This window comes from Streptomyces fumanus (genome assembly GCF_014655295.1).
Classification (GTDB): Bacteria; Actinomycetota; Actinomycetes; order Streptomycetales; family Streptomycetaceae; genus Streptomyces; species Streptomyces fumanus.
The window spans coordinates 1-55,629 of the sequence record NZ_BNBI01000018.1 but is presented as its reverse complement, the minus strand read 5'-3'; the positions used below and the strand labels follow the sequence as shown (position 1 = coordinate 55,629).

The following is a 55,629-nucleotide window of genomic DNA, read 5'->3' as shown; positions in this document are numbered from 1 at the left end:
GGTCGCCGCGCTGGGGCCGGGCTGGGTGCTGGTGGCGGACGCGGCGGCCTTCGCAGTCGCCGGGGCGCTGCGGGCCTTCCTCGACGTCGGTCACATACCGGCGCGGGCGCCGGGCGGCGGGCTGCTCTCCGATCTGCGGGAAGGCTGGCGGGAGTTCAGCGGACGGCCCTGGCTGTGGAGCATCGTCGTCCAGTTCTCCCTCGCCAACGCGGTGGTGGGCGCCGCCGAGGCGGTCTACGGTCCGCTGGTCGCCCGGGACGAGCTGGGCGGCGCCGGTCCCTGGGGCCTGGCGCTGGCCGCGTTCGGCGCGGGCACGGTCGGCGGGGCGCTGCTGATGACCCGCTGGAGACCGCGCCGCCTGCTGCTCGCCGGCACCCTGTGCGTGTTCCCGCTGGCCCTGCCCTCGGCCGCGCTGGCGGTGCCGGTGCCGGCCGGGGTGCTGTGCGCGGTGATGTTCGTGACCGGCGTGACGGTGGAGGTGTTCGGGGTCTCCTGGATGACCGCCCTGCACCAGGAGGTGCCGGAGGAGAAGCTGTCGCGGGTCTCGGCGTACGACTGGTTCGGCTCGGTGGCGCTGGTGCCGCTGGCGACCGCGCTGGCCGGCCCGGCGGAGACGGCCTTCGGCCGGACGGCGTCCCTGTGGGGGTGCGCGGTGCTGGTCGTGGTGGTCACGGCGGCGGTGCTGTGCGTCCCGGACGTCCGCGACCTGCGCCGCCGCACGACCCCGGTGACGCGGCGCACCCCGGGGGAGTCCACCGGCCCGCAGGAGTCACCCGATGCCGAACGCGCCCTCGGGGGGCTCGGGTGACGGCACCGCGTCCGCGTCCCGCACCGGCCGCGCGTCGCCGGTGAAGGCCCGCAGCGCGGCGCCGTGTTCCACCCGGGCGGGGAAGGCGTCGGCGGCGGTGCGCCGGGCCAGCGCGCCCGCGTCGAGCGGCCGGTGGGCGGCGACCAGCACGGCGTTGCCGAAGCGCCGCCCGCGCAGCACACCCGGCTCGGCGATCAGCACCAGTTCCGCGAAGTGCGCGGCGAAGGTCGCCAACTGCGAGCGCAGGAAGGCGAACGGCGCCCCGTCGGCGAGGTTGGCCAGGTAGACCCCGTCCGCCCGCAGCACCCGCGCCACCTCCCCCGCGTACTCCGTCGAGGTCAGGTGCGCGGGCACCCGGGAGCCGCCGAAGACGTCGGCGACCAGCACGTCGGCCGAGCCCGCGGGGGCGGCCGACAGCCAGTCCCGCGCGTCGGCCGCGTGCAGGGCGATCCGGGCCCCGTCCGGCAGCGGCAGATGCTCGGCGACCAGCTCCAGCAGCCCCCGGTCGGCCTCCACCACGTCCTGCCGCGACCCCGGCCGGGTCACGGCCACGTACCGGGGCAGGGTGAGCGCCCCGCCCCCGAGGTGCAGCACGTCCAGCGCCCGCCCGGCCTCCGCGACCGCGTCCAGCACATGCCCGAGCCGCCGCGCGTACTCGAACTCCAGATGCGCCGGGTCATCCAGGTCGACGTACGACTGCGGCGCCCCGTCCACGGTCAGCAACCAGGCGCGCGCCCGGTCGACATCGGGCATGAGCTTGACGGTCCCGAAATCGGTGACGCGATGGACAGGTATGGCTTCGTTCACCCCTCCATTGTGCGGGGCGGGGGGCGCCCCGAAGGAGCGCGGGGAACTGCCGGATCAGCCCCATCGAACCCGCGGTCCCCCGCGCACCTCACCGAACCTCGGTCACCGTCCCCGCCCCGACCGTCCGCCCGCCCTCACGAATGGCGAACCCGAGCCCCGGCTCGACCGGCACCGCACGCCCCAGCGACACGGTCATGTCCACCGTCTCCCCCGGCCGCGCGACCCCCGCGTCCCCGAGGTCGATGTCCCCCACCACATCGGCCGTCCGGATGTAGAACTGCGGCCGGTACCCGGTCGAGACGGGCGTCGAACGCCCGCCCTCCCGCGCCGACAGCACATACACCCGCGCCCGGAACTCCCGCGCCGGCACCACGCTGCCCGGCGCCGCGACGACGTGCCCCCGCCGGACCGCGTCCCGCGGCACGCCCCGCAGCAGTACCGCCACGTTGTCCCCGGCCTGCGCCTCCGCCATCGGCTTGCCGAAGGTCTCCAGGCCGGTGACGACCGTCTCGACGGCCGCGCCGAGCACCTCGACCCGGTCCCCGACCCGGACCGTGCCGCGCTCGACGGCGCCGGTCACGACCGTGCCCCGCCCGGTGATGGTGAGCACGTTCTCCACCGGCAGCAGGAACGGCGCGTCCAGATACCGCTCGGGCATCGGTACGTAGGTGTCCACCGCGTCGAGCAGCGCCTCCACGGACGCCGTCCACCGGGGGTCGCCCTCCAGCGCCCGCAGCCCGGAGACCCGTACGACGGGGGCGGCGTCGCCGCCGTAGCCGTGCGCGGTGAGCAGTTCGCGGACCTCCAGCTCGACGAGGTCGGTGAGTTCCTCGTCACCGGCGTCCGCCTTGTTCAGGGCGACGACGATGTGGTCGACGCCCACCTGGCGGGCGAGCAGGACGTGTTCGGCGGTCTGCGGCATGATGCCGTCCAGCGCGGAGACGACCAGGATCGCGCCGTCGAGCTGGGCGGCGCCGGTGACCATGTTCTTGACGTAGTCGGCGTGGCCGGGCATGTCGACGTGGGCGTAGTGCCGGGTGTCGGTCTCGTACTCGACGTGCGCGATGTTGATGGTGATGCCGCGCGCGGCCTCCTCCGGGGCGCGGTCGATGCGGTCGAACGGCACGAAGGCGGAGCGGCCGCGGTCGGCGAGGACCTTGGTGATGGCGGCGGTCAGGGTGGTCTTGCCGTGGTCGACATGGCCCATGGTGCCGATGTTGAGGTGCGGTTTGGTGCGGACGTACGCCGTCTTGGACATGGCGGTTCCTCGAAGCCTGGTGAGCGTGGTGGGGACCCCGGTGACCCGCCGACCCTCCCCCTGCGGGGTCCGCCGGACGATCCGGGGAGGGTCAGCTTCGGGCGCCGTCGACGGCGATCGTGAGGGCGGTGGCGGCAGCCTTCCCGGCACCCGCGACCGCGGGTGCTGCGAGGAGGAAGGCGTACCGGAACATGACGTCGATCCTCGCCGACGTCCGGTGCCGCGTCGAACGATTTTCAGGACCGCACGGGCCGGGCGGCGCGCACGGGCCGGGCGGTCCGCGCGGCGCCCGAAGTCCCCGTTCCTGTGACGCACATGAGACGCACCATACGGCGATCACACACGTCCGTCGGTTAGGGTCGCCGAATGCTCGATGCCACCACCCGCTCTGGGGGCACCGCCGCGGCCTCTCCCCGGGCCGCCGCAGGCACCGCCGCGCCGGCCGCGATCCCCGCCCGTGCGGCGCGGATCGTCCTGTCGCCGTGGTCCCGGCTGTCCCTGCTCGTCCTGCTCCTCGCCTCGGCCGCCTCGGCGGTCCTGCTGTTCCAGCCGCAGAAGCTGCTGGTCGACGGCTTGCCGGCCCAGCTCGGCGGAGCCGCGGCGGCCCTGGCGTACGCCCTCGCCTACGGGCTGTGCACCGTCGCGTTCGTGCCGCGCCCGCTGCTGAACCTGGCGGCGGGGGCGCTGTTCGGCTCGGGGATCGGTCTGGCCTCCGCACTGGCGGGCACGGTGCTCGGCGCCGGGATCGCCTTCTGCCTGGGCCGGGTACTGGGCCAGGAGGCGCTGCGCCCGCTGCTGCGCGGGAAGTGGCTGAAGGCCGCCGACGGGCAGCTCAGCCGGCACGGCTTCCGGTCGATGCTGGCGGCGCGGCTGTTCCCCGGAGTGCCGTTCGCCGCGGCGAACTACTGCGCCGCCGTCTCCCGCATGGGCCTGCTGCCGTTCCTGCTGGCGACGGCGCTCGGGTCGGTCCCGAACACCGCCGCCTACGTGGTGGCCGGCGCCCGCGCGTCCACGCCGACGTCGCCGGCCTTCCTGATCGCGCTGGCCTGCATCGCCGTCCCCGGTCTGGTGGGCGCGGTGGTGGCCTGGCGCAAGCGGCACCGGCTGAGCGCCCGCTGACCGGGCGTCAGACGGCTTCGAGGATCATCGCGTTGGCGAGGCCGCCCGCCTCGCACATGGTCTGCAGGGCGTAGCGGGCGCCGCGTTCCCGCATGGCGTGCACCAGGGTGGTCGTCAGCCGGGTGCCGCTGGCGCCGAGCGGGTGGCCCAGGGCGATCGCCCCGCCGTGCACGTTGACCTTGGCGAGGTCGGCGCCGGTCTCCTGCTGCCAGGCCAGCACCACGCTGGCGAACGCCTCGTTGACCTCGAACAGGTCGATGTCGTCGAGGGTGAGCGAGGCCCGGCGCAGCACCTTCTCGGTGGCCGGGACGACGCCGGTGAGCATCAGCAGCGGGTCGGAGCCGGTGACGGCGAAGCTGTGCAGCCGGGCCAGGGGGCGCAGGCCGAGGCGGGCCGCGGTCTCGGCCGACGCGATCAGCACGGCGGAGGCGCCGTCGTTGATCTGGCTGGCGTTGCCGGCGGTGATGTTCCACTCGATCTGCGGGAACCGTTCGGCGTAGACCGGGTCGTGGTAGGCGGGGCGCAGGCCGGCCAGGACCTCGGTGCTGGTGCCGGGCCGTACGCCCTCGTCGCGGGAGACGCCGTCCAGGGGGGCGGTCTCGGCGTCGAAGAGGCCCTGCTGCCAGGCCGCGGCGGCCTTGTGGTGCGAGGCGGCGGCGAACTCGTCCATCCGCTCCCGGCCGATGGACCACTTGGCGGCGATCAGCTCGGCCGCGATGCCCTGCGGAACGAGCCCCTCCGGGTAGCGGGCGGCGATGCCGGGGCCGAACGGGTCGGTGCCGGGCAGCACGTTGGAGCCCATCGGCACCCGGCTCATCGACTCGACCCCGCAGGCGACCACCAGGTCGTAGGCGCCGGCCAGCACGCCCTGGGCGGCGAAGTGCACGGCCTGCTGGGAGGAGCCGCACTGGCGGTCGACGGTGGTCGCCGGGACCGACTCGGGCAAGCCCGCGGACAGGGCGGCGTACCGGGTGATGTTGGCGGCCTGCTCGCCGACCTGGTCGACGGTGCCGCCGATGACGTCGTCGACGAGCGCCGGGTCGACGCCGGAGCGTTCGACGACGGCGCGCAGGGTGTGGGCGAGGAGTTCGACGGGGTGGACGTGGGCGAGGGCGCCGTGGGGCTTGCCCCGGCCGACGGGGGTGCGGACGGCTTCGACGATGACGGCGTCAGGCATGGTGCGGGCCTCCGATGCGGGCTGCCGGCCGGCGGCCGACGAGCGGCTACCAGTGGGTAGGAAATCCAAACTCACAGTAGCCCGGTAGGTTGGAAAAACTAACCGTCCAACGCCAGGAAAGTTTGAAAACCGGACCCTCCCCTAGACTGGCGGCATGGCCGCCGCCCCCAAGAACGCCCGCCCCTGCTCCATCGCCGACGCGCTGGCGCTCGTCGGCGAGAAGTACTCCCTGCTGATCCTGCGCGAGGTCTGCCTCGGCAACGGCCGCTTCGACCAGCTCGTCCGCAACACCGGCGCCCCGCGCGACGTCCTGGCCACCCGGCTGCGGCGGCTGGTCGACGCCGGGATCCTGGACCGGCGGCCCTACAGCGAGCGGCCCCAGCGCTTCGAGTACCGGCCGACCCGGGCCGGACTGGAACTGGAGCCCGTCCTGATCACGCTGATGGCGTGGGGCGACCGCCATCTGCGCGGCGACGACGACCGGCCGATGGTGATCGAGCACGTCTGCGGCCACGAACTGGTCCCCGAGGTCACCTGCCGCGCGTGCGGCGCCCCGGTCCGCCACGAGGACCTGACCTCCCACCCGCAGACCCCCGGCTGGACCCTCTCCGGGCCGTCGGTCGCCTGACCGGCCACCCTGTGCCGGGCCCGTCACCCGGGGGCGCTACGCTGCCCCTCGACACGCCCGATCCTGATCACCGTACGCGTCGGTTCGGTGTGTCCCTCGACCATCGACCGTTCGTGATCGGCACTTGGACTCCGTAACTCCATGTCTTGGTTTGAATCCCTCGTCCTCGGACTCGTCCAGGGGCTGACCGAGTTCCTCCCCGTCTCCTCCAGCGCGCACCTGCGGCTGACCGCGGCGTTCTCCGGCTGGCACGACCCGGGAGCCGCCTTCACGGCGATCACCCAGATCGGCACGGAGGCCGCCGTGCTGATCTACTTCCGCAAGGACATCGGGCGGATCATCTCGGCGTGGACCCGTTCGCTGGTGAACAAGGAGATGCGCGGCGACCCCGACGCGCGCATGGGCTGGCTGGTCATCGTCGGCTCGATCCCGATCGGCGTGCTCGGCGTGACGCTGAAGGACCAGATCGAGGGCCCGTTCCGCGACCTTCGGGTGACCGCGACCATGCTCGTGGTCGTCGGCGTGGTCATCGGCATCGCCGACCGGCTGGCGGCCCGCGACGAGAGCGGCGGCCGGCACCGCGCGGCCAAGCAGCGCAAGGAACTGAAGGACATCGGCGTCCGGGACGGCCTGATCTACGGCATCTGCCAGGCGGCGGCCCTGATCCCCGGCGTCTCCCGCTCCGGCGCGACCATCAGCGGCGGCCTGTTCATGGGCTACCGGCGCGAGGCCGCGGCCCGCTACTCCTTCCTGCTCGCCATCCCCGCCGTGCTCGCCTCGGGCCTGTTCGAACTGAAGGACGCGGTCGGCAGCGACCACGTCTCCTGGGGCCCGACGATCTTCGCGACGGTCATCGCGTTCGCCGTCGGATACGCCGTCATCGCCTGGTTCATGAAGTTCATCTCCACCAAGAGCTTCATGCCGTTCGTCTACTACCGCGTGATCCTCGGCATCGTGATCATCGTGCTGGTCAGCGTGGGAGCCCTCAGCCCCGACGCCGGCGAACCGGCGCACTGACCGGCGGGCGGGGCGGGCGCCTCCCCGGAGGACGGGAAGACCTGTTGCCGGGGTTTCCGGCGTGCCGCGAGGCCGAGGAGGCGTGCCGATGCGGCTGCGTAGCCGTCCGGTAGCGGACTGTCAGTGGGCGGCCCTAGGCTTGTCCGCATGTCCCCCGAATTCCCGGTCCCTGGTTCCGTGCGCTCCGCCGCCGAGCTGAACGAGCGGATCCGTGCGCTGTGGCGGCGCGCGGGCGCCGGCTCCCTCTCGGCCCAGGAACGCGCGGAGTACGAGTCGCTGGTGGTGCAGTGGGCCGCCGCGATCCGCGGTGAGGTGATCGAGGCGGCCTGACCGGCCGGTTCAGCGGCCGCCCGCCACCCGCAGGACCGTGCCCGTGGTGTACGAGGCGTCCGGTGACAGCAGCCAGGCGATGGCGGCGGCGATCTCCTCCGGCCGCGCGGACCGGCGCAGCGGAATGCCCGGGGCCATCCGGCGGGGCCGGTCGGGGTCGCCCATCGCGGTGTGCATCTCGGTCTCCACCAGTCCGGGGGCGACCGCGTTGACCCGGATGCCGTCCGGGCCCAACTCCTTGGACAGGCCCACCGTCAGCGCGTCGACGCCCGCCTTGCTCGCCGCGTAGTGCACGTACTCCCCGGGGCTGCCGAGGGTCGCCGCGCCCGAGGAGACGTTGACGATGGCACCGCTGCCCCGGGGCGTCATCAGCCGGGCGGCGCGGCGCGCGCACAGCAGCGTGCCGAGCAGGTTGACGTCCAGGACCCGGCGCAGGTCGGCGGTATCGGCGTCGGCGAGGCGGCCGAGCGGGCCGGTGACCGCCGCGTTGTTCACCAGGCCGGTCACCGGGCCGAGCCGGTCCTCGGCCAGGTCGAAGAGGCGCTCGACGTCCTCCTCCACCGAGGTGTCCACCCGCACGGTGAGGGCCCGCCCGCCGGCCTCCCGGACGCCGGCCGCGACCGACTCCGCGGCCGTCGCGTCCCGGACGTACCCCACGACCACGTCATGGCCGTCCGCCGCCAGGCGCAGACAGGTCGCCGCGCCGATTCCCCGGCTGCCGCCGGTGACCACCGTGAGGGGACGTGCCATGAGTACCTCCAGAACGAGCCGCTTTGATCGATCATCGATCATCGATCATCCTAGGCCGGGGTGGTCCCGGCGCATACCCCCGCGCTCCGCTCCCGTCCGGCTGATCCGATCATCGGCATGGCGCACACGCGGGGTTCCACGGGGTAGGGACGCGCCATGAAGACGCTCGGCCACTGGCTCGCCTCCCCCTGGCGCCGTTCCCTCGCCGCCGCGCTCGCCGGCGCCCTGCCGGTGCTCGCCTTCCCTGCTCCGGCGCTGTGGTGGTGCGCCGGCCTGGCCCTGGTGCCCTGGCTGCTGCTGCTGCGGTCCGCGCCGACCGGGCGGCGGGCGGTGTACGACGGCTGGTGCGGCGGTTTCGGGTTCATGCTCGCCATGCACCACTGGCTGCTGCCCAGCCTGCACGTCTTCACCTTCGTCATCGCCGCGCTGCTGGGCGCGCTGTGGGCGCCGTGGGGCCGGCTCGTGCTGCGGATGCTGGGCCCGGCGGCGGCGCCGCGCCGGGTGGCGGCGGGCCTGGTGGTGGTGCCCTCCGGCTGGCTGGCGATCGAACTGGTCCGGTCCTGGCAGGGCCTCGGCGGCCCCTGGGGGATGCTCGGCGCGAGCCAGTGGCAGGTGGCGCCCGCGCTGCAACTGGCCTCGGTGGGCGGGGTGTGGCTGCTCAGCTTCCTGGTCGTCGCCGTCAACACCGCCGTCGCCGTCCTGGTCGCCGTCCGCCGGGCCCGCACGCCCGCCCTGGCCGGGCTGGTCGCCACCGCCGCCGTGACCTCGGCGGCCTGGGTGTGGGCGCCCCGCCCGGACACCGGCGGCACGGTGGCGGTCGCCGTGGTGCAGCCCGGTGTGATCGCCGGCCCGGACCGCCGCTTCGACCGTGAGGAACAGCTCACCCGCCGGCTCGCCGGGCACGGCGTCGACCTGGTCGTCTGGGGCGAGAGCAGCGTCGGCTTCGACCTGGCCGACCGGCCCGACCTGGCCCGCCGGCTCGCCGCGCTGTCCCGGGAGACCGGCGCGGACCTCCTGGTCAACGTGGACGCGCGGCGCTCGGACCGGCCCGGCATCTACAAGAGTTCGGTGCTCGTCGGCCCGGCCGGACCGACCGGCGACCGCTACGACAAGATGCGGCTCGTCCCGTTCGGCGAGTACGTCCCGGCCCGTTCGCTGCTCGGCTGGGCCACCTCCGTCGGCAAGGCGGCCGGTGAGGACCGGCGGCGCGGCTCGCGGCAGGTGGTGATGGACGTCGGGGACGGGCTCCGGATCGGCCCGATGGTGTGCTTCGAGACCGCGTTCCCCGATCTGACCCGGCACCTCGCCCAGGACGGCGCCGATGTCCTGGTCGGCCAGTCCGCGACCTCCACGTTCCAGGGGAGCTGGGCACCCGCGCAGCACGCCTCGCTGGCCGCGCTGCGCGCCGCCGAGACCGGCCGCCCCATGATCCACGCCACGCTGACCGGGGTCTCCGCCGGTTACGCCGCGGACGGCACCCGGATCGGGCCCCGGCTCGGCACCGACGCGAGCACGGCCCGGGTGTACGACGTGCCGCTCGCGCACGGCAGCACGCCGTACGTCCGGTTCGGCGACTGGACGGTGCACGCCGCGCTGCTGGTGCTGGTGGTGTGGGCCGCCGCCGAGGGCGTACGGGCCCTGCGGTTCAGGCGGCACGCTCCTGCACGGCGCGTACCACCCGCTCGCACAGCTCATGGGTCTCCAGCGCGTCCCGGGCGCTGAGCGGCGTGCCCGCGCGGACCGCGTCGAGGAAGGCGAGGACCGCCTGCTCGATGCCGCGCTGGCGGGCCACCGGCACCCAGTCGCCGCGCCGTCTGACGGTCGGCTGGCCCTTGTGGTCGACCACCTCGGCGAGGTTGACCACCTGCCGCTTGGTGTCCTGCCCGGAGACCTCCAGGATCTCCTCGGCCGAGCCGCTGAGCCGGTTCATCACGCCGAGCGCGGTGAAGCCGTCCCCGGCCAACTGCAGGACCACGTGGTGCAGCAGGCCGTCCTGGACACGGGCGCGCACGGTGATGTCGTCGACCGGGCCGGGCACCAGGAAGCGCAGGGTGTCCACGACGTGGATGAAGTCGTCGAGGATCATCGTGCGGGGTTCCTCGGGCAGCCCTATGCGGTTCTTCTGCATCAGGATCAGCTCGCGGGGGTGCTCGGCGCACTGCGCGTAGCCGGGGGCGTGGCGGCGGTTGAAGCCGACGGCGAGGCTCACGCCCCGTTCCTCGGCGAGCCGCACCAGGCGCTCGGAGTCGGCGAGTTCGTAGGCGAGGGGCTTGTCGACGTAGGTGGGCACGCCCGCGCGCAGCAGTGCGGTCACGATCTCCGGGTGGACGGCGGTCGGGGCGTGCACGAAGGCGGCGTCCAGGTCCTGGGCGAGCAGGGAGTCCAGGTCGGCGTGGCGCCGGTCCGCCGGGAGGCGGAGGGTGTCGGCGACGCGGGTGAGGGTCGCGGGGGTACGGGTCTGCAGGTGCAGGTCGATGCCGGGCTGGAGGGCGAGGACCGGGAGGTAAGCCTTCTGCGCGATGTCGCCGAGTCCGATGCAGCCGACCTTCACGGGGGTTCTCCTAGCCTTCGACCTGGGTGTGATCGGCAGCATACGGTGACCGCTGGATGGGGCCACCGCCGGTCCGGCACCGCGGGCGTCGGCCGGGACACCGCCCCCGTGCGGCCAGGGCGCCCGCCCGCGTCAGCCCGGACCCCGCCGGACCCCCCGTACGAGGTCGGGATTCACCCGTCGGGAGCAACCTCCGCTCGTCCGTCCCCGCGCGGTGCCCCGGGGACAGCAGAGTGGCGCGCGTGCTTCGAACGACGACGACCACCGCAACGCTCCTGGTCACCGTGGCCGTCTCGGCCCTCGGTGGCTGCACCACGGTCCAGCGCCCGCCCGCGCCGGCCCCGGCGGCGACCGGCGCCGAGCCGTCCGTGCCCCGGCCCGACGGCCCGGCGCGGCCCCGGGTGGTGCAGGCCCCGGCCCGGGAGGCACTGGAGCTGATCGGTCCCTCGCGGCGGCCGGACCGCGCCCCCGAGGAGCCGCGTCGCACACCCCCGCCGGCCACCCCGCCGCCCCCGGAGCGGCCCGCCGCCCGGCCGGAGACCCGACCCGCGCCCGTGCGGCCCGCGCCGCGCGAACCGGACGCCGGACCGCCGCGCCGACCGGACGGCGGGCTCCCCCGCGCCACGGCGTCCCTCCCCGGGCTCGTCCTCGGCGGCGCGGACCTGTGCGGTCTGGGCCGCAGGTACGGGGGCTGGCGGCCGGACAGCCCCGAGGCGACCGTCTGCGAACGCACCTACGGCCGCTGAGCCGGCCCCCGGTCAGTCAGCGCGGGCCGTCCAGCCGTCGTTCCAGACGGCCGATGGCGGCGCGCACGCCCGCGGTGTGGTCGTCGTCGCCGAGGGCGTCGGCCGCCCGCCGGGCCCGCCGCAGATGGAGACGGGCCGCCTCGCGGTGGCCGAGCCGGTCGTAGTCGGCGGCGAGGTTCAGGTGCAGCGCGGGGTAGAGGGCGCGGGCGGCGCGGGCGCCCCGGTGGCCGGGCGAGCCGTCCTCCCGCAGTTCCTCCGCGGCCGACAGGGCCCGCAGGTCCCAGGCCAGTTCGTCCGCCGGGTCGTCCTGGGTGTCGGCCAGGTAGTGGGCCAGGGTGCAGCGGTGCAGCGGGTCGCCGTGCTCGCCGAGCTCCGTCCACAGGCCCAGGTAGCGCTGCCGGGCCTCCTCGCGGTCGCCCGCGTGGTGCAGCATGACGACCTGCCCGATCCGTGTCGGCACGGCGTCCGGTGCCGCCCGCTCCTGTCCCCTGGCCACCGCGTCCTCCGCACCGCTCGTCGGCTGTTGCCGACGACGTTAGGCCCTGTCCGCCGGATCGGGCCGCCGACGCGGCCCGCTGCGGGACCTGGATCAGCCCAGGTCAGGGATGGTCCAGTCGATCGGCTCGTGGCCCTGCCGGGCGATCGCCTCGTTGATCTGGGTGAACGGGCGGGAGCCGAAGAACTTCTTCGCCGACAGCGGCGAAGGGTGCGCGCCCTTGACCACCGCGTGCCGGGTCTCGTCGATCAGCGGGAGCTTCTTCTGCGCGTAGTTCCCCCACAGCACGAACACCGCCGGGTCCGGGCGGCGCACCACCGCGCGGATCACCGCGTCGGTGAACAGCTCCCAGCCGCGCCCCTTGTGCGAGTTGGCCTCCCCGGCCCGGACCGTGAGCACCGCGTTGAGCAGCAGGACGCCCTGCCGGGCCCACGGCATCAGGTAGCCGTTGTCCGGGATGGGGGTGCCCAGTTCCTCGTGCATCTCCTTGTAGATGTTCCGCAGGGACGGCGGGATCCTGACGCCGGGGCGGACCGAGAAGCACAGGCCGTGGCCCTGTCCCTCGCCGTGGTACGGGTCCTGCCCGAGGACCAGCACCTTGACCCGGTCGTACGGCGTGGCCTCCAGGGCGGCGAAGACCTCCTCGCGCGGAGGGTAGACGGGGCCCTTCGCCCGCTCTTCCTCGACGAACTCCGTCAGCTCCTTGAAGTAGGGCTGCTGGAGCTCGCCGCCCAGCACCTCGCGCCAGGACTCGGGCAGCATGGCGATGTCGGTCACGTCGGTTTCCTCACGGGTGTGCGGTGGCTACTGATCACACAACCTACCGGCGGCCACTGACAACGGACCGGCTACCAGCTCGTCTTGCGGTGCAGCTCCCACATCATCATGATCGTCGACGGGTCGAGGGCGCGCTCCGCGCCGGAGATGTCCTCGCTGGCGGCCATGTACTGCCGGCCCTGCCACAGCGGCAGCAGCCGGGCGTCCTCGACGAGGATCCGCTGCGCCTCCTCGAACTCCTCGACCACGCCCGCCCGGTCTCTCTCGCGCCGGGAGCGCGGCAGCAGCTCGTCGGTGATCCGGTCCGCCGGGTAGGGCGTGCCCAGGGCGTTCTGCTCGCCGACGAAGGGGGCGATGAAGTTCTCCGCGTCCGGGAAGTCGGGGAACCAGCCGCGGCCGAACACCGGGTACTCGCCCTTCTGGTAGCCGGTGACGTACGTCTTCCAGGGGCGGCTCTTGAGGGTGACCGTGAACAGGCCGGAGTCCTCCAACTGGCGTTTGATCTCGGTGAACTGCCGGGCGGTCTCGGAGCCGTAGCGGTCGGTGGTGTACCAGAGGGTGAGCGGGACCGGTTCGGTGATGCCGGCCCGGGTGAGCACCTGGCGGGCCTTGGCGGCGCTGGGGTCGCCGTACTCGTCGAAGAAGCCGGTGGTGTGCCCGGTCAGGCCGTTGGGGACCATCGAGTACAGCGGGTCGACGGTGTCCTGGTAGACGGTGTGGGCGAGGGCGGCCCGGTCGATCAGGTGGGCGACGGCCTGCCGGACGGGTCTTCTGCCCGCCCAGGGATCCTCGGGGTTGAAGACGAGGTAGCTGATGTCGGTACCGCTGCCCTCGATGAGCTGGAGGTCCTCGTCCTTCCCGGTGCCGCCCTGCAGCGCGATGATGTCGTCGGCGGCCAGTCCTCGGTAGGTGACCTGGATGCGTCCGGCCCGCAGCGCCTCGACCATGGCGTCGGAGGTGTCGAAGTACTCGATGGTCACGGCCTCGTTGCGGGGCTCGGCGAAGCCCCGGTAGCGGTCGTTGCGGACCAGTTCGGCGCGCTCGCCGTCGGCGTAGGAGCGCAGGGTGTACGGGCCGGAGCCGACGACCGAGTCGCCCTCGCGCAGGGCGTCGGCCGGGTAGGCGTCGGGGTCGACGATGGACATCGCGGGGGTGGCGAGCACGAACGGGAAGGTGGCGTCGGGCTTGTCGAGGCGGAAGACCACCTCGCGCTCGCCCGGCGTCTCCACCTGCCGCAGGCTGCCGAGGAGTCCGGCGGGGCCGCCGTTGACGTCGATCTTGCGGATCCGGTCGATCGAGTGCTTGACGGCCCGGGCGTCCAGCGGGTCCCCGTTGGAGAAGGTGAGTCCCTTGCGCAGTTCGCAGCGGTAGACCTGGTTGGAGTCGTCGGTGAAGGCGCACTCCTTGGCGGCGTCCGGGCGGGGCGTGGTCGCGGCGTTCGGGTAGCTCAGCAGGGTCTGGTAGACGTTGCGGAACAGTTCCCAGGAGCTGTCCCAGGAGGCCGCGGGGTCCAGGGTGCTCGGCGCGCTGGTGGTGCCGACGGCGATCGGCTCGTCCTCCTCGGGGTCGTCGGGCGAGAGGATGCCGCACCCGGCCACCAGGGTCGACAGGGACGCGATGGCCGCTACCCGCCGCAGGCATCGGTTCCGCTTGAACACGCGCACGCTCCTCGATCTGCCGTTCCAAGGTCGGCAGACCATACCGCAGCGCCACGCCTCCTGAACCCCCCTCTGAACAGGGGTTTTGATCATTTCCGGCGATGATTACGTTGTCATGTCCCGGAGTAGATCATTCCGCGACCGGGGGCGCCGTCCGGTGCCGGAGGGCGCCCCCGCGCGGGGCGGTCAGCCCACGCCGGCGTTGAGGAAGATGCCGCCGTCGACGACCAGCGTCTGGCCGGTGACCCAGTCGGACTGGGCCGAGGTGAGGAACGCGGCGGCGCCGCCGATGTCGGCGGGCACACCGAGCCGGCCCAGCGGGTAGGAGGCGGCGGCCTCCGCCTCGCGGCCCTCGTACAGGGCCTGGGCGAACTTGGTCTTCACCACCGCCGGGGCGATCGCGTTGACCCGGACCTTCGGCGCGAACTCGTGCGCCAACTGGAGGGTCAGGTTGATCATCGCGGCCTTGCTGACGCCGTACGCGCCGATGAACGGCGAGGCGGAGACGCCCGCCACGGAGGCGATGTTGACGATCGCGCCCCCGTTCTCCTTCTGCCAGGCGTGCCAGGTGCGCTGGGCGAAGCCGAGCGCGGAGAGCACGTTGGTCTCGAAGACCTTGCGCGCCACGTTCAGGTCGAGGTCGGCGATCGGCCCGAACACCGGGTTGGTACCGGCGTTGTTGACCAGGTAGTCGACGCGCCCGAAGGTCTCCATCGTGCGCTCCACGGCGACGGCCTGGTGGGCCTCGTCATGGGCCTTGCCGGCCACGCCGATGGCCCGGTCGGCGCCGAGTTTCTCGACGGCCTCCTTCAGCGCCTCCTCGTTGCGGCCGGTGATGCAGACCCGGTCACCGCGGGCGACCAGCGCCTCGGCGACGCCGTAGCCGATACCGCGGCTGGCGCCGGTGACGAGGGCGACCTTGCCCGAGAGTTCCACGGAAGTCATGTGCGCTGTCCCTTAGTTGAGCGGTCCGCCGGCGACGTACAGCACCTGGCCGGAGACGAAGCCGGCCGCGTCGCCGGTGAAGAAGGCGACGGCGTTGGCGATGTCCTCGGGCTCGCCGACGCGCTGCACCGGGATCTGGGTGGCGGCGGCGGCCTTGAACTCCTCGAAGCCCATGCCGACCCGCTCGGCGGTCGCGGCGGTCATGTCGGTGGCGATGAAGCCGGGGGCGACGGCGTTGGCGGTGACGCCGAACTTGCCCAGCTCCTTGGCGAGGGTCTTGGTGAAGCCCTGCATACCGGCCTTGGCGGCGGCGTAGTTGACCTGGCCCCGGTTGCCGAGCGCGGAGGACGAGGACAGGTTGACGATACGGCCGAACCCGGCGTCCACCATGTGCTTCTGGCAGGCGCGGGACATCAGGAAGGCGCCGCGCAGGTGCACGTTCATGACGGTGTCCCAGTCGGAGACGCTCATCTTGAACAGCAGGTTGTCGCGGAGCACGCCCGCGTTGTTGACGAGGATCGTCGGCGCGCCCAGTTCCTGGACGATCCGCGCGACGGCGGCCTCCACCTGCGCCTCGTCCGACACGTCGCAGCCGACCGCGAGCGCCGTGCCGCCGGCCGCGGTGATCTTCTCCACGGTCTCCTTGCACGCGGCCTCGTCGAGGTCGAGTACGGCGACCGCCCGTCCCTCGGCGGCCAGCCGTACGGCGGTGGCGGCACCGATGCCGCGCGCCGCTCCGGTGACGACGGCGACCCGCTGGTCAGTGGTGGACATGCTGCTTCTCCTCGTCCTGGGGGATGCGGCCCGCGCGGCCCGCCTGTGCGGTGAGCGACCGCTTAGTACCTTCGGCAGACGTGACGCTAGAAGCCCTGGCACCCGGTGTCAACGGGACACCGGGGTGGTGTGATCCATCCCCCTGCGCCGTCAGCGCACGAGCAGGTCCAGCAGGCGTTCCGCCTCGGCCGCGGGGTCGGTGGTGAGGCCGGTGTGGACGGGGCCGGGCTGGACGATCGTGGAGCGCGGGGCGATCAGCCAGCGGAACCGGCGGCCGGGGTCGTCGCCGGCTGCCGGTCCGGCCGCGTCGCCGCCGGCGCCCACGGCCTCGACGGCGCGCAGCGCGGCGCGCACGCCGGGTACGTCGGCGCGCGGGTCGAGGGCGAGCAACCTGGCCTCGTCCAGGTGGGTGCGGGCGGTGAGGAACGCCTTGGCGCGGCAGTACACCAGCACCCCGGCGTTGACGCACTCGCCGCGCTCGACCCGGGGGACGACGCGCAGCAGGGCGTATTCGAAGACCTCCCTCTCATGGGCATCGCTTCCCCGGATGATGTGGCGTTCCACCACATGACCGGCCATGTGAATGTGCCGCTCGCTCACTTGTCCTCCTCGATTCCGGTGATCCGCTCGTGGATGCCGGCCGCCCGCGCGAGCAGGGGGCGCGCATAGGCCCGCCGGAGCTCGTCCGGGGTGGCGAAGCCGGGCTCGCCGGCCAGCCACTCGTCCGGGATCTCGGCGGTGACCTCGGCGAGGAGGTCCTCGGTGACGCGGGGCGCGAGGTCGGCGGCGGCGCCCGCGAGGTCGGGGCGGAAGCGGGCCAGGGCGTGGTCGGAGGCGTCGTAGGGGCGGGCGGCGGAGGCGTCGGCGCCGGGCCAGTTGTGGTGCCAGATCAGGGTGGCGCCGTGGTCGATGAGCCAGACCTCGCCGTCCGCGCGCAGCAGGTTGGGGTTGCGCCAGGAGCGGTCGACGTTGTTGACCAGCGCGTCGAACCAGACGATCCGCCCGGCCTCCCCGGACCCGACCTCGAAGGCCAGCGGGTCGAAGCCCAGGGCGCCGGAGAGGAACTCCATCCCCAGGTTGGCGCCGCCGCTGGACCGGAGCAGTTCCTGCACCTGCGGGTCGGGTTCGCCGAGGCCCAGCACCGGGTCGAGGCCGAGGGTGACCAGACGCGGCACGCGGAAGCCGAGCCGGCGGGCGAGTTCCCCGCAGACCACCTCCGCGACCAGCGTCTTGCGGCCCTGGCCCGCCCCGGTGAACTTCATGACGTACGTCCCGAAGTCGTCGCCCTCGACGAGCCCCGGCAGCGAGCCGCCCTCACGCAGGGGCGTGATGTAGCGGGTCGCGTTGACTTCCTTCAGCATCGCCCCAGGTTACCGGCGTGCGCGCGGCCCGCCGGGGCCGGGCGGGCGGGCCCGACAGGTGGACGACAGCTCTGGCTTACGCCGGTCCGACCGCCCTGGAGCCAGCATCTCGGCACGGTCTGAACAGCGCGTGCCCCGCCGCCGTACCAGTCGTCGGAACACGTACCCCACCCCCGGAAGGGACCTCAGCATGAGCAGCGGATCGCCTCGGCCCACGGCACACCCGGCCCGTCGTACCGTCGTCGCGGCGGCCGGAGCGGCGGGACTCGCCGTCGCGCTGACCGCGTGCGGGGGATCGGACGACGCGGCGGCCACCTCCCCGGAGGCCGGTGACGCGGACGCCGGGTCGGGCGGCGGGACGCCCCTGGCCCCGACCTCCGACATCCCCGAGGGCGGCGGCAAGGTCTTCGCCGACCGCAAGGTGGTGGTGACCCAGCCGTCGCCGGGCGAGTTCAAGGCGTTCTCGGCGACCTGCACCCACCAGGGCTGCGCGGTGAAGAGCGTCACCGACGGCGTCATCAACTGCCCGTGCCACAACAGCAACTTCTCCATCACCGACGGCACCGTGCACAGCGGCCCCGCCCGCGAACCACTACCGGCCGTACAGATCACCGTCGAGGGAGACTCCATCACACTGACCTGACAGAAACACCCCAAAGGGGGCGCGGGGAACTGCGCAAACCCCCAACACACCCGCACCCGACAACGCACCCCCACCCTCACCCATACCTCCCCACCACCCCCGCCCCCAACGCCGAAGCCACCACCTCCGCCAGCCCCTCCGCCTCCCCCTCCCCCAGCGTCGACACCGTCACCCGCACCCCCGGCCCCGCGTTCACCCGGAACCGCGCCCCCGGCGCCACCGCCCAGCCCGCCTGCAGCAACCGCGCCACCACCCCCGTCTCGTCCGGCACCGGGATCCACACGTTCATGCCGCTGCGCCCGTACGCCGCGATCCCCCGCCGCCCGAGCGCCCCCAGCAGCGCCTCCCGCCGCGCCCCGTACGCCGCCGCCACCCGCACCGCGTCCACCGCCCCGTCCGCCCAGAGCCGGGCCACCGCCCGCTGGGTGATGCGGCTGACCCAGCCGGGCCCGAGCCGCTGCCGGCCCCGTACCCGGTCCAGGGTGACCGGATCGCCGGTGAGCACCGCCAGCCGCAGATCCGGTCCGTACGCCTTCGCGGCCGACCGCACGAAGGCCCAGGTCCGGGTCGTCCCGGCGAGGGCGTGCAGCGGCAGGTCGACGATCCGGTACCCGTGGTCGTCCTCGATCAGCAGCGTCTCCGGATGGGCGCGCAGCACCGCCCGCAGGGCGTCCGCGCGGGCCGCGCTCACCGCCGCCCCGGTCGGGTTCTGCGCCCGGTCGGTGACGACCAGGGCCCGCGCGCCGCTCGCGAGAGCACGCCGTACGTCGTCCGGTAGCGGCCCGTCGTCGTCGACGCCGACCGGCACGGTACGCAGCCCGAGCGCCGGGACGAGGTCGAGCAGGCTGCCCCAGCCGGGGTCCTCCACGGCGACGGCGTCACCGGGCTTCAGATGGGCGGCGAGCACCCGTTCCATGGCGTCCAGCGAGCCGGAGGTGACCGCGAGCGGCCCGTCCGGCACCCCGTCGGCGTCGAGGCCGGCCCGGGTCAGCCGCTCCAACTCCGGTTCCACGGGCGCGTGCCCGTACAGCACCGGTTCCCGGTCGCCCGCCGCGGCCGCCGCCGCGAACGCCTCGGCGAGCGGGGGCAGCAGCGCGGGGTCGGGGTTGCCGGCGGACACGTCCCGCACGCCTTCGGACACCTCGACCCGGATGAACTCCCGCCCGGTGGTGGCCGGCCGCGCCCGCACCCGGCTCCCCCGGCGCCCGGCCGTCTCGATGACCCCGCGCTCGCGCAGGGTGCGGTACGCGGCGGCCACCGTGTTCGGGTTCACCCCGAGCCGCTCGGCCAACTCCCTGAGCGGGGGCAGCGGTTGCCCCGGCGCCAGCTCGCCGGAGGCCACCGCGCGCTCGACGTCGGCGGAAATCTCGGCTGCGCGCCGCCCTTTGATCGGATAGTCTCCTAGCACAAAGCCTATTATGCACTAATACAAAGGAGAGCGCCATGCAGGGGACCTCGGAGACGCCGTCGCGGCCCGCCGCCTACACCCCCACCGACCGCACCGTCCCCACCCGCTCCCCGCAGCGCGCGTCCTACGACCGGGAGCTGGTGCACTCGATCCTCGACGAGGGGTACGTCTGCCACCTCGGCTTCGTCCGCGACGGTGCGCCGGTGGTGCTGCCCACCCTGTACGGCCGGGTCGGCGAGCGGCTCTACGTGCACGGCTCGACGGGCTCCCGCCCGCTGCGGATGGCGGGCCAGGCCGACCCGGGGCTGCCGGTCTGCCTGACGGTCACCCACGTCGACGCGCTGGTGCTGGCCCGCTCCGCCTTCCACCACTCGGTGAACTACCGCTCGGTGGTGGTGCACGGCACGGCGTACGACGTGACCGACCCCGAGGAGAAGCGCACGGCCCTCGACGCCCTGGTCGACCACGTCGTGCCGGGCCGCTCCCGCGACTCCCGGCCGGCCAACCGCAAGGAGCTGGCCGCCACCGCGGTGATCTACCTGGACCTGGACGAGGTCTCCGCCAAGGCCCGCACCGGCGGGGTCAACGACGAGCCCGAGGACCTCGCCCTCCCCCACTGGGCGGGCCTGCTCCCGCTGCGCAAGGGCTACGGCACCCCCGTCCCGGACCCGGACCTGAGCGCCGGCACCACCGTCCCGGACTACCTGACAGCCCTCTGAGACCGGACGGCCGCCTCGCCGCCCGCCACCGGACCCTCCGGGGACCGGGCCGCCGAGCCGCCCGCCACCCCCCGCGCCGGCCTCCGCGCCTCCCGCGCCTCCGCCACCGCCAGGCCGGTGACCGAGCCCAGGAGCAGCAGCGTGCCGGTCAGGGTGGCCGCCGTGAGGTGCTCGCCGAGCAGGGCGACGGCGAGCACCGCCGCGCTGACCGGTTCGAGCAGCATGATCACCGACACGGTGGCCGAGCGCACGACCGCGGCCCCCGCGAAGTACAGCGCGTAGGCGAGCGCGGTGGGCACGGCGGCGACGTAGGCCAGCAGCCAGAGCAGCCGGCCCGGCTCGGCGGTGTGCGGCACCAGCCCCTCGGCCAGCGCGAACGGCAGCAGGACGACACTGGTGACGGCGAACGCGCCCACCGACGTGCTCCCGGCGTCCGCCCCGCCGTTACGCCCCCATCGGCGGGTCAGCAGGGTCATCACCGAGTACCCGGCCGCCGAGACCAGCGCGAGCAGCACCCCGGCGGGGCGTACGGTGGCGCCGCCCCCGCCGAGGACCAGCACCCCGAGCCCGGCCAGTGCCCCGGCCACGGCGGCCGTCCCGCCCCGGCCCAGGCGTTCGCCGAGCGTGAGCCGGGCGCCGAGGGCGATCAGCACGGGGCCCGCGCCGAGGGTGACGACGGTGGCGACGGCCAGCCCGGTGGACCGTACGGCGGCGAAGTAGGCGGTCTGGAACACCGCGAGGCCCAGCCCGGTGGCGAGGGCCCGGGCCGGCCGGCGGCGGAAGGTCCCGCGCGGCGCGGCGGCGGCCCGGGTCCGCCGGCGCGGCAGCTCGGCGGCGAGCAGCAGGAGGAGTCCGGCGGCGCAGCGCCAGAAGGACAGGGCGACCGGGCCGAGGTCACTGGCCCGGTAGACCAGTGCGGCGGCGGCGCCCGCGGTGCCCCAGGCGGCACCGGCGACGATCAGACAGAGCAGGCCACGCCCGACGGACAGGCCGGACACGGCGTTCGACGCGGATGTCGACACGGACGCCGACACGGATGTCGACGCGGATTTCGACACGGAATTCGACACGGGATTCGACACGGGTTCTCTCCGCAACACGCGCGCGAGGCGCGGACATTCGGGACGGCCCCCGACGACTCGGGGTCCCTGGACCTCGTCCGCGGGCAGCACCGCTCCGCCCGGTCGCCGTACGGCGCCGGACCTCGCTCGGGTGGCCCGCCGTCAGGCGGCCGGCGGCGGAAGAACGCGTGCGTCCGAATGCATGATCGACACCCTAGGCGGCCGTTCCCCGGCCGGACAACTCCCTTTCCGGTCCCCCGCCCGCCACCGGTTCCGCCGCGCCCTTCGCGGGCGCCGTGGACTGGGCGATGAAGGCGCCCACCAGGACCACGGCCCCGCCGGCGAGCTGCGGTGCCGAGAGGTGCTCGCCGAGCAGCACCCAGGCCAGGACGGTCGCGATGACCGCCTCCAGGCACGCCACCACCCCCGCCACCTGCGGCGACAGCCTGCGGACGGCGACGATGCCGGTGACGTAGGCGAGCACCGTGGCGATCAGCACGATCCAGGCGAGCAGCAGCGCGGCGGCGACCGGCGTGCCGTTCATCGGCGCGGTCCCGGCCAGCACGGACCAGTCCAGGTCCCAGGGGCGGGCGACCAGGGTGAGCGCGGCGGCGCCGACGAGCAGCCCGTACGCGATCACGCCGAGCGGGTCGGGGGCCTCGTCGCCGGCGTCGCTGCCCTGGTCGGACAGGACGAAGTAGCCGACCTGGCAGCAGGCGGCGCCCAGCGCGAGCAGCAGGCCGAGGGCGTCGAAGCCGAGGCCCGCCCAGACCTCGACGACGCAGGCGAGGCCGCCGACCGCGAGGACCACGCCGACGGCGGCGGCCCGGGTGACCGGCCGCCGCTGCACGAACCGTACCCAGCCGAGGACGAGGGCGGGCGCGAGGTACTCGACGAGCAGTGCCACGCCGACCGGGATCCGGGAGAGCGCGGCGAAGTAGCAGGCTTGGACGCCGGCCACGGCGAGCAGCCCGAACCCGGCGAGCAGACCGGGGCGGCGGCGCGGCAGCGCGCGGTGGCGCCAGGCGAGCGGCAGCATCACCAGGGCGGCGCCCGTGACCCGCAGCCACACCACGTGGAGCGGGTCCAGGCCCGCCTCGATCAGCGGCTTGGCCGCGACCCCGGAGCCGCCGAAGGCGAGCGCGGACCCGAGCGCCAGGCCGAGCCCGACGCCCTTGCCCCGGCCACCGGGCGCGCTGTCAGTCGTCTGCACCGGCACATGATGGCAGGCCCGCGACGACGAGGGAAGACATGACCGTACTCCTAGATCATACCTGTCTCGGACCGGCGGATCAGGCGAGCGGCTCGGGGCGGCCGTCGGCGCGGGCCAGCACGGTGTGCGGGTCGAGGCCGGCCCGGGTCAGCACCTCCGCGGCGCGGGCCCCCGGGTCGGTGACGAGGGCGGCGAGGAGGTCGGCGCCGCCGGGGCGGGGAGCGCCGCGCCGGGCGGCCCGGTCGCGGGCGCCGTCCAGCGCGGCGGCGGCCAGCGGCGAGAAGCCCGCCGCCGCGGTCAGCACGGGTACGGCGCCGGAGTCCTCGACGGTGGCCTGCCAGCGCAGGCCGTAGCCGATGCTGCGCTGGACCAGGTAGCCGAGGACCCGGGCGAGCCGGGGGCCGTCGCCCAGCAGGGCACGCGCCTCGGGGTCGTGTTCGAGCAGCGAGTGCAGCAGATGGGCGGTGTCGATCTGCCGGTCCCCGTCCCGCACCGCTCTGCGGCGGGCACCGGAGACCACCGGTGCCAGCTCGGGACCGAACCGGGCATCGTCGTCGACGCCGTCCGGGCGCCGGACGCCTTGCTCACCGGCCGACTGCCGGGGGATACGGGGTTGCACCCTGCCTACCCCATCAGCCCCGCCGGGTCCGGTCATCCCCGGCGGGAAGCATCTTCGCGTCCCACGCAGAGCGGACGTGCCCACCCCGAATCTCCTCCTTACGGATGAGATCAGCCCGTTTCACCCGCCCGCCCTCCCCGCACCGACGCTCGTCAGTCCTCGTCCGCGAGGATCAGGTACAGCTTCTTGCGGGCCTCGTTGACGACGGCGAGGGCCTTCTCCCGCTGCTCCTTGCTGCCGGACTTCCAGACCTGGCCGAACGCCTCCATCAGGCCGAAACCGGCCTGCCGGATCTCGCTCAGGGCCTCCCAGTCCACACCGCGCGAGGCTTCCTCCCAGGGGGCCTCGGGGCCCTCCCCGGCGGCGGTGCGGCCCGCCTCCGTGAGGGAGAACAGCTTCTTGCCGCCCTCGCTCGCGCTGGTGATCAGGCCCTCGTCCTCCAGCAACTGGAGGGTGGGGTACACCGAGCCGGGGCTGGGCTTCCACGCCCCGCCGCTGCGCTCGGCGATCTCCTGGATCATCTCGTACCCGTGCATCGGCCGGTCCTTGAGCAGGGCCAGGATCGACGCCCGTACGTCGCCGCGCCGCGCCCTGCCCCTCGGTCCGCCGCGTCCCCGGCCGCCCCAGGGGCCGCCGAAGCCCGTCCCGAACGGTCCGCCGGGACCGCCGCCGGGCCCGAAGGGGCCGAACGCCGCGCGCCGGCCGTCGTGTCCCCCGCGGCCGAAGGGGCCCTCGGGTCCGCCGTGTCCGCCACGTCCATGGCCGTGTCCGTGACCGCGCATCACCATCACTCCATCCATCGTTGATCGATCGTGATGCTTCAACGATATATCGGTACTGTGCGACCGGCAAGCCCTCGCCCGACCCCTTTGCGGTCCAGCACTCGCGGATTGGCCTTGGCCCGTGGCGTCCCGGAGGTTCTAGCGTCGGGCCATGCGTATCCGAATCGTCGACGCCTTCACCGACCGGCCGTTCGCCGGCAACCCCGCGGGAGTCCTGCTCCTGGACGCCTTCCCGGACGACAACCGGCTCCAGCAGATCGCGCTGGAGGTCAACCACGCCGAGACCGCGTTCGCCCACCCTCTGCCCGGAGGCGGCGAGGCGGACTGGGCGCTGCGCTGGTTCACCCCGGCCACCGAGGTCGCCCTGTGCGGCCACGCGACGCTCGCCACGGCCCACGTCCTGCACAGCACCGGCGCCCATGAGGGGCCGGTCCGGTTCGCCACCCGCAGCGGCGTGCTCATCGCCACGCCCGACGGGGACGGCTCGATCACCCTGGACTTCCCGACCGCGCCGCTCACCCCGGCCGAGGCCCCGGCGGGGCTGGCCGAGGCCCTCGGCGCCGAACCGCTCACGGTCCTGGACACCGGGCCCCACATCGGGGACCTGCTGGTCGAACTGGCCGACGAGAAGACCGTGCACGGCCTGCGGCCCGACCACAAGGCGCTGGCCGCCCACTCCACGCGGGGCGTCATCGCCACCGCCCGCGCCGAGAACCCGGCGCTCGGCTACGACTTCGTCTCCCGCTGCTTCTTCCCGAACGTCGGCATCGACGAGGACCCGGTCACCGGCAGCGCCCACACCGCGCTGGCCCCCTTCTGGTCCGAGCGCCTGGGCCGCCCCGCCCTCACCGGCCTCCAGGCGTCACCGCGCACCGGCCGCGTCCGCACCGACCTGCGCGGCGAGCGCACCCTGCTGACCGGACGCGCGGTCACGGTGATCGAGGGCGACCTGCTCGTCTAGCCCCCTCCCCGGTCACGCCGTCGGCAGCCAGCTCACCTTCCCGGCCAGCAGCGCGTAGCCGACGAACGCGCCGATGTCGAGCAGCGAGTGGGCCACCACCAGGGGGCCCACCCGCCCCCAGCGCCGGTACAGGTGGGCGAAGACCACGCCCATCACCATGTTGCCGACGAAGCCGCCGATGCCCTGGTAGAGGTGGTACGAGCCGCGCAGCACCGAGCTCGCGGCCAGCGCCGCGTTCCGGGACCAGCCGAGCTGGTCGAGCCGGCGCAGCAGGTAGCCGACGACGATGACCTCTTCGAGTACGGAGTTCTGCACGGCCGAGAGGATCAGCACCGGGTACTTCCACCACACCTCGGGCAGCGCCTCGGGCACCACCGTGAGGTTGAAGCCGAGGGCTCGGGCGGCCAGGTAGAAGGCGATGCCGGTGCTGCCGATGACGGCGGCGAGCGCGGCGCCCCGGCCGAGGTCGGGCCAGGGGCGGGTGCGGTCGAAGCCCAGGGTGCGCAGGCTCCGTCCCTCGCGCAGCAGCAGATGGGCGACGAGGGCGACGGGGACGAGCGCGGTGGCGATGCCGAAGAGCTGCCAGGCCAGGTCCAGCCAGGGGCGGCCGGGCGCGGCGGAGGCGTTGAGGGTGGCGGCCTGGTCCTTCAGGCCGCCCGGCCGGGTGACCGAGCCGATGAAGCTGATCAGCGCGGAGATGCCGCTCGCGCCCAGGGAAAGGGCGAGGACGAGCAGCGTCTCGTGACCGAGGAGCCGCCGTGAGAGCCGCTCCGCGGGAAGGGAATCGGCCACCGGGCCCGCCTCCGCCATGCACACCTGCCTCGACTGGGACGTCACAGCTTGCCCGATCAGTATGAGACGCCCGCAGCCGGGTCCCCCGCCCCACCCGGCGCCCTCGGCCCGGCGCATCCGACCGGCCACGGACCCGGCCGGCCCGGCGGTGAGTCCCGCCTCAGCCCAGCCCCACCGGCTCCGGCGGTTCCACCGGCCACAGATGCACCGGGTCCCCCTTGTGCATCAGCTCCCAGTAGCGGCGCGTCGTCGCGGCCAGCGCCTCCTCGCGGCCCAGCCCCGCGTCCAGCGCCCGGTGGAAGGTGGCCGCCTGCCAGGACGCCCCGTTGGCGCGGCGCCGGCAGCGCTCCTCGATCACGCCGAGGTAGAAGTCCCGGTCGGCGGGCTCGACGCCCCACGCGTCCAGTCCCGCCTCGGCCAGCGGCAGCAGCTCGTCGCGGACCAGGACGGCGGCGTCCACCTCGCCGATGCCGCCCAGGCGCCCGCGCCGGGGCCAGGTGAAGCGGGCGTCGATGCCGTGCCGGCAGGCCGCCTCGAAGTTGGCGGCGGCGGCCTCGAACGGCAGCTTCGTCCACACCGGCCGCGACTCGTCGGCGAGGGCGCGCACCAAGCCGTAGTAGAACGCCGCGTTGGCGATGACGTCGGTGACGGTGGGGCCGGCGGGCAGCACGCGGTTCTCCACCCGCAGGTGCGGGACGCCGTCGGCGATGTCGTAGACGGGGCGGTTCCAGCGGTAGATGGTGCCGTTGTGCAGGACCATCTCGGACAGCGACGGGACGCCGCCCGCGTCCAGCACCTTCAGCGGGTCCTCGTCGTCGCAGATCGGCAGCAGCGCCGGGTAGTAGCGCAGGTTCTCCTCGAACAGGTCGTACGCCGAGGTCACCCAGCGCTCCCCGAACCAGGTGCGCGGGCGCACCCCCTGGGCCTGGAGCTCGGGCGGCCGGGTGTCGGTGGACTGCTGGAACAGCGGGGGCCGGGACTCGCGCCACAGCTCCCGGCCGAACAGGAAGGGCGCGTTGGCCCCGACCGCGATCTGCGCGGCGGCCACCGCCTGCGCCGCGTTCCACACACCGGCGAAGCGTTCCGGGGTGACCTGGAGGTGCAGTTGCACCGAGGTGCACGCGGCCTCCGGGACGATCGACTTCGAGGTGCAGGTGAGGTGTTCGACGCCGTCGATGTCGAGCCGGAAGTCCTCGCCGCGGGCGGCCACGATCTGCTCGTTGAGCAGGGTGTAGCGGTCCACGTCGGAGAGGTTCGAGGAGACCAGGTCGTCCCGGTCCAGCGTCGGCAGAATGCCGACCATCACGATTCCGGCGTCCAGCTCACCGGCTTTTCGGTCGGCATATGCCAGGGAGGTACGGATTTCCTCGGCGAGCCGGTCGAATACCCGGCCGCCCAATCGATGGGGGGCAATGTTGACTTCCAGGTTGAACATGGCGAGTTCTGTCTGGAAGTCGCGGCTCGCGATCCGTTCCAGGACTTGGCCGTTCAACATTTTCGGCATCCCGTCGTGCCCGACGAGATTCAATTCGATCTCCAGCCCCATCAGGTTCTGCGGGCGGTCGAACCGCTCCTCCGACAGGAGTCGCTCGAGGCCCGCCAGGCAGCGCCCTAGCTTGTCCCGGTAGCGCTGGCGATCGGACAGGTCGAACCGGCCTGCCACGACCTTCTCCCCCATGTGGCGTCCCTCCTCGGGTCAGCGGGCTGGAGTGCCGGCCGTGGGCGGCCGGTCACGTGGAAGGATGCCCCGCGGATGCGATCGATAACGCCCCCGGACGGTTCATGAGCCGCTAGGCTGTACCGATGTGACCGGCGGCACATTCACCGGGCATGGCGCGCGAAGCGGTTACGGAACCATGGGACTCGTGAAAAACGCCGACCTCAATTGGCCGACCACTTCCCGGGTATTCTCCGAGGTCATCGGCATGACAGCGGCCGGGAACCAGGATATTTGCCCGCATATCGCCGACCGGATGTCCGCTTGCCGGACGCGCGGGAAACGGCTAGCCGAAACACAGTCTCAACACGTGTCGTATAAACTTCGCGGACACGGCAGAAGGTTGGCGCCCACGGTCCATGGATTCACTCGGGGTGCCGTGCGGCAGACCTCACCCCCCGCCTCCCGGCCCTCGGGCCCCGGCCCCCGCCTCTCTGCCCCCGCGAGCTGACACCGTCGTCCGCCCGGCCCCGCCACGCCCCCGCGCCACCTGCCTTCGAACGAGAGGCGACCCACCATGCCGCTGCATGTTCCCCCGGCTCCCGCGCCCGCCCTGCGCACCGTCCTCACCGCCCTGTCCTCGCCCACCGCGGTCCGCGAGGCCCGTACCCCGTCCCTGCTGGGCGCGCCCGGACCGCTGACGCCCGACCTGCCGCTGCCCGTGCACGTCCTGGACCGGGTCACCGCCGAGGGCGGGACGGCCACCCGGCTGGCCGGGTGGCGCTTCCTGATCCGCAGCGCCGAGCGGGCGGTGGCCGCGGCGGAGACCATGCTGACCCCCGACGGCTGGGCCTTCTCGCGGTTCTTCGAGGGCCCCTACATCGCCTCCACCGAGCGCGCCCTGCGCCAGGCCGAGACCGTCCCGCAGCCCTGCCAGCCCCGGCTGCTGTCCGTACCCGGCCTCTACATGCTCACCCTCTGGCTGCACGGGGACGTCACCGCCGACGCCGCGACCGGCCGCCCCGCCGCCACCGATCTGCTGGTGCCGCTGGCCCCGGCGCCCCCCGGCATCGCCGCGCACCGGGCCTACCGGGTCGCCGACCTGCTCCCGGTGCTGACGCTGCGGGTGACCCCGGCCCGGCTGCTGCGCTCCACGGCCTGAGCCGTTCCGCCGCCGCACCCCGCCGACGCTCGCGGTCGGCGGGGTGCTTCCGTATCCGGACCTGTGTTCGCCGGGTCGCCCCCACGACCGGACTAGCCCCTTCGGACCACGGCGAACCACCCGAAGTGACAGTGCAGTTGAGCTGAACCGTCCGCGCGGGTGACGCGTCCTGAACCTATGAGGGGCGGTGCCGCGAAATACCTGCGGATCGGCGCTCGTGGGGCAACACTGGGTTCGTACCGACTTATCACAACGGGGGGCGGCCATGAACGACGTTTCACGCCGCGAGAGCAAGACGACAGCAGACCCATCCACCATGACCGAGCGAGAGATCCCTTCCATGTGCCAGCACCGACCGTCCTGTCCCTCAGCCGACTCGGCCGACCGGGAGTCCGCCCGACTCGTGGCGCACCACCCGGAGCAGGGCTGGAGCCTGCTGTGCAATGGTGTCGTCCTCTTCGAGGACACCGGTGAACTGCTGCCGGACGGCCAGGTCATCGCACCGCACCGCCCGCTCGGCGCCGGCCGGGTGGTGACGGCGGCCTGAGCGGGCGGTGCGGTGACCGGCCCTGCGGTCACTTCCGGGCGAGAGCCGCCCGGATGGCGAAGTAGGCGGGCTTGGGCGCCAGTTGCTCGTCCCACGGCAGGGCCGCGCCCTCGCCCTCGAAGAACGCCGGGATCCACGAGTACTTGTCGGTGTAGTCCCACAGCGTGATGCCGACGCAGCGGCGCACCGCGAGGCAGGACTCGGTCAGCCGCTGGTACCAGTCGGCCTGGGTGGCCAGCTTCTCGGCGTCGGCGGGCAGCTGCATCCGGATGTCGACCTCGGTGAGGGCGGTGTCCAGGCCGAGCCGGGAGAACCGGCGGAGGTTGTCCTCCAGGGTGTCCGGATAGCCGTACTGCAGGGCCAGGTGGGTCTGGAAGCCGATGCCGTCCAGCGGCACGCCCTGCGCCTTCAGCTCCTTGGCCAGCCGGTAGTAGGCGTCGCTCTTGGGGCCGACGGCCTCGATGTTGTAGTCGTTCAGGTACAGCTTGACGTGCGGGTCGGCCTGGTGGGCCCAGCGCAGGGCGTCGGCGATGTAGCCGGGGCCCAGGGTCTTGTAGAAGACGCTCTCCCGGTAGGTGCCGTCCTCGTTGAACGCCTCGTTGACGACGTCCCAGGCGAACACCTTGCCCCGGTAGTGCCGCACCTCCGTCTGGACGTGCCGCTTCAGTACGGCCCTCAGCTCGGCGGCCGTCCACTCCCGGGCGGTGACCCAGTCGGGCAGCTGGCTGTGCCAGACCAGGGTGTGGCCGCGCACCTTCTGGTGGTTGGCGCGGGCCAGGTCCACGATCTCGTCGCCCGCCGTCCAGTCGAAGACGCCGGGCTCCGGCTCGGTGGCGTACCACTTCATCCCGTTGCCGGGCGTGATCTGGTCGAACTCCTTGCCGAGGAGGGCCGTGTAGGCGGTGTCGGTCAGTTCGGGGTTGTCGGTGGCGCTGCCGAAGTAGCGGCCGTGGCGCTGGGCGAGGTCGGCGAGGGTGCGGTGGTGGCCCCCGTGCCGTTCCTCGCCGGCCTGGGCGGCGGGGCCGGTGGCGACGCCGGCCGCGACGAGGACGGCGGCGAGCGCCCCGGCCAGTCTGAGCCGGGTGCGCGAGCGGGTGGTCGTACGCATGCTGCGACTCCTCACGTGCGGGTGGGATGTGCGGTCGGTGCGGTGCGGGTCAGCCCTTGGTGGCGCCGGCGGTCAGGCCGCCGACCAACTGGCGTTCGGCGACGGAGTAGAAGGCGAGGGCGGGCACCATCGCCAGCACCAGGTAGGCGAAGACGCGGGCGGTGTCGGCCGAGTACTGGCCCTGGAACTGCTGCACGCCGATCGGGATGGTCCACCAGGTGGAGTCGGTGAAGACCAGCAGCGGCAGGAAGAAGTTGTTCCAGCTCGTGACGACCGCCAGCACCGACACCGTGCCGAGGGCGGGCCGGGCCATCGGCAGCAGCACCCGCCAGAAGAAGCCGAGCGGGCCGCAGCCGTCGAGGGTGGCCGCCTCCTCCAGCTCCCCGGGGATCTCGCGGAAGAAACCGCGCAGGATGATGATGGTCATCGGCAGCCCGAACGCGGCCTGCGGCAGGATCACGCCGAGCGGGTTGTCCAGCAGGCCCATCGACCGCAGCAGCAGGAACAGGGGCAGCGCCGCGACCGCGAAGGGGAACATCAGCCCCATCGTGAACAGCGTGAACAGCACCTCCCGCCCGCGGAAGGCGAACCGGGCGAAGGAGAACGCGGCCAGCGCGGAGACCGCGACCACGATGACGGTGGTGGCCACGGCGATCAGCGTGCTGTTGCCGACCAGCCGCCAGAACGAGCCCGAGCCGAGGATGTCGGTGTAGTTGGACACCACCCACGGGTCGGGCAGCCCGACGGGGTTGCCGGAGAGCTGGTCGGTGGACTTGAACCCGGACACCACCGCGTACAGCAGCGGTACGGCCATGACGGCGCCGACCACGATCAGCACCACGTGGAGGGGCAGCGTCCGGAACCTCCGCCGGCCGGCCTGGGGGGTCTTGTCGGTGGTGAGCGTCACTTGCCGCCTCCTCGCATGGTCGTGGTGGCTCCCTGGAGGTCGCGCCGCAGGACGAACCGCTGGTAGGCAAGGGCGAAGACGAGGCTGATGCCGAACATGACCACGCTGATCGCGCTGGCGTAGCCGACCTGGTAGCGCTTGAAGCCGAACTGGAACATGGTCACGGCCATGGTCTCGGAGTGGTGGTCGGGGCCGCCCTGGGTGACCACCCAGACCAGGTCGAACAACTGGATGGCGCCGATGACGGACAGGAAGACGCTGATCCGCAGGGTGGGCGCGAGCAGCGGCAGCGTGACGTTGCGGAACCGCTGCCAGGGGCTGGCGCCGTCGATGAGCGCCGCCTCGGTCAGCTCCTTGGGGATGGACTGGAGCCCGGCCAGGTACAGCATCATGTGGAAGCCGAAGTACTTCCAGGTCATGACGAGGAAGAGGGTCGCCATCACGGTGGACGGGTCGGAGAACCACTCCCCGCCGACCCAGCCCAGCCCGATGTTGTCGAGCACCTGGTCGGCGAGGCCGTCGTCGGGCGCGAAGATCATGCTGAACAGCACGCCGGTGATGGCCTCGGAGAGCACGTACGGCGCGAAGAACAGCATCCGGTACAGGGCCCGGCCGCGGATCCGCTGGTTCAGCAGCACCGCCATGGCCAGCGCGAACGGCAGCTGCACCGCCAGCGACAGCAGCACCAGCAGCAGGCAGCGCCACAGGTCCCCGAGGAAGACGGGGTCGTCGAAGAGACGGGTGAAGTTCTCGGTGCCGACGTAGTCCGAGGGCATCCCGAAGCCGCCCCACCGGAAGAAGGCGGCGTACAGGGCGAACAGGATCGGCAGCAGCACCAGGACGATGAACAGCACCAGGGCGGGGACCTGGAAGCTCACCGCGGTGAGCCAGTTGACCGCGCGGCGCCGGGCCCGCCCCCGGGCCGGGTCGGCCGGCGGGGGCGGGAGGTCGGTGCCGGATCCGGCGCGCTTGTCCGGCAGGAACGTGGAGGTCATCGGCGGTTACTGCTCTTCCTTCGCGACCTTGGTGATCGACTCGCTGATCTGCTCGGGCGACTTGGAGCCGGCGATGAGCGCGGCGACGCTCTCGTTGACCTCCTGGCCGAGGGCCGGGGCGTACGCCTGGTCGAGGTAGAGCTGGAAGCCGGTGGACGCCTTCAACTGGGTCTGTACGGCCTTGAGGTTGACGTCGGTCAGGGCGTCCTCGGCGGCCGGGACGACCGGCAGGACACCGGTCTTCTTCACCAGTTCCCGGTCGGTGGTCTCCGAGGCGAAGAACTTCAGGAAGTCGACCGCCGCCTGCGGGGCGCCCCGGCGCAGCGCGTGCCCGCCGCCACCGCCGAACACCTCGGTGATGGCGCCCTTGCCGCCCTCGACCTCCGGGAACGGGAAGAACCCGAGGTCGTCCCCGAGGCCCTTGCCGGCGTCGGCCTGGACGACCGGCGCCCACTGGCCCATCAGCTCCATCGCCGCCTTGCCGTTGCCGACGGCGGCGGCCTGGCCGCTGGGGGTGGAGTAGGCGGCGCCGAGGAAGCCCTTCTGGAACGGCTGGAGGTCGACCAGTTCCTTCAGCAGCCGGCCCGCCTGGACGAACTCCGGCGCGGTGAAGTCCTTGTCGTCGGCCGCCTTCTGCACGGCCTCGGCGCCGGCCGTGCGCATCGCCAGGTACGCCCAGTAGTACATGCCGGTCCACGCCTCCTTGCCGGCCAGGGCGATGGGCGTGATGTTCTTGGCCTTCAGGGCGCGTACGGCGTCGAGGAAGCCGCTCCAGGTGGTGGGCGGGGTGTCGATGCCGGCCTTCTTGAACAGCGCCTTGTTGTACCAGAAGCCGACCATGCCGATGTCGAACGGGATGCCGTACACCTGGTCGTCGATCAGGTACGGCTCCTTGGCGACGGGCAGCAGGCCCTCGGACCATTCCTTGGTGCGGTCGGTGAGGTCCTCGACCAGACCGGCGTCGACCTGCTGCCTGAGGACGCCGCCGCCCCAGGTGTGGAAGATGTCCGGGAGCTTCCCCGAGGCGATCAGGGCCGTCATCTTCGACTTGTAGGCGTCGTTCTCCAGTTGAACGATCTTGATCTTCACCTTGGGGTTCTGCGCCTCGAACTTCTTGGCGAGGGCCGCCCAGACGTCCTTCGTCGGCTGGGTGGTGGAGATGTTCCACCACTCGACCGTGGTCGTCCCGGACGAGCCTCCGTCCGAGTCACCGCCACAGCCGCTGAGTGCCGTCATTCCCAGACCGGCCGCGGCCGAGGCCGCGAGGAAGCCGCGGCGAGACAGTGCCGGGTCGCCCATGGTGCGCTCCTTGAGGTGCGAAAGTTTCGGAGATAATCCAGAAAGATGCGTTGATGCCGCACCCTAGAGACAGCTCCCAAACGGTGGCAACCCCTTGTACGCGATGAATCTGCCGAGGCACCGGCCCAGACGGCGCCGCACGAGCCGTCCCGGGCCGTTCGGAAAGACCGGGAGGACGAAAGTTTCGGATCAGCGAGCGAACGTTCCGGTTGTCCCGAACGCGCGTATACGGGAACTTCGCTCGCGCCCAGACGGGAGCCGGCGGCCCCGGGTGGTCCCGGAGCCGCCGGCTCCCGTGCGTGGCGCGGCCGTCCGCCGCCCGGTTCAGCCCCGCGTGACCAGGGCCTTCAGCGCGATGTTCAGCTTCAGCACGTTCACCCGGGGCTCCCCGAGGAAGCCGAGGGTGCGGCCCTCGGTGTGCTCCGCGACCAGCGCCCGGACGGCGGCCACCGGCAGGTCGTTCTCGTGGGCGACCCGGCGCACCTGGAGGGCGGCGTACCGGGGGGAGATGTCCGGGTCCAGCCCGGAGCCGGAGGAGGTCACCGCGTCGGCGGGCACGTCGGCGGGGTCGACCCGGTGGCCGGGCACGGAGTTGTCCGCGACGACGGCGGCCTTGGCCTGCCGTATCCGGCGGACCAGCTCCGGGTTGTCGGCGGCCAGGTTGGTGGCGCCCGAAAGGACCAGCGCGTACCGGGTGTTGCGGCTGTTCTCGCCCAGGCCGTCCGCGGGGCGGCCCTGGAACCAGCGCGGGTCGGGTCCGGGGTCCTCCTGCCCCGGCCTCGCGGGCAGGCGGTAGGACTGGCCGACGAGCGCGGAGCCGACGGTCCGGCCGTCCGCCGTGACCCGCGAGCCGTTCGCCTTGCCGGGGAACAGGGCCTGGGCGACGCCGGTGACGAGCAGCGGGTAGAGGACGCCGGTCACCAGGGTCAGGGCGAGCAGGGCGCGCAGCCCGGCGCCGAGCAACCGGGCGGTGCGGGTTACCGAGGGGTGCATGGCGATCAACCGATTCCGGGGATGAGGGAGACGAGCAGGTCGATGAGCTTGATGCCGGCGAACGGGGCGATCAGCCCGCCGAGCCCGTAGACACCGAGGTTGCGGCGGAGCAGCTGGTCGGCGCTGACCGGCCGGTACCGGACGCCCTTGAGGGCCAGCGGCACCAGCGCCACGATGACCAGCGCGTTGAAGACGACCGCCGACAGGATCGCGGAGTCCGGCGAGGACAGCCGCATGATGTTGAGCTTGTCCAGGCCCGGGTACACCGCGGCGAACAGCGCCGGGATGATCGCGAAGTACTTGGCCACGTCGTTGGCGATGGAGAACGTCGTCAACGCGCCCCGGGTGATCAGGAGTTGCTTGCCGATCTCGACGATCTCGATGAGCTTGGTCGGGTCCGAGTCGAGGTCGACCATGTTGCCGGCCTCCTTGGCGGCCGACGTACCGGTGTTCATCGCCACGCCGACATCGGCCTGGGCGAGGGCGGGCGCGTCATTGGTGCCGTCGCCGGTCATCGCGACCAGCCGGCCGCCGGCCTGCTCCCGCTTGATCAGCGCCATCTTGTCCTCGGGGGTGGCCTCGGCGAGGAAGTCGTCGACGCCCGCCTCCTCGGCGATGGCCCTGGCGGTCAGCGGATTGTCACCGGTGATCATGACGGTGCGGATGCCCATCCGGCGCAGCTCCCCGAACCGTTCGCGCATGCCCTGCTTGACGACGTCCTTGAGGTGGACGACGCCCAGCACCCGGGCGCCGTCCGCATCCTCGACGGCCACCAGCAGCGGGGTGCCGCCGGCCCCGGCGATGGCGTCGGCCAGCTCCGCCGCGTCCGGGGCCGGGTCCCCGCCGCGCTCCCGCACCCAGGCGGCGACCGAGCCGGCCGCGCCCTTGCGGATTCGCCTGCCGTCGAGGTCCACGCCGGACATGCGGGTCCCTGCGGTGAACGCGATCCACTCGGCGCCCGCCAGTTCCCCCTGGTGGCGTTCGCGCAGTCCGTACCGCTCCTTGGCGAGGACGACGATCGAGCGGCCCTCGGGGGTCTCGTCGGCCAGCGAGGAGAGCTGCGCGGCGTCCGCGAGTTCGGCCCGCGTCACCCCGCGCACCGGCACGAACTCCGCCGCCCGCCGGTTGCCGAGGGTGATCGTGCCGGTCTTGTCCAGCAGCAGCGTGGAGACGTCACCGGCGGCCTCGACCGCCCGCCCCGACATGGCCAGCACATTGCGCTGCACCAGCCGGTCCATGCCCGCGATGCCGATCGCGGAGAGCAGCGCGCCGATGGTGGTGGGGATCAGGCAGACCAGCAGCGCCACCAGCACGATCATCGTCGGACGGGTGCCCGCGTGACCGGCGAACGCCGGAAGCGTGGCGCAGGCCAGCAGGAAGACCACGGTCAGCGAGGCCAGCAGGATGTTCAGCGCGATCTCGTTCGGGGTCTTCTGCCGGGCCGCGCCCTCCACCAGGCCGATCATCCGGTCGATGAAGGTCTCCCCCGGCCGGGTGGTGATCCGGACCACGATCCGGTCGGAGAGCACCTTGGTGCCGCCGGTGACGGCGGACCGGTCGCCGCCGGACTCCCGGATGACGGGCGCCGACTCGCCGGTGATCGCCGACTCGTCGACGGAGGCGACGCCCTCGACGACATCGCCGTCCCCGGGGATGACGTCCCCGGCCTCGCACACCACCAGGTCCCCGACGCGCAGTTCGGTGCCGGGCACCACGGTGCCGTCCGTGCGCCGGGCCACCGTGTCGGTCCTGGCCCGGCGCAGCGAGTCGGCCTGTGCCTTGCCGCGGCCCTCGGCCACCGCCTCCGCGAGGTTGGCGAAGAGCACGGTGAGCCAGAGCCAGGCGCTGATGGCCCAGCCGAACCAGTCGCCGGGGTCCTGGAAGGAGAACGCCGTGGTCAGCACGGACCCGACCAGCACCACGAACATCACCGGGGACTTGACCATCACCCGCGGGTCGAGCTTGCGGACGGCGTCCGGCAGGGACCTGACGAGCTGTCTCGGGTCGAACAGGCCGCCGCCGACCCGTCCGCCGTCCTGGTGGCCGGACGGCCCGTCCTGGTGCGGCGCGCGCGCCGGGGTGAGCGTGGACATCGCGCCCTCTCGCTTCGGTGTGGGGGTGGTACGGGTGGTCGTCACGCCAGCCCCTCGGCCAGCGGGCCCAGCGCCAGGGCCGGGAAGAAGGTCAGACCGGTCACGATCAGCACCGCGCCCACCAGCACCCCGGTGAACAGCGGCTTCTCGGTGCGCAGGGTGCCCGCGGTGACCGCCACCGGCCGCTGCTCGCCGAGCGAGCCGGCCAGGGCGAGGACGAACACCATGGGCAGGAAGCGGCCGAACAGCATGGCGAGGCCGGTCGCGGTGTTGAACCAGTCGGTGTCGGCGTTCAGCCCGGCGAAGGCCGAGCCGTTGTTGTTGGCGGCCGAGGTGAAGGCGTACAGCACCTCGGAGAAGCCGTGCGCGCCCGAATTGAGCGCCGAGTGCGGCGGGGTCGGCAGGGCCACGGACAGCGCGGTGCCCACCAGCACCAGCGCCGGGGTGATCAGGATGTAGAGGGCCGCCAGCTTGATCTCGCGGGGGCCGATCTTCTTGCCCAGGTACTCGGGGGTGCGGCCGACCATCAGACCGGCGAGGAACACCGCGACGACCGCCATGACCAGCATCCCGTACAGGCCCGAGCCGACGCCGCCGGGCGCGATCTCGCCGAGCATCATGCCGAGCAGGGTGATGCCGCCGCCGAGGCCGGTGAAGGAGGAGTGGAAGGAGTCGACGGCGCCGGTGGAGGTGAGGGTGGTGGAGACCGCGAAGATCGACGAGCCGCCGATGCCGAAGCGGACCTCCTTGCCCTCCAGCGCGCCCCCGGCCGCCTCCAGGGCGGGGCCGTGGTGGGCGAACTCGGTCCACATCATCAGGGCCGCGAACCCGGCCCAGATCGCGGCCATCGCCGCGAGGATCGCGTACCCCTGCCGCACCGAGCCGACCAGCAGGCCGAAGGCCCGGGGCAGGGAGAACGGGATCACCAGGATCAGGAAGATCTCGAAGAGGTTGGTGAACGGCGTCGGGTTCTCGAACGGGTGGGCGCTGTTGGCGTTGAAGTACCCCCCGCCGTTGGTGCCCAGCTCCTTGATCGCCTCCTGCGAGGCGACCGCCCCGCCGTTCCACTGCTGGCTCCCGCCCGTGAACTGCCCGACCTCGTGGATGCCGGAGAAGTTCTGGATCACCCCGCGGGCGGCCAGCACGATCGCGGCGACCGTGGCCAGCGGCACCAGCACCCGGGTGATCCCGCGCACCAGGTCGGTCCAGAAGTTGCCCAGCTCACCGGAGCGCTCGGAGCGGGCGAACCCCCGGACCAGGGCCACCGCGACGGCCATGCCGACGGCGGCGGAGACGAAGTTCTGCACGGCCAGACCGGCGGTCTGCACGACGTGCCCCATGGTCTGCTCGCCGTAGTACGACTGCCAGTTGGTGTTGGTGACGAAGGAGACGGCCGTGTTGAACGCCTGCGCCGGCGGCACGGAGGCGAAGCCCAGCGAGCCCGGCAGGACGCCCTGCAGCCGCTGGAGCAGGTAGAGGAAGAGGACGCCGGCGGCGGAGAAGGCGAGCACCCCGCGCAGATACGCGGGCCAGCGCATCTCCGCGTCCGGGTCGGCGCCGATCGCCCGGTAGATCCACCGCTCCACCCGCCAGTGCCGGCCGCCGGAGTAGACCCGGGCCAGGTGGTTGCCCAGGGGGATGTGCACGAGGGCCAGTGCGCCCGTCAGGGCGAGAAGCTGGAGCACACCGGCAAGTACGGGACCCATGGCCGTTCTCAGAACCTCTCCGGGAAGATCAGGGCGAGGACGAGATAGCCCAGCAGGGCGACGGCCACGACGAGGCCGACGATGTTCTCGGCGGTCACAGCTTCGTCACCCCCTTGGCGACGAGGGTCACCAGCGCGAAGGCCGCGACCGTGGTGACGACGAAGGCCAGATCGGCCATCGTGAGCTCCTGGAGTGAGGTACGAGGAACAGGGACGTTCCGAGGAAACGCCCCGCCCGACCGTTTCCGACCGCCGTTGACGGGTCCCTTACGGCCCGCCGTACGCCCTTGACGGCTCTCTTACGGGTCACCCGGCCCCGGCGTCGCCGGGCACCCCACGGGCCGCCCCCCGCCCCGGCCGCCTATCGTGACCGGCATGCAGTCCTACACCATCGGCCAGGCGGCGCGGCTGCTCGGCGTCAGCCCGGACACCGCCCGCCGCTGGGCGGACGCCGGCCGGATCACCACCCACCGCGACGAGAGCGGGCGGCGCGTCATCGACGGGCGGGACCTGGCCGCGTTCTCGGTGCACCTGGCCGGCACCGACGACGAGGAGACCTCGTACACCTCGGTGCGCAACGCCTTCCCCGGGATCGTCACCGCCGTCAAGCTCGGCGATGTCGCCGCCCAGGTCGAGATCCAGGCCGGCCCGCACCGCCTGGTCTCCCTGCTGACCCGGGAGGCCGTGGAGGAACTCGGCCTGGAGGTCGGCATGGAGGCCACCGCCCGGGTGAAGTCGACGAATGTCCATATCGACCGGGCCTGAGTCCTGAGACGAACGCACTTGCGGCGATTCCGGCGCGCTGCCCTCGCTCATGCGATGCGACAGATGACGTACGCCTGGCAGATGCGACAGTATGGCTGGCGTCGCCCGTCGTGCCGTGGCGGCGTCCGCCGTGTCCGCACCACCGAGGGAGTGGCCCCCTGATGACCCGTTCCGTGCGCCGGACGCGCCGGCCCCGCCGGACACCCACCGTGGCCGCCGCGGCGGTTGCCGCGCTGCTGGCGCTGAGCGCCTGCGGGTCCGCCGATTCCGACGCGGGCGGCGGCGGGGCGGCGGAGAAGCTGTCCGGCACCGTCACCGTCTTCGCCGCCGCCTCGCTCAAGGAGAGCTTCACCGCGCTCGGCGAGCGGTTCGAGCAGGCCCACCCCGGCACGCGGGTCACCTTCAGCTTCGGCGGCAGCGACACCCTCGCCGCGAGCATCACCGGCGGCGCCCCGGCGGACGTGTTCGCCGCCGCCAGCCCCAAGACCATGAAGACGGTCACCGACGCGGGCGGCACGGACGGCGCCCCGGCCACCTTCGCCCGCAACCGCCTGGAGATCGCCACCCTGCCGGGCAACCCGCACCACGTGTCCGCCCTGAAGGACCTGACCGCCCCTGGCCTGAAGGTCGTCCTGTGCGACCGGACGGTCCCCTGCGGCTCCGCCGCGCGGACCGCCCTCGACGCCGCCGGGGTCGACCTCACCCCGGTCTCCTACGAGGAGGACGTCAAGAGCGCGCTGAACAAGGTCGTCCTGAAGGAGGCCGACGCGGCCGTCGTCTACCGGACGGATGTCAGGGCGGCGGGTGACAAGGTGGAGGGCGTGGACTTCCCCGAGTCGGCCCGAGCCGTCAACGACTATCCGATCGCCCTGCTCAAGGACGCCCCCAACGCCGCCGCCGCGAAGGCGTTCATCGCCCTGGTGCGCTCCGCCGACGGACGGAGGACGCTGACCGGGGCCGGGTTCGTCGAGCCGTGAGCGGACCGCGCGGCGGTGCCCGGACGGCACCGCTCCCCCTGCTGCTCCCGGCGGTGGCGGGCCTGGCCTTCCTGCTGCTGCCGCTGATCGCCCTGCTGGTCCGCACGCCCTGGAGCACCCTGCCGGACCAGCTCACCAGCACCGAGGTGTGGCAGGCGCTGCGGCTGTCGCTGCTCTGCGCCACCTCGGCGACCGTGCTCAGCCTGGTCGTCGGCGTCCCCCTGGCCTGGCTGCTGGCCCGCACCGACTTCCCCGGCCGGGGCCTGGTGCGCGCCCTGGTGACCCTGCCGCTGGTGCTGCCTCCGGTGGTCGGCGGCGTCGCCCTGCTGCTGGCGTTCGGCCGCAACGGCGTCGTCGGGCAGTGGCTGGACGCCTGGTTCGGGATCACCATCCCGTTCACCACCACGGGCGTCGTCCTCGCCGAGACCTTCGTGGCGATGCCGTTCCTGGTCATCAGCGTGGAGGGCACACTGCGCGCCGCCGACCCCCGCTACGAGGAGGCGGCCGCCACCCTGGGCGCCTCCCGCTTCACCGCCTTCCGCCGCGTCACCCTGCCGCTGATCGCGCCGGGCGTCGCGGCCGGTGCCGTACTGGCCTGGGCGCGGGCGCTGGGCGAGTTCGGGGCGACGATCACGTTCGCCGGGAACTTCCCGGGCCGTACGCAGACCATGCCGCTCGCCGTCTACCTCGCCCTGCAGAACGACCCGGCGGCGGCGATCGCCCTCAGCCTGGTGCTGCTGGCCGTCTCCATCGCCGTCCTCGCCGGACTGCGCGACCGCTGGATGACCGCCTCATGACCCCCGACCGCCCCGGCCCGGACCCGCGCCGCCCCGACCGTCCCGGCTCGGACCCCCGCCGCCCCGACCAACCCGGTCTCGACGCCCGTCTGGTGGTCGACCGCGGCGGCTTCCGGCTGGACATCGCCCTGACCGCGGCCCCCGGTGAGGTGGTGGCCCTGCTCGGCCCCAACGGTGCCGGCAAGACCACGGCCCTGCGCGCCCTGGCCGGCCTGGAGCCCCTCACCGGCGGGCACCTGCGCCTGGACGGCGCCGCACTGGACCGTACGCCCCCCGAGTCCCGCCCGGTCGGCGTGGTCTTCCAGGACTACCTGCTCTTCCCGCACCTCAGCGCGCTGGACAACGTGGCGTTCGGCCCGCGCTGCCGCGGCGCCTCCAAGGTGGAGGCCCGGAAACAGGCGGCCGCGTGGCTGGACCGGATGGGCCTGGCCGACCACGCCGACGCCCGGCCCCGGCGTCTCTCCGGGGGTCAGGCGCAGCGCGTCGCCCTCGCCCGCGCCCTGGCGACCCGGCCCCGACTGCTGCTGCTCGACGAGCCGCTCGCCGCGCTGGACGCCCGTACCCGGCTGGAGGTACGGGCCGGGCTGCGCCGCCATCTCGCGGAGTTCGAGGCCGTCGCCGTGCTGGTCACGCACGACCCGCTGGACGCGATGGTGCTGGCCGACCGGCTGGTCGTGGTCGAGCACGGCCGGGTCGTCCAGGAGGGCACCCCCGGCGACATCGCCCGGCACCCGCGCACCGACTACATCGCCCGGCTGGTCGGCCTCAACCTCTACCGCGGGCGGGCCGACGGCCACACCGTCCGCCTCGACGCGGGCCCGTCCATCACCACCACCGAGGAGCTGCGCGGCCCGGTCTTCGTGGCGTTCCCGCCCGGTGCCGTCACCCTGTACGGAAAGCGGCCCGCCGGTGCCAGCGCCCGCAACCTCTGGCACTGCGAGGTGGCCGGCCTGGAGACCCACGGCGACCAGATCCGCGCCGACCTCACCGGCGAACTCCCGCTCGCCGCCGACCTGACCACGGTCGCCGCGGCCGAACTCGGCCTGCACCCGGGCACACCGGTCTGGGCCACCGTGAAGGCGACCCAGACCCACGCCTACCCGGCCTGACGACCACGCGCGGTACGGTCGCCGGCTCCGTATCCGGCCTGACGACCACGCTCGGTACGGTCGCCGGCCCCGTACCCGGACCGACGACCGCGTGCCGTACGGATGTCAGTCCTCGTACGCGTCCAGCGGCGGGCAGGAGCAGACCAGGTTGCGGTCGCCGTACGCCTGGTCGATCCGCCGCACCGGCGGCCAGTACTTGTCGGCGGCCGACACCCCGCCCGGGAAGACGGCCTCCTCGCGGCCGTACGCGTGCGTCCACTCCCCGCCGAGCGCGGCGGCGGTGTGCGGCGCGCCCCGCAGCGGGTTGTCGTCCGCGGGCCACTCGCCGGAGCCGACCTTCTCGATCTCCGCACGGATGGCGATCATCGCCTCGCAGAACCGGTCCAGTTCGGTCAGGTCCTCGGACTCGGTCGGCTCGATCATCAGCGTCCCGGCCACCGGGAAGGACATCGTCGGCGCGTGGAAGCCGTAGTCGATCAGCCGCTTGGCCACGTCGTCGACGCTGACGCCGGTCGCCTTGGTGAGCGGGCGCAGGTCGATGATGCACTCGTGCGCGACCAGCCCGCCGGGCCCGGTGTAGAGCACCGGGTAGTGCGGCTCCAGCCTCTTGGCGATGTAGTTGGCGGACAGCACCGCCACCTGCGTGGCGCGCTTGAGCCCTTCGCCGCCCATCAGCCGGACGTACGCCCAGGAGATCGGCATGATGCCCGCCGAGCCCCAGGGCGCCGCCGAGACGGGCCCGACGCCGGTGGCCGGTCCGGCCGCGGGCTGCAGCGGGTGGTTCGGCAGGTACGGCGCCAGGTGGGACCGTACGGCGACCGGGCCGACGCCGGGACCGCCGCCGCCGTGCGGGATGCAGAAGGTCTTGTGCAGGTTCAGGTGCGAGACGTCGCCGCCGAAGTGGCCGGGCCGGGCGAGGCCGACCAGGGCGTTGAGGTTGGCGCCGTCCACGTACACCTGGCCACCGGCCTCGTGCACCTGGGCGCAGATGTCGGCGACGTGGGCCTCGAACACGCCGTGCGTGGACGGGTAGGTGATCATCAGCACCGCCAGTTCGTCGCGGTACTGCTCGATCTTGGCCCGCAGGTCCTCGACGTCGATCTCGCCGTCCTCGGCGGTCTTGACGACGACGACCTTCATGCCGGCCATCACGGCGCTGGCCGCGTTGGTGCCGTGCGCGGAGGACGGGATGAGGCACACGGTGCGCTGCTCGTCGCCGTTGGCCCGGTGGTAGCCGCGGACGGCGAGCAGCCCGGCCAGCTCGCCCTGCGACCCGGCGTTGGGCTGGAGGGAGACCTTGTCGTAGCCGGTGACGTCGGCGAGCCGCTCCTCCAGCTCACGGATGAGCGTGAGGTAGCCCTGCGCCTGCTCGGCGGGGGCGAAGGGGTGCAGTTGCCCGAACTCGGGCCAGGTCACCGGCTCCATCTCGGTGGTCGCGTTGAGCTTCATGGTGCAGGAGCCCAGCGGGATCATGCCGCGGTCCAGCGCGTAGTCGCGGTCGGCGAGCCGGCGCAGGTAGCGCAGCATCGCGGTCTCGGAGCGGTGCTTGTGGAAGACGGGGTGGGTCAGGTAGTCGTCCTGGCGCAGCAGTCCGGCGGGCAGCGCGTCCTCGGTGGCCGCGTCCAGCGCCTCGATGTCGCCCTCCACGCCGAACGCCGACCACACGGCGCCCACCTGGGCCCGGGTGGTGGTCTCGTCGCAGGCCGCGGAGACGTGGTCGGCGTCGACCAGGCGCAGGTTCACCCCGTTCTGCCGGGCGGCGGAGACGATCTCGGCGGCGCGGCCGGGCACCCGGGCGGTGACGGTGTCGAAGTAGGCCCCGTGGACCACCTCGACGCCGCCCGCGGTGAGGCCGGCGGCGAGGACCGAGGCGTAGCGGTGGGTGCGGCGGGCGATGCCGCGCAGGCCGTCCGGGCCGTGGTAGACGGCGTACATCCCGGCCATCACGGCGAGCAGCACCTGTGCGGTGCAGATGTTGCTGGTGGCCTTCTCCCGGCGGATGTGCTGCTCACGGGTCTGCAGGGCGAGCCGGTAGGCCCGGTTGCCGTCCGCGTCCACGGAGACGCCGACCAGCCGTCCGGGCAGGCTGCGGGCCATCTTGTCCTGGACCGCCATATATCCGGCGTGCGGTCCGCCGAAGCCCATCGGCACCCCGAACCGCTGGGTGGTGCCCACCGCGATGTCGGCGCCCAGCTCGCCGGGCGACTTCAGCAGGGTCAGCGCCAGCAGGTCGGCGGCGACGGTGACCAGCGCGCCCAGCTCGTGCGCCCGGTCGATGACGGGCTTGATGTCGCGTACGGCTCCGGAGGCGCCCGGGTACTGGATCAGGACGCCGTTGATCTCGCGCTCGGCGACCTCGGCCGGGATGCCGTCGCTCAGGTCGGCGACGACGACCTCGACGCCGGTCGGTTCGGCGCGGGTGCGGATCACGGCGATGGTCTGCGGCAGCGCGTCGGCGTCGACCAGGAACAGGCCCTTCTTGTTCTTGCCCATCCGCCGGGACAGCGCCATCGCCTCGGCGGCGGCGGTGCCCTCGTCGAGCAGCGAGGCGCCGGAGGTGGGCAGCCCGGTGAGGTCCGCGACCATGGTCTGGAAGTTCAGCAGCGCCTCCAGGCGCCCCTGGGAGATCTCCGGCTGGTACGGCGTGTAGGCCGTGTACCAGGCCGGGTTCTCCATCACGTTGCGCAGGATCACGGGCGGCGTGAAGGTGCCGTAGTAGCCGAGCCCGATCATCGAGTCGAGCACCTGGTTGCGGTCGGCCAGCGAGCGCAGCTCGGCCAGCACCTCGGCCTCGGAGCGGGCGCCCGGCAGGTCCAGCGCGTCGGCGCTGCGGATGGCCTCCGGCACGGCGGCGGCCGTCAGCTCGTCGAGCGATCCGTAGCCGACCTGCGCGAGCATCTTGGCCTGAGCCTCGTGGTCGGGACCGATGTGGCGCTGCTCGAACGGAATGCCCTGTTCGAGTTCGGTGAGCGGGATGCGAGGGGCGGTCATTGCGGAGGGCCTCCTGGTCTGGCGCGACCTGCGAGGGGCACCACGGCACGGGTACCCGGACGGCCCTCCCCCTCTGTCATCCGGACCTGAGAGCTTCACCGGGCCGCCCGAGGGCTACCGGCTTTCACCGTCGGTGAGAGCGGAAGCCGTCGACCTCCGCTCTGCTTTCCAGAGTGACCTCGTCCGTGCGGTACGTGGGCCTGAGAGATTCCGGGGAGGATTTGCTCCTTCGGCGCCTCCGATACAGCCTGGAGGACTCTCCCGCACGGGGTCAGCAGCCGTGTGCCAGCCTACCAGCGCGGTCAACGGCCGCTCGTTCGAGTGGCCGCCATCCGGAATCTGCTCTTTTGTAGTGCTTACGGATGATTCACCGGATGGTTTCGACCACGTGGAGGGCCCGTGCGTACCGACATCGATCCGCGCAACCTGATCGGCCGCAAGGCGTTCGACCGCAACGGCACCCGGATCGGCACCGTCGACGAGGTCTATCTCGACGACGCCACCGGGGTGCCCGAGTGGGCGGCGATACGCACCGGACTGTTCAGCCGGGACGCGTTCGTGCCGCTGGAGCCCAGCGAACTGGTGGACGGCGCCCTGCGCGTCCCCTTCGACCGCGCCCTGATCAAGGAGGCCCCGGACTTCGGCGTCGGCCGCCACCTCTCCCCGGAGCAGGAGCTCCAGCTCTACCACCACTACGGCCTCCACATCGCCACCCCACCCGGCCTCCCGGCCCGCACCTCCGACACCCTGGCGGCCCAGGAGGACCCGGCCTGACCCACCGGCTCCCCGACGGACCCCGCGCGCTCCTCGACGAACCCCGCGCCACACGGGGATTCCCGTCTCCCCCTCCGTCAGGTCCAGGCCCCCGTTCCCCCGCCCCCGCCCTCCGAAGCCGTCGGCGCGTCCGTCCCGTCCGGTGCCGGCGCCTCCCCGGGTCTTCGCTCCACCAGCGGCAACGGCTCCGCCGGTGCCAGCTCCGGATCGTCGACCCGGAACGTCCGCACCCGCCCCGGCGGCGACCCGGGCGTCTCGAAGCGCACGGTGACCCGCCCGAGGCCGCTGCCCTGGACCCACCCGTGGCCGTACTCGGCGTGGCGGACGTCGTGCCCCGACGGCCAGCGCCGCTCGGCGGGCGGCGGCTCCGCCTCGGCCCGCGCGCCCCCCACCGCGTCCCCGGCGCCCTGCTCGGCCCCCTCCGCCACCGCCTCCGCCGCGTCGGCCGCCGCCCGCTCCCCGGCCGCCTGCGCGAACAGGTCCTCCTGCGTGTAGTCGGCCAGGCCGCTGACGCCCACGCCGAGCAGCCGTACGCCGCCGGTGGTGTCCACCGAGTCCAGCAGCCGCGCCGCCGCCTCCCCGACCACCGCCGGGTCGTCCGTGGGTCCGCGCAGCGTCTCGGACCGGGTCAGCGTGGAGAAGTCGTACCGCCGCACCTTGAGCACGATGGTCCGCCCGGACAGCCCGGCCTGCCGCAGCCGCCGCACACACCGGTCGGCGAGCCGACGCACCTCCAGCCCGACCCGCACCCGGTCGTGGATGTCCACGTCGTAGGTGTCCTCCACCGACACCGACTTGGCCTCCCGCTCGGCCACCACGGGCCGCTCGTCGCGCGCCAGCGCCATCGCGTACAGCGCGTGCCCGTGCGCCTTGCCCAGCAGCCGGACCAGCTCGTCCTCGCCCGCCTCGGCCAGCTCCCCCACCGTGGTGATCCCGGCCCGCCGCAGATGGTCACCGGTGGCCGGCCCGACCCCGGGCAGCGTCCGCACCGGCATCGGCGCGAGCAGCGCCCGCTCGGTCCCCGGCTCGATCAGCACCAGCCCGTCGGGCTTGGCCTCCTCGGAGGCGATCTTGGCCAGCATCTTGGACGCGGCCAGTCCGACCGAACCCGTGAGCCCGGTGACCGCCCGGATGTCCGCCCGCAGCCTCGCCCCGGCCAGCCGCGCCGACTCCGCGTCCCAGGCGACCCCGCCGGCCTCCAGGTCCACGAACGCCTCGTCCAGGCTGAGCGGCTCCACCAGCGGCGACAGCGCCCGCAGCAGCGTCATCACCTGCTCGCTGATCGACCGGTAGAACTGGAAGCGCGGCACCAGGTACGCCGCGTTCGGCGCCAGCCTGCGGGCCTGCCCCATGGGCATCGCCGAGTGGACGCCGAAGACCCGCGCCTCGTACGAGGCCGTGGCCACCACCCCGCGGGGCCCGAGACCGCCCACCACGACGGCCTTCCCGCGCAGGCTCGGCTTGGACGCCTGCTCCACCGAGGCGAAGAAGGCGTCCATGTCGAGATGCAGGATCGTGGGCGCGGTTCTCACATCTCCGATGCTGCCTCACGCCACTGACAATGCCCCGCCCGGCCGCCGGTGTCGGGGCGGGCCGGGCTCAGACCGCCCGGTTGCGCCGCCGGGCCAGTTCGTCGGCCGGGTTGGGCCCGACCAGGGTCTCGCCGGTGTCGATCCGCTCGCCGTGCAGTTGCGACAGCGCGTTCTCCACGTCCCGCCACACCACCCCGACGGCGATCCCGAAGATCCCCTGGCCGCCCTGGAGCAGGGCGTGCACCTCGTCGGGGGACGTGCACTCGTAGACCGTGGCGCCGTCGCTCATCAGCGTCATCCGCTCCAGGTCGCGGAAACCGCTCTCCCTCAGGTGCCGCACGGCGCTGCGGATGTTCTGCAGCGACACGCCCGTGTCGAGGAACCGTTTCACGACCTTGAGGACGACGACGTCGCGGAAGCTGTAGAGCCGCTGGGTCCCGGACCCGTGGGCCGGCCGCACGCTCGGCTCGACGAGCCCGGTACGGGCCCAGTAGTCCAGTTGCCGGTAGGTGATCCCGGCGGCCGCACAGGCCGTCGGCCCCCGGTAGCCGATCTGCTCGGTCGTCATGGACGCCGCCCCTCCGCCGCTGGGCACGGCCGTCGGTCGCTGCGGAGCGTGATCGGCCGCGCTGCCGGGAAGCCGGTACGGGCCGCCCGCCCCGAGACTGCGCCCGGGGGCGCCCCCGACCGTACCGTCGCCGCTGCTTCTCACGCCGACCTCCGTCCTTGACCTGCCTCCTCGACGGTAGGCAGTCACCAAGGGTGCGTCAACGATCGCCACACTCGGCACGCCGAGTGATAATCACCCTACGAGTGGTTTCCCGTGCCCAACCGCGGGGAAAGGCTAGCCGAATGCTTTCGGCGAAGGCCGTCAGCCGTCACTGGTTGCTGGTGCCGAAGTCCTCCGGCGAGATCTGGTCCAGGAACTCGCGGAACTTCTCCACCTCGTCCTCCTGCTCGTCCGGGATCGCGATACCGGCGTCGTCGAGCACCGTGTCACTGCCGTAGATCGGCGTGCCGGTGCGCAGCGCCAGCGCTATGGCGTCGGACGGGCGGGCGCTCACCTCGACCCCGCTGGCGAAGACCAGCTCGGCGTAGAAGACCCCCTCACGCAGGTCCGTGATGCGCACTTCGGTGAGCTCCTGGCCGACGGCTTCCAGCACGTCCTTGAACAGGTCGTGGGTCAGCGGCCGCGCCGGAGCCATGCCCTGCTGGGCGAAGGCAATGGCCGTCGCCTCCCCCGGTCCGATCCAGATGGGAAGGTAACGGTCGCCTCCCACTTCACGCAGCAGCACGATCGGTTGGTTGGAGGGCATTTCGACCCGGACACCTACGACATCGAGCTCGTTCACACAGCAACCCTAGGCCGTGCCCGGGACGTTTGGGTAGTCGGGCCGGGAACGGGTGACCGATCCGGACCCCTCGATACCACCGATTCAGGGCAGCCGCACCCCGAGCGCGGTCTGCACCAGCGCCGCGTGCAGCTTCACCGCGAGCCCCGCCAGCTCCTTGGTACGGGCCTCCGCGTGCGCCCTGGTCTGCGGGTTCCGGTGGCGCCTGAGCGGGGCGACCACCTGGTCCACCAGCCCGGCCTCCCGGTCGGCCGCGGCCTTCATCACCCTCAGGTGCCGTGGCTCGATCCCGAACCGTCCCAGCTCCACCACGAGCGAGGCGACGGTCACCGCCTCCGCGTCGTACGCCCCGTCCGGCAGCGGAGCGATCAGCCCGTACGACTCCCACTCGTCGAGCTGCGGTTCCGCTATCCCGGCCGCGGCGAGCAGCTCCTGCCGCCCGATCCGGGCCGCCGCCGGTGGTTCGGAGGTCTCGGGCACGGCCTCGCCGTCCCGGTGCCGGCCGAGCGCGGGCAGCTTCACCGACTCCCCGCGCTCCATGGCGTCCAGGTGCTCGCGGATCACCTTCAGCGGCAGGTAGTGGTCCCGCTGCATGCGCAGCACATGCCCGAGCCGCTCGACGTCATGGGCGCTGAACTTGCGGTACCCGGCCGGGGTCCGCCGCGGGTCGACGAGCCCCTCCGACTCCAGGAAACGGATCTTGGAGATGGTGATGTCCGGGAACTCGTCGCGCAGCACGTTCAGCACCGCGCCGATGCTCATCAGCCCACTGTCCGCGGCGGCGGCGCCGGGGCCGGCACCGCCGCTCGGTGTTTGAAGCATGGACCTTCCCTGGGGTCTGTCTCCCCGGACCGGAGTCGGGGGGAGGGTCAGTAGCCCCGCTGGCTCGCGTAGAAGACCAGCCGGTACTTGCCGATCTGCACCTCGTCACCGTTGGACAGGGCGACCTGGTCGATCCGCTCGCGGTTGACGTACGTGCCGTTCAGGCTGCCCACGTCGGCCACCGTGAACGATCCGTCCGGCTGCCGGCGGAACTCCACGTGCCGGCGGGAGACGGTCACGTCGTCCAGGAAGATGTCGCTCTGCGGGTGCCGGCCCGCCGTGGTCAGCTCGCCGTCCAGCAGGAAGCGGCTGCCCGAGTTCGGCCCGCGGCGCACGACCAGCAGCGCGGAGCCCAGCGGCAGCGCGTCCACCGCGGCCTGCGCCTCCGGGGAGAGCGTCGGCATCGGCGTCTGCCCGGTGGCCTCGGCGTCGTAGGCTTCGAGCCCCGAGATCGAGATGGTGGACGTCGTCTCGGAGGCACGCTCCGGAGCCGCCCCGGGCCGCAGCGGCGCGCCGCAGTTGGAGCAGAAGCGGCTGTTCTCCGCGTTGCGGTTGCCGCACCTCGTACAGACCAGGGCCGACATGGACGGATCCTCCTGCGGCGGCTGTCCCGCCGGGGCGTTGGACGCGTACGGACCGGGGGCGAAGCCTCCACCCGTACCCGAGGCCGACGGTTGCCCGAAACCTATGCCGCCGGACTGCGCAGGGTCAACGGACGGCGCGCCCTGACCACCCACCTGGTCGCGGAAGAGCGGCCGCCGGCCCTCCGCGTCGGGCTGCGCGCGGTGGCGAGCGGTCGCGTTCTCGCCGCCCTCTCGCGCGCTCTTGCCGAACAACTTCGCAAACAACTTCACGGGCGATTCCCCTTGACCGAAACAGACCCGCCCGTGGGGCAGGACGAACCCTGACTGACCGTACTGACCGACCCGGACACCTTCACAACGTCCGTCGCCGCCAGACAGTTTCCACCACGCACCACCCATTCGGTGCGCCGACCCCCCGCAAGCTCATGCCCTCGTCGGACGGCCCCCATGCACCCCCGGTTCACCGGGATGACGACCGAGCGTAGTCAGGCCGCTCCGCCGCTCGCAAGGCATCCACGACGATCTTGCTCGACCGCTCGACCGTCACGGTGGCCAGTTCCTTCTCCAGAGTCTGCACCACGCCTCCCGGGATGTTGAGCGCCGGTTCGAGATCCTGCGGCTTGCCGATGACCTTGAAACGATACGGCGCGTTGATCTTGTTCCCGTCGACGCTCACGGTGTCGCCGGAGTCCGTCAGGAACGTTCCCGCGACCACGCGCACCCCGTTGACCTGGATCGCCTCCGCGCCGGCCGCACGCAGTTCCTGGACCGCGTCGAGCAGCATGTCCGCCTCGACCCTCCCCTTCGTGTCCTGGACCGTCATCGTGATGCCGGGTCCCTGCGCGGCCACGGTGCCCGCCAGCACGCCGAGTTGCCGTTCCTTCTCGACGGTCTGCTTGCGGGCCTCCTCGGCCTGGTCGGAGCTGTTCTCCAGCTCGCCGCGCTGCTTCTCCAGACCCTGCTTCTCGTCCTCAAGACGTTGCGTACGGTCATCGAGTTCATCGAGGATACGGACAAGATCTTCCTGGCGGGCGCCGCGCAGCGCGCTGTCCCCGTCGCTGTTGGACGCCACCTGGACGGCCAGCCCGAAGCCGAGCCCGAACAGCAGCAGGGCGACGATCAGTTGGGCCCGGGTGACGCGCGGCGGCCACAGCCCCTTCACCAGCCGCTGCCGCCCGGTCAGCGCGGCTGGCGTCCGTTCCCCGGGCGTCTCCTCGGCCGCGCTCGGCGGCGCGGTCACCTCCGCGGGCAGCTCGGCGCGGAACCGGTGGCCGTTGGTCCTGTCGTGGTCGCTCATCGGCCTCACGCCCGGAAGACGTGCCGGCGGATCGCCGCGGCGTTGGAGAAGATCCGGATGCCGAGGACGACCACGACCCCGGTGGACAACTGGGCGCCGACGCCCAGCTTGTCGCCCAGGAACACGATCAGCGCGGCGACGACGACGTTCGACAGGAACGACACCACGAACACCTTGTCGTCGAAGATGCCGTCGAGCATGGCCCGCAGCCCGCCGAAGACGGCGTCCAGCGCCGCCACCACGGCGATCGGCAGATACGGCTCGACGGCCGCCGGAACCTCCGGCCGGACCAACAGTCCCGCCACGACTCCCACGACGAGGCCCAGTACGGCGATCACGATGTGCCCTTCTCGGTTTTCGGTTGTGCGATACGTACGGTCACACTCGGTGCGGCCGGCAGCCGGAGGTCGTCCTCGACGGAGATGCCGGTCCGGATGCCGTAGTTCTCCTGGAGGGCGTGCAGGTACAGCCCGTCGGCGCTGTCCTGGAACCGGCGGCTGAGCCCCTGCCCGTCCCCCACCGCGAGCACGGTGTACGGCGGCACCAGCGGCCTGTTGTCGACCAGTATCGCGTCGCCCGCGGCGCGGATCGCGGAGAGCGCGGTCAGCCGCTGCCCGTTGATGGAGACGGCCTCGGCGCCGGACGCCCAGAGCCCGTTGACGACGCGCTGCATGTCCCGGTCGCGCACCCGGCCGGTGTCGGCGAAGCCCGAGGTGCCGCGCGGCTCTCCGTCACCGCCCGCGGAGACGTCCTTGGCGTCGTTCACCGACAGCCGCACCCCGGGTCCGTGCACGGCGACGGCCCCGGACAGGATGCCCACGAGTTCGCCCCGGTCGCCGCCGCCGCTGTGCCGCAGGGCCTCGCGCTGCCGGGCGCCGACCTCCTCGCGGAGCTTGTCGACGTCGTCCTCCAGGTCGTCGGCGGCCTCGGTCTCCTGGTCGATGCGGTCGATCAGTTCCCCGCGCTCCTTGGCGACGACCGGCGCCGCGACCCGCGCCTGGGCGGCGCCGACGGTCACCACGAGCGCGGCGAGCACCAGCCCGAGGGCCAGGCCGAGCCTGGCCCGCAGGGTCCGGGGCAGACCCCCGGCGTCCGCGGCCTTCTTCCGCGCCGCGGCCTCGGCGTATCCGTCGTCGAGGCTGTGGTCCATCACGTTGGTGATCAACGACATGGACGCGTCCGGGCGCGGGGGCCGCGTGGGTGTGCTCCGAACGGGGGGTTGCTGCGGCATGCCGCACATCGTCGCACGTCGCCGCCGCCGACTCCGAACGGCCCCACCGGCGTGCCGGACAGGCCCCCTTGGGGACACTTGTCCGGCACGCGCGCGTAGGCGTGTTTTACCGGCCGGCGCTGTCCACGACCGCCGACCACTCGTCGAGCAGGGCCTGCGCGGAGGCGTCGTCGGGACCCTCGGCCCACAGGTGGGTGACCGCCTCGGCCGGGTCGGGCAGGACCATCACCCAGCGCCCGTCGCTCTCCACCACCCGCACGCCGTCGGTGGTGTCCACGGACCGGTCTCCGGCCTCCTCGACGACCCGGCGCATGACCAGGCCCTTGACGGCCCACGGGGTGGCCAGATCCCGCTTGAGGACGTGAGCCCTCGGGATCCGCGCGTCGATCTGGCTGAGCGTGAGCTGCGTCCGCGCCACCAGCCCGATCAGCCGGACGAACGCCGCCGTGCCGTCGTAGACGCTGCTGAACTCGGGGACGATGAAGCCGCCCTTGCCGTCACCGCCGAAGATCGTGCCCTCCTCGCCGCCGACCCGGGTGAGGTCGTCGGGAGAGGTGGTCGTCCACTCGACCTGGGTGCCGTGGTACGCCGCCACCTGCTCGGCGATCCGCGTGGTGGTCACCGGCAGCGCGACCCGGCCGCTGCGCCGCTCGGCGGCGATCAGGTCCAGCATCACCAGCAGCGCCCGGTCGTCCTCGATGATCCGGCCCTTCTCGTCGACGAGCGAGAGCCGCTCGCCGACCGGGTCGAACCGCACGCCGAACGCGGCCCGGGACGAGGCCACGATCTCACCGAGCCGGACCAGCCCCGACCGGCGCATGTCCGCCGACTCGGTCGGCCGGGACTCGTCGAGCCCGGGGTTCACGGTCAGCGAGTCCACGCCCAGCTTGCCCAGCAGGCTGGGCAGCACGAGCCCGGCGCTGCCGTTGGACGCGTCCACGACCACCTTGAGACCCGACTCGGCGATCCCGGTCGTATCGACGTTCCGCAGCAGGGACCCGGTGTACGAGTCGTACACGCTGGACGGGAAGTGCAGGTCACCGATCTCGCCGGGGAAGGCCCGCCGGTACTCCTGCCGGGCGAACACCCGGTCGAGCTTGCGCTGGCTGCCCTGGGACAGATCGGCGCCCTGGCTGTCGAAGAACATGATGTCCACGGAGTCCGGGACACCCGGAGTGGTCCGGATCATGATGCCGCCGGCGCTGCCCCGCGCGGTCTGCTGCCGCGCCACGGGCAGCGGTACGTTCTCCAGGTCCCGTACGTCGATGGCGCTGGCCTGCAGCGCCGAGATCACGGCCCGCTTCAGCGCACGGGCACCACGGGAGTGGTCACGGGCCGTGGTGACCGTGGAGCCCTTCTTGAGCGTGGTCGCGTAGGCACCGGCCAGCCGTACGGCGAGTTCCGGCGTGATCTCGACGTTGAGGATCCCGGACACGCCTCTGGCGCCGAACAGGTGCGCCTGGCCGCGGGACTCCCAGATGACCGAGGTGTTGACGAAGGCGCCGGCCTCCACCGTCTTGAACGGGTAGACCCGCACATTGCCCTGAACGATCGATTCTTCACCGACCAGGCATTCGTCGCCGATGACGGCGCCGTCCTCGATCCGCGCGGCCCGCATGATGTCGGTGTTCTTGCCGACGACGCAGCCGCGCAGATTGCTGTGCGGTCCGACGTACACGTTGTCGTGGACGACGGCCTTGTGCAGGAACGCGCCGCTCTTGACGACGACGTTGGAGCCGACGACCGTGTGCTCGCGGATCTCGGCGCCGGCCTCGACCTTGGCGTAGTCACCGATGTAGAGCGGTCCGCGCAGGACGGCGTCGGGGTGCACCTCGGCGCCCTCGGCCACCCAGACGCCGGGCGAGATCTCGAAGCCGTCGATGTCGACGTCGACCTTGCCCTCCAGCACGTCGGCCTGGGCCTTGACGTAGCTCTCGTGCGTGCCGACGTCCTCCCAGTAGCCCTCGGCGACATAGCCGTAGATCGGCTTGCCTTCCTTCATGAGCTGCGGGAAGACATCACCGGACCAGTCGACGGGCACATCGGGGTCGACGTAGTTGAAGACCTCGGGCTCCATCACGTAGATGCCGGTGTTCACCGTGTCCGAGAAAACCTGGCCCCAGGTCGGCTTCTCCAGGAAGCGCTCGACCTTGCCTTCCTCGTCGACGATGGTGATACCGAATTCCAAGGGGTTCGGCACGCGTGTCAGGCAGACGGTGACGAGCGCGCCCTTTTCCTTGTGGAAGTTGATGAGCTCGGTGAGGTCGAAGTCGGTCAGGGCATCACCGGAGATCACCAGGAAGGCATCGTCCTTCAACGCCTCTTCGGCGTTCTTGACGCTTCCGGCGGTACCGAGTGGCTTCTCCTCGTTGGCATAGGTGAGCTCCATCCCGAGCTCCTCACCGTCACCGAAGTAGTTCTTGACCAGCGAGGCCAGGAACTGCACGGTCACAACGGTTTCATTGAGCCCATGCCTTTTGAGCAGCCGCAGAACGTGCTCCATGATCGGCCGGTTGGCCACCGGCAGGAGCGGCTTGGGCATGCTTGAGGTCATGGGACGAAGGCGTGTGCCTTCGCCTCCGGCCATCACGACGGCCTTCATGTCGGAAGCGTCCTCCTCTAAAAGACGGCTGGCTGGCCGACTTCACCCACTCCAGATTGTCCCGCACTTTTTCAGCGCGGGCCATCGGGCCGCGGCGGGCGGACAAACAGCGAGTTCAATCGGCCGTGGCGTCCGCTCGGACCAAGCGGCGGACCTGCACCACATAGAGGACTCCTGCCCACCAGTACAGGGTTGTACCCCATCCGGCGAACGCCCATCCGAAAATAGCAGCGAGTGACGAGATCCATCCGCTTCCGTCACTGAGCAGGAGCAGCGGGAAGGCGTACATCAGGTTGAAGGTCGCGGCCTTCCCGAGGAAGTTCACCTGCGGCGGGGGATAGCCGTGCCGCCGCAGCACGCCGACCATGACGAGCAGCACCAGTTCGCGCGCCACCAGTACGGCGGTCAGCCAGAGCGGCAGGATCTCGCGCCAGGTGAGCCCGACCAGGGTGGACAGGATGTAGAGCCGGTCCGCCGCGGGGTCGAGGAGCCGGCCGAGGCTGCTGACCTGGTTCCATCGCCGGGCGAGCTTGCCGTCCAGGTAGTCGCTGATGCCGCTGAGGGCGAGCACCAGCAGGGCCCAGCCGTCGCTCTTGGGGCCGCCGAACTCGGGCCTGAGAATCAGCCACAGGAAGAGGGGCACGCCGACGAGACGGGCCATGCTGAGGATGTTCGGGATGGTGAGGACCCGGTCAGTCTGGACGCGGGTCTCCTGGACCTCCACCCGGGGGCCTCCTGGGGGAAACGAGCCAACGATGCCCCCTGACCCTACCTCAACGCAAAAAAGCTCTGGCCCTCGGGTTGTTCACCCAAGGACCAGAGCTGTAAAAGGAGTTCGGCGGCGTCCTACTCTCCCACAGGGTCCCCCCTGCAGTACCATCGGCGCTGTAAGGCTTAGCTTCCGGGTTCGGAATGTAACCGGGCGTTTCC

Annotated in this window: 55 protein-coding genes, 1 rRNA gene and 1 riboswitch (1 of these 57 only partly in view); of the genes, 17 read left to right on the top strand and 39 right to left on the bottom strand. The window is 72.7% G+C overall.

Annotated elements, in window-relative coordinates:
- Positions 1-808: the 3' portion of an MFS transporter gene (locus tag IE316_RS31060; protein ID WP_229910633.1), read on the top strand. Its footprint begins 500 nt before the window's first position; only the last 808 of its 1,308 coding nucleotides appear in the window; its start codon lies off the left edge, out of view; its stop codon occupies positions 806-808.
- On the opposite strand, the gene IE316_RS31055 is transcribed toward IE316_RS31060, so the two are convergent.
- Together IE316_RS31055 and tuf are read right to left on the bottom strand one after the other, a co-directional pair.
- Positions 770-1,615 carry a spermidine synthase gene (locus IE316_RS31055; protein WP_190207852.1) on the bottom strand — a complete coding sequence of 282 codons (846 nt, stop codon included), beginning with the start codon at positions 1,613-1,615 and terminating at the stop codon, positions 770-772. The genes IE316_RS31060 and IE316_RS31055 overlap by 39 nt on opposite strands.
- Before the next feature lie 88 nt (positions 1,616-1,703).
- Positions 1,704-2,873, bottom strand: a complete 1,170-nt coding sequence (gene tuf, locus IE316_RS31050; protein WP_190207851.1) for an elongation factor Tu — start codon at positions 2,871-2,873, stop codon at positions 1,704-1,706.
- A gap of 366 nt (positions 2,874-3,239) precedes the next feature.
- Between tuf and IE316_RS31045 the strand changes: the two genes are divergently transcribed.
- A complete protein-coding gene (locus tag IE316_RS31045; RefSeq protein WP_190207850.1) occupies positions 3,240-3,992 on the top strand; it encodes a TVP38/TMEM64 family protein in 753 nt (250 codons plus the stop codon).
- 7 nt (positions 3,993-3,999) lie between these two features.
- Here the strand turns inward: IE316_RS31045 and IE316_RS31040 are convergent, their stop codons facing one another.
- Positions 4,000-5,169, bottom strand: a complete 1,170-nt coding sequence (locus tag IE316_RS31040) for a thiolase family protein (RefSeq protein ID WP_190207849.1) — start codon at positions 5,167-5,169, stop codon at positions 4,000-4,002.
- Between the two features lie 154 nt (positions 5,170-5,323).
- Between IE316_RS31040 and IE316_RS31035 the strand changes: the two genes are divergently transcribed.
- The 3 genes from IE316_RS31035 (at position 5,324) to IE316_RS31025 (ending at position 7,144) form a co-directional block, all read left to right on the top strand.
- Positions 5,324-5,797: a winged helix-turn-helix transcriptional regulator gene (locus tag IE316_RS31035; protein WP_190207848.1), complete on the top strand. Its 474-nt coding sequence runs from the start codon at positions 5,324-5,326 to the stop codon at positions 5,795-5,797.
- Between the two features lie 141 nt (positions 5,798-5,938).
- Positions 5,939-6,814, top strand: a complete 876-nt coding sequence (locus IE316_RS31030; protein WP_190207847.1) for an undecaprenyl-diphosphate phosphatase — start codon at positions 5,939-5,941, stop codon at positions 6,812-6,814.
- A 147-nt stretch (positions 6,815-6,961) separates the two neighbouring features.
- The gene (locus tag IE316_RS31025) at positions 6,962-7,144 is read left to right on the top strand and encodes a hypothetical protein (RefSeq protein WP_190207846.1); all 183 of its coding nucleotides are present in this window, start codon (positions 6,962-6,964) and stop codon (positions 7,142-7,144) included.
- 9 nt (positions 7,145-7,153) lie between these two features.
- Here IE316_RS31025 and IE316_RS31020 read toward each other — a convergent pair whose 3' ends face one another.
- On the bottom strand, positions 7,154-7,894 hold the full coding sequence (locus IE316_RS31020) for an SDR family NAD(P)-dependent oxidoreductase (protein ID WP_190207845.1): 741 nt from the start codon (positions 7,892-7,894) through the stop codon (positions 7,154-7,156).
- 156 nt (positions 7,895-8,050) lie between these two features.
- Here IE316_RS31020 and lnt point away from each other — a divergent pair, with 156 nt between their 5' ends.
- Positions 8,051-9,616, top strand: coding sequence for an apolipoprotein N-acyltransferase (gene lnt, locus IE316_RS31015; protein WP_190207844.1), 1,566 nt, complete (start codon positions 8,051-8,053; stop codon positions 9,614-9,616).
- Here the strand turns inward: lnt and IE316_RS31010 are convergent.
- Positions 9,540-10,445, bottom strand: a complete 906-nt coding sequence (locus IE316_RS31010) for a Gfo/Idh/MocA family protein (RefSeq protein ID WP_190207843.1) — start codon at positions 10,443-10,445, stop codon at positions 9,540-9,542. The genes lnt and IE316_RS31010 overlap by 77 nt on opposite strands.
- A 242-nt stretch (positions 10,446-10,687) precedes the next feature.
- Between IE316_RS31010 and IE316_RS31005 the strand changes: the two genes are divergently transcribed.
- Positions 10,688-11,191: a hypothetical protein gene (locus IE316_RS31005; protein WP_308438952.1), complete on the top strand. Its 504-nt coding sequence runs from the start codon at positions 10,688-10,690 to the stop codon at positions 11,189-11,191.
- Positions 11,192-11,207: 16 nt separating this feature from the next.
- Here the strand turns inward: IE316_RS31005 and IE316_RS31000 are convergent, their stop codons facing one another.
- From IE316_RS31000 to IE316_RS30970, 7 genes are all read right to left on the bottom strand, one after another.
- Positions 11,208-11,687 (bottom strand): hypothetical protein, encoded by a 480-nt coding sequence (locus tag IE316_RS31000; RefSeq protein ID WP_190207841.1) that lies wholly within the window; start codon positions 11,685-11,687, stop codon positions 11,208-11,210.
- A 93-nt stretch (positions 11,688-11,780) separates the two neighbouring features.
- On the bottom strand, positions 11,781-12,464 hold the full coding sequence (gene ung / locus IE316_RS30995) for a uracil-DNA glycosylase (protein WP_190207840.1): 684 nt from the start codon (positions 12,462-12,464) through the stop codon (positions 11,781-11,783).
- 71 nt (positions 12,465-12,535) lie between these two features.
- A complete protein-coding gene (locus tag IE316_RS30990; protein WP_190207839.1) occupies positions 12,536-14,122 on the bottom strand; it encodes an ABC transporter substrate-binding protein in 1,587 nt (528 codons plus the stop codon).
- 186 nt (positions 14,123-14,308) lie between these two features.
- Positions 14,309-15,067 carry an SDR family oxidoreductase gene (locus IE316_RS30985; RefSeq protein WP_190207838.1) on the bottom strand — a complete coding sequence of 253 codons (759 nt, stop codon included), beginning with the start codon at positions 15,065-15,067 and terminating at the stop codon, positions 14,309-14,311.
- A gap of 12 nt (positions 15,068-15,079) precedes the next feature.
- Positions 15,080-15,841, bottom strand: coding sequence for a 3-oxoacyl-ACP reductase FabG (fabG, locus tag IE316_RS30980; RefSeq protein WP_190207837.1), 762 nt, complete (start codon positions 15,839-15,841; stop codon positions 15,080-15,082).
- Between the two features lie 150 nt (positions 15,842-15,991).
- On the bottom strand, positions 15,992-16,420 hold the full coding sequence (locus IE316_RS30975) for a DUF3037 domain-containing protein (protein ID WP_190207960.1): 429 nt from the start codon (positions 16,418-16,420) through the stop codon (positions 15,992-15,994).
- Between the two features lie 17 nt (positions 16,421-16,437).
- Positions 16,438-17,202: a HipA family kinase gene (locus tag IE316_RS30970; protein ID WP_190207836.1), complete on the bottom strand. Its 765-nt coding sequence runs from the start codon at positions 17,200-17,202 to the stop codon at positions 16,438-16,440.
- Between the two features lie 190 nt (positions 17,203-17,392).
- On the opposite strand from IE316_RS30970, the gene IE316_RS30965 reads away from it, so the two are divergent.
- Positions 17,393-17,845, top strand: coding sequence for a Rieske (2Fe-2S) protein (locus IE316_RS30965; RefSeq protein ID WP_190207835.1), 453 nt, complete (start codon positions 17,393-17,395; stop codon positions 17,843-17,845).
- Positions 17,846-17,921: 76 nt separating this feature from the next.
- On the opposite strand, the gene IE316_RS30960 is transcribed toward IE316_RS30965, so the two are convergent.
- The gene (locus IE316_RS30960) at positions 17,922-19,253 is read right to left on the bottom strand and encodes an aminotransferase class I/II-fold pyridoxal phosphate-dependent enzyme (RefSeq protein WP_190207834.1); all 1,332 of its coding nucleotides are present in this window, start codon (positions 19,251-19,253) and stop codon (positions 17,922-17,924) included.
- A gap of 35 nt (positions 19,254-19,288) precedes the next feature.
- On the opposite strand from IE316_RS30960, the gene IE316_RS30955 reads away from it, so the two are divergent.
- Positions 19,289-19,972 (top strand): pyridoxamine 5'-phosphate oxidase family protein, encoded by a 684-nt coding sequence (locus IE316_RS30955; protein WP_190207833.1) that lies wholly within the window; start codon positions 19,289-19,291, stop codon positions 19,970-19,972.
- On the opposite strand, the gene IE316_RS30950 is transcribed toward IE316_RS30955, so the two are convergent.
- The 4 genes from IE316_RS30950 to IE316_RS30935 all read right to left on the bottom strand — a co-directional run bounded on the left by IE316_RS30950 (position 19,954) and on the right by IE316_RS30935 (position 23,647).
- Positions 19,954-20,994: a DMT family transporter gene (locus IE316_RS30950; RefSeq protein WP_190207832.1), complete on the bottom strand. Its 1,041-nt coding sequence runs from the start codon at positions 20,992-20,994 to the stop codon at positions 19,954-19,956. The two genes, IE316_RS30955 and IE316_RS30950, sit on opposite strands and share 19 nt — an antisense overlap.
- Positions 20,995-21,247: 253 nt before the next feature.
- A complete protein-coding gene (locus tag IE316_RS30945; protein WP_190207831.1) occupies positions 21,248-22,252 on the bottom strand; it encodes an EamA family transporter in 1,005 nt (334 codons plus the stop codon).
- 73 nt (positions 22,253-22,325) lie between these two features.
- Positions 22,326-22,865 (bottom strand): Clp protease N-terminal domain-containing protein, encoded by a 540-nt coding sequence (locus tag IE316_RS30940; protein ID WP_190207830.1) that lies wholly within the window; start codon positions 22,863-22,865, stop codon positions 22,326-22,328.
- 152 nt (positions 22,866-23,017) lie between these two features.
- Positions 23,018-23,647 (bottom strand): PadR family transcriptional regulator, encoded by a 630-nt coding sequence (locus tag IE316_RS30935; protein ID WP_190207829.1) that lies wholly within the window; start codon positions 23,645-23,647, stop codon positions 23,018-23,020.
- A 151-nt stretch (positions 23,648-23,798) separates the two neighbouring features.
- Between IE316_RS30935 and IE316_RS30930 the strand changes: the two genes are divergently transcribed.
- Positions 23,799-24,608 carry a PhzF family phenazine biosynthesis protein gene (locus IE316_RS30930; protein WP_190207828.1) on the top strand — a complete coding sequence of 270 codons (810 nt, stop codon included), beginning with the start codon at positions 23,799-23,801 and terminating at the stop codon, positions 24,606-24,608.
- Positions 24,609-24,620: 12 nt separating this feature from the next.
- Here IE316_RS30930 and IE316_RS30925 read toward each other — a convergent pair whose 3' ends face one another.
- Both IE316_RS30925 and IE316_RS30920 read right to left on the bottom strand, forming a co-directional pair.
- A complete protein-coding gene (locus tag IE316_RS30925; RefSeq protein WP_190207827.1) occupies positions 24,621-25,418 on the bottom strand; it encodes a CPBP family intramembrane glutamic endopeptidase in 798 nt (265 codons plus the stop codon).
- A 142-nt stretch (positions 25,419-25,560) separates the two neighbouring features.
- Positions 25,561-27,078, bottom strand: coding sequence for a glutamate-cysteine ligase family protein (locus IE316_RS30920; protein WP_190207826.1), 1,518 nt, complete (start codon positions 27,076-27,078; stop codon positions 25,561-25,563).
- A gap of 556 nt (positions 27,079-27,634) precedes the next feature.
- Between IE316_RS30920 and IE316_RS30915 the strand changes: the two genes are divergently transcribed.
- A complete protein-coding gene (locus IE316_RS30915; protein WP_190207825.1) occupies positions 27,635-28,219 on the top strand; it encodes a hypothetical protein in 585 nt (194 codons plus the stop codon).
- Between the two features lie 340 nt (positions 28,220-28,559).
- Complete coding sequence (locus tag IE316_RS30910; protein WP_190207959.1) at positions 28,560-28,766, top strand: DUF5999 family protein; 207 nt, start codon at positions 28,560-28,562, stop codon at positions 28,764-28,766.
- A gap of 28 nt (positions 28,767-28,794) precedes the next feature.
- Here the strand turns inward: IE316_RS30910 and IE316_RS30905 are convergent, their stop codons facing one another.
- The 8 genes from IE316_RS30905 to kdpF all read right to left on the bottom strand — a co-directional run bounded on the left by IE316_RS30905 (position 28,795) and on the right by kdpF (position 37,965).
- Positions 28,795-29,874: an endo-1,4-beta-xylanase gene (locus IE316_RS30905; protein ID WP_190207824.1), complete on the bottom strand. Its 1,080-nt coding sequence runs from the start codon at positions 29,872-29,874 to the stop codon at positions 28,795-28,797.
- Between the two features lie 49 nt (positions 29,875-29,923).
- On the bottom strand, positions 29,924-30,688 hold the full coding sequence (locus IE316_RS30900; RefSeq protein ID WP_229910638.1) for a carbohydrate ABC transporter permease: 765 nt from the start codon (positions 30,686-30,688) through the stop codon (positions 29,924-29,926).
- Between the two features lie 89 nt (positions 30,689-30,777).
- Complete coding sequence (locus tag IE316_RS30895; RefSeq protein ID WP_190207822.1) at positions 30,778-31,776, bottom strand: carbohydrate ABC transporter permease; 999 nt, start codon at positions 31,774-31,776, stop codon at positions 30,778-30,780.
- A gap of 6 nt (positions 31,777-31,782) precedes the next feature.
- Positions 31,783-33,075 (bottom strand): extracellular solute-binding protein, encoded by a 1,293-nt coding sequence (locus tag IE316_RS30890; protein WP_190207821.1) that lies wholly within the window; start codon positions 33,073-33,075, stop codon positions 31,783-31,785.
- A 324-nt stretch (positions 33,076-33,399) separates the two neighbouring features.
- Positions 33,400-34,068: a potassium-transporting ATPase subunit C gene (locus IE316_RS30885; RefSeq protein WP_190207820.1), complete on the bottom strand. Its 669-nt coding sequence runs from the start codon at positions 34,066-34,068 to the stop codon at positions 33,400-33,402.
- Positions 34,069-34,073: 5 nt separating this feature from the next.
- On the bottom strand, positions 34,074-36,161 hold the full coding sequence (kdpB, locus tag IE316_RS30880) for a potassium-transporting ATPase subunit KdpB (protein ID WP_190207958.1): 2,088 nt from the start codon (positions 36,159-36,161) through the stop codon (positions 34,074-34,076).
- Positions 36,162-36,202: 41 nt separating this feature from the next.
- Positions 36,203-37,867 carry a potassium-transporting ATPase subunit KdpA gene (gene kdpA / locus IE316_RS30875; RefSeq protein WP_190207819.1) on the bottom strand — a complete coding sequence of 555 codons (1,665 nt, stop codon included), beginning with the start codon at positions 37,865-37,867 and terminating at the stop codon, positions 36,203-36,205.
- Between the two features lie 8 nt (positions 37,868-37,875).
- Positions 37,876-37,965 carry a K(+)-transporting ATPase subunit F gene (kdpF, locus tag IE316_RS30870; protein ID WP_016434100.1) on the bottom strand — a complete coding sequence of 30 codons (90 nt, stop codon included), beginning with the start codon at positions 37,963-37,965 and terminating at the stop codon, positions 37,876-37,878.
- Between the two features lie 276 nt (positions 37,966-38,241).
- Here kdpF and IE316_RS30865 point away from each other — a divergent pair, with 276 nt between their 5' ends.
- The 4 genes from IE316_RS30865 to IE316_RS30850 all read left to right on the top strand — a co-directional run bounded on the left by IE316_RS30865 (position 38,242) and on the right by IE316_RS30850 (position 41,514).
- The gene (locus IE316_RS30865; RefSeq protein ID WP_190207818.1) at positions 38,242-38,631 is read left to right on the top strand and encodes a TOBE domain-containing protein; all 390 of its coding nucleotides are present in this window, start codon (positions 38,242-38,244) and stop codon (positions 38,629-38,631) included.
- Positions 38,632-38,792: 161 nt separating this feature from the next.
- Positions 38,793-39,608, top strand: a complete 816-nt coding sequence (gene modA / locus IE316_RS30860) for a molybdate ABC transporter substrate-binding protein (RefSeq protein WP_190207817.1) — start codon at positions 38,793-38,795, stop codon at positions 39,606-39,608.
- Entirely contained in the window at positions 39,605-40,405 is an 801-nt protein-coding gene (locus IE316_RS30855) for an ABC transporter permease (protein WP_190207816.1), read from the top strand. Before modA ends, IE316_RS30855 begins: the two co-directional genes overlap by 4 nt.
- Positions 40,402-41,514 carry an ABC transporter ATP-binding protein gene (locus tag IE316_RS30850; RefSeq protein WP_229910631.1) on the top strand — a complete coding sequence of 371 codons (1,113 nt, stop codon included), beginning with the start codon at positions 40,402-40,404 and terminating at the stop codon, positions 41,512-41,514. Before IE316_RS30855 ends, IE316_RS30850 begins: the two co-directional genes overlap by 4 nt.
- A 105-nt stretch (positions 41,515-41,619) precedes the next feature.
- On the opposite strand, the gene gcvP is transcribed toward IE316_RS30850, so the two are convergent.
- On the bottom strand, positions 41,620-44,505 hold the full coding sequence (gcvP, locus tag IE316_RS30845; RefSeq protein ID WP_190207815.1) for an aminomethyl-transferring glycine dehydrogenase: 2,886 nt from the start codon (positions 44,503-44,505) through the stop codon (positions 41,620-41,622).
- 178 nt (positions 44,506-44,683) lie between these two features.
- Positions 44,684-44,779, bottom strand: a riboswitch (glycine riboswitch).
- 125 nt (positions 44,780-44,904) lie between these two features.
- Here gcvP and IE316_RS30840 point away from each other — a divergent pair.
- Positions 44,905-45,279 (top strand): PRC-barrel domain-containing protein, encoded by a 375-nt coding sequence (locus IE316_RS30840; protein ID WP_190207814.1) that lies wholly within the window; start codon positions 44,905-44,907, stop codon positions 45,277-45,279.
- Between the two features lie 77 nt (positions 45,280-45,356).
- On the opposite strand, the gene IE316_RS30835 is transcribed toward IE316_RS30840, so the two are convergent.
- The 11 genes from IE316_RS30835 to rrf all read right to left on the bottom strand — a co-directional run.
- Positions 45,357-46,811, bottom strand: a complete 1,455-nt coding sequence (locus IE316_RS30835; RefSeq protein WP_229910630.1) for a DNA polymerase IV — start codon at positions 46,809-46,811, stop codon at positions 45,357-45,359.
- 67 nt (positions 46,812-46,878) lie between these two features.
- Entirely contained in the window at positions 46,879-47,523 is a 645-nt protein-coding gene (locus IE316_RS30830; protein ID WP_190207813.1) for a MerR family transcriptional regulator, read from the bottom strand.
- A gap of 166 nt (positions 47,524-47,689) precedes the next feature.
- Positions 47,690-48,163, bottom strand: a complete 474-nt coding sequence (locus IE316_RS30825; protein ID WP_004934251.1) for a bifunctional nuclease family protein — start codon at positions 48,161-48,163, stop codon at positions 47,690-47,692.
- 84 nt (positions 48,164-48,247) lie between these two features.
- Positions 48,248-48,985: a transcriptional regulator FtsR gene (ftsR, locus tag IE316_RS30820; RefSeq protein ID WP_190207812.1), complete on the bottom strand. Its 738-nt coding sequence runs from the start codon at positions 48,983-48,985 to the stop codon at positions 48,248-48,250.
- Positions 48,986-49,032: 47 nt separating this feature from the next.
- Positions 49,033-49,968 (bottom strand): zinc-ribbon and FHA domain-containing protein, encoded by a 936-nt coding sequence (locus IE316_RS30815; RefSeq protein WP_190207811.1) that lies wholly within the window; start codon positions 49,966-49,968, stop codon positions 49,033-49,035.
- Between the two features lie 61 nt (positions 49,969-50,029).
- Entirely contained in the window at positions 50,030-50,866 is an 837-nt protein-coding gene (locus IE316_RS30810) for a DUF881 domain-containing protein (protein WP_190207810.1), read from the bottom strand.
- Between the two features lie 5 nt (positions 50,867-50,871).
- Positions 50,872-51,204, bottom strand: coding sequence for a small basic family protein (locus IE316_RS30805; protein ID WP_003977440.1), 333 nt, complete (start codon positions 51,202-51,204; stop codon positions 50,872-50,874).
- Positions 51,201-52,106, bottom strand: a complete 906-nt coding sequence (locus IE316_RS30800) for a DUF881 domain-containing protein (protein WP_190207809.1) — start codon at positions 52,104-52,106, stop codon at positions 51,201-51,203. Before IE316_RS30800 ends, IE316_RS30805 begins: the two co-directional genes overlap by 4 nt.
- A gap of 97 nt (positions 52,107-52,203) precedes the next feature.
- Positions 52,204-54,699, bottom strand: a complete 2,496-nt coding sequence (locus tag IE316_RS30795) for a mannose-1-phosphate guanyltransferase (protein WP_190207808.1) — start codon at positions 54,697-54,699, stop codon at positions 52,204-52,206.
- Between the two features lie 115 nt (positions 54,700-54,814).
- Positions 54,815-55,423, bottom strand: coding sequence for a cardiolipin synthase ClsA (gene clsA, locus IE316_RS30790; protein WP_190207807.1), 609 nt, complete (start codon positions 55,421-55,423; stop codon positions 54,815-54,817).
- Positions 55,424-55,532: 109 nt separating this feature from the next.
- Positions 55,533-55,629 (bottom strand): 5S ribosomal RNA (gene rrf / locus IE316_RS30785); the annotation flags it as partial.

What these genes read in the sequence shown, in the direction of transcription:
- tuf (WP_190207851.1), bottom strand. Translation starts at nt 2,873, where the DNA reads ATGTCCAAGACGGCGTACGTCCGCACCAAACCGCACCTCAACATCGGC.
- IE316_RS31045 (WP_190207850.1), top strand. Translation starts at nt 3,240, where the DNA reads ATGCTCGATGCCACCACCCGCTCTGGGGGCACCGCCGCGGCCTCTCCC.
- IE316_RS31040 (WP_190207849.1), bottom strand. Translation starts at nt 5,169, where the DNA reads ATGCCTGACGCCGTCATCGTCGAAGCCGTCCGCACCCCCGTCGGCCGG.
- IE316_RS31035 (WP_190207848.1), top strand. Translation starts at nt 5,324, where the DNA reads ATGGCCGCCGCCCCCAAGAACGCCCGCCCCTGCTCCATCGCCGACGCG.
- IE316_RS31030 (WP_190207847.1), top strand. Translation starts at nt 5,939, where the DNA reads ATGTCTTGGTTTGAATCCCTCGTCCTCGGACTCGTCCAGGGGCTGACC.
- IE316_RS31025 (WP_190207846.1), top strand. Translation starts at nt 6,962, where the DNA reads ATGTCCCCCGAATTCCCGGTCCCTGGTTCCGTGCGCTCCGCCGCCGAG.
- IE316_RS31020 (WP_190207845.1), bottom strand. Translation starts at nt 7,894, where the DNA reads ATGGCACGTCCCCTCACGGTGGTCACCGGCGGCAGCCGGGGAATCGGC.
- lnt (WP_190207844.1), top strand. Translation starts at nt 8,051, where the DNA reads ATGAAGACGCTCGGCCACTGGCTCGCCTCCCCCTGGCGCCGTTCCCTC.
- IE316_RS30985 (WP_190207838.1), bottom strand. Translation starts at nt 15,067, where the DNA reads ATGACTTCCGTGGAACTCTCGGGCAAGGTCGCCCTCGTCACCGGCGCC.
- fabG (WP_190207837.1), bottom strand. Translation starts at nt 15,841, where the DNA reads ATGTCCACCACTGACCAGCGGGTCGCCGTCGTCACCGGAGCGGCGCGC.
- IE316_RS30975 (WP_190207960.1), bottom strand. Translation starts at nt 16,420, where the DNA reads ATGGCCGGTCATGTGGTGGAACGCCACATCATCCGGGGAAGCGATGCC.
- IE316_RS30970 (WP_190207836.1), bottom strand. Translation starts at nt 17,202, where the DNA reads ATGCTGAAGGAAGTCAACGCGACCCGCTACATCACGCCCCTGCGTGAG.
- IE316_RS30965 (WP_190207835.1), top strand. Translation starts at nt 17,393, where the DNA reads ATGAGCAGCGGATCGCCTCGGCCCACGGCACACCCGGCCCGTCGTACC.
- IE316_RS30955 (WP_190207833.1), top strand. Translation starts at nt 19,289, where the DNA reads ATGCAGGGGACCTCGGAGACGCCGTCGCGGCCCGCCGCCTACACCCCC.
- IE316_RS30935 (WP_190207829.1), bottom strand. Translation starts at nt 23,647, where the DNA reads ATGCGCGGTCACGGACACGGCCATGGACGTGGCGGACACGGCGGACCC.
- IE316_RS30930 (WP_190207828.1), top strand. Translation starts at nt 23,799, where the DNA reads ATGCGTATCCGAATCGTCGACGCCTTCACCGACCGGCCGTTCGCCGGC.
- IE316_RS30925 (WP_190207827.1), bottom strand. Translation starts at nt 25,418, where the DNA reads ATGGCGGAGGCGGGCCCGGTGGCCGATTCCCTTCCCGCGGAGCGGCTC.
- IE316_RS30920 (WP_190207826.1), bottom strand. Translation starts at nt 27,078, where the DNA reads ATGGGGGAGAAGGTCGTGGCAGGCCGGTTCGACCTGTCCGATCGCCAG.
- IE316_RS30915 (WP_190207825.1), top strand. Translation starts at nt 27,635, where the DNA reads ATGCCGCTGCATGTTCCCCCGGCTCCCGCGCCCGCCCTGCGCACCGTC.
- IE316_RS30910 (WP_190207959.1), top strand. Translation starts at nt 28,560, where the DNA reads ATGTGCCAGCACCGACCGTCCTGTCCCTCAGCCGACTCGGCCGACCGG.
- IE316_RS30905 (WP_190207824.1), bottom strand. Translation starts at nt 29,874, where the DNA reads ATGCGTACGACCACCCGCTCGCGCACCCGGCTCAGACTGGCCGGGGCG.
- IE316_RS30900 (WP_229910638.1), bottom strand. Translation starts at nt 30,688, where the DNA reads ATGGCCGTACCGCTGCTGTACGCGGTGGTGTCCGGGTTCAAGTCCACC.
- IE316_RS30895 (WP_190207822.1), bottom strand. Translation starts at nt 31,776, where the DNA reads ATGACCTCCACGTTCCTGCCGGACAAGCGCGCCGGATCCGGCACCGAC.
- IE316_RS30890 (WP_190207821.1), bottom strand. Translation starts at nt 33,075, where the DNA reads ATGGGCGACCCGGCACTGTCTCGCCGCGGCTTCCTCGCGGCCTCGGCC.
- IE316_RS30885 (WP_190207820.1), bottom strand. Translation starts at nt 34,068, where the DNA reads ATGCACCCCTCGGTAACCCGCACCGCCCGGTTGCTCGGCGCCGGGCTG.
- kdpB (WP_190207958.1), bottom strand. Translation starts at nt 36,161, where the DNA reads ATGTCCACGCTCACCCCGGCGCGCGCGCCGCACCAGGACGGGCCGTCC.
- kdpA (WP_190207819.1), bottom strand. Translation starts at nt 37,867, where the DNA reads ATGGGTCCCGTACTTGCCGGTGTGCTCCAGCTTCTCGCCCTGACGGGC.
- IE316_RS30865 (WP_190207818.1), top strand. Translation starts at nt 38,242, where the DNA reads ATGCAGTCCTACACCATCGGCCAGGCGGCGCGGCTGCTCGGCGTCAGC.
- modA (WP_190207817.1), top strand. Translation starts at nt 38,793, where the DNA reads ATGACCCGTTCCGTGCGCCGGACGCGCCGGCCCCGCCGGACACCCACC.
- IE316_RS30850 (WP_229910631.1), top strand. Translation starts at nt 40,402, where the DNA reads ATGACCCCCGACCGCCCCGGCCCGGACCCGCGCCGCCCCGACCGTCCC.
- gcvP (WP_190207815.1), bottom strand. Translation starts at nt 44,505, where the DNA reads ATGACCGCCCCTCGCATCCCGCTCACCGAACTCGAACAGGGCATTCCG.
- ftsR (WP_190207812.1), bottom strand. Translation starts at nt 48,985, where the DNA reads ATGCTTCAAACACCGAGCGGCGGTGCCGGCCCCGGCGCCGCCGCCGCG.
- IE316_RS30815 (WP_190207811.1), bottom strand. Translation starts at nt 49,968, where the DNA reads ATGGGTGGTGCGTGGTGGAAACTGTCTGGCGGCGACGGACGTTGTGAA.
- IE316_RS30810 (WP_190207810.1), bottom strand. Translation starts at nt 50,866, where the DNA reads ATGAGCGACCACGACAGGACCAACGGCCACCGGTTCCGCGCCGAGCTG.
- IE316_RS30800 (WP_190207809.1), bottom strand. Translation starts at nt 52,106, where the DNA reads ATGTGCGGCATGCCGCAGCAACCCCCCGTTCGGAGCACACCCACGCGG.
- IE316_RS30795 (WP_190207808.1), bottom strand. Translation starts at nt 54,699, where the DNA reads ATGAAGGCCGTCGTGATGGCCGGAGGCGAAGGCACACGCCTTCGTCCC.